The following is a 57,671-nucleotide window of genomic DNA, read 5'->3' on the forward strand; positions in this document are numbered from 1 at the left end:
CGAAATGGCGCGCACTGACCTTGCAGGAAAAAGCTGCCGGTATTCAGGACGTCACTTACCAGACCGATCAACAAACTTTGATCCTCAACACCGCGACCGCTTATTTCAACGTGTTGAATGCCATTGACGTGCTTTCTTATACTCAGGCACAAAAAGAGGCAATCTACCGTCAGTTAGATCAAACCACCCAACGCTTTAACGTGGGCCTGGTGGCGATCACCGACGTGCAGAACGCCCGCGCACAGTACGATACCGTGCTGGCGAACGAAGTGACCGCACGTAACAACCTCGACAACGCCGTTGAGCAGCTGCGTCAGATCACCGGTAACTACTATCCGGAACTGGCGGCGCTGAATGTCGAAAACTTCAAGACCGACAAGCCACAGCCGGTTAACGCGCTGCTGAAAGAAGCCGAAAAACGCAACCTGTCGCTGTTACAGGCACGTTTGAGCCAGGATCTAGCGCGCGAGCAAATTCGCCAGGCGCAGGACGGTCACTTACCGACTCTGGATTTGACGGCCTCTACCGGAATTTCTGACACCTCTTACAGCGGTTCAAAAACCCGTGGTGCGACAGGTACCCAATATGACGACAGCAATATGGGTCAGAACAAAGTGGGCCTAAGCTTCTCGCTGCCGATTTATCAGGGCGGAATGGTTAACTCGCAGGTGAAACAGGCACAGTACAACTTTGTCGGTGCCAGCGAGCAACTGGAAAGCGCCCATCGTAGCGTCGTGCAGACCGTGCGTTCCTCCTTCAACAACATTAATGCATCTATTAGTAGCATTAACGCCTACAAACAAGCCGTGGTTTCCGCCCAAAGCTCTTTAGACGCGATGGAAGCGGGCTACTCGGTCGGTACGCGTACCATTGTTGACGTGTTGGATGCGACCACTACGCTGTACAACGCCAAGCAAGAACTGGCGAATGCGCGTTATAACTACCTGATTAACCAGCTGAATATTAAATCAGCTCTGGGTACGCTGAACGAGCAGGATCTGCTGGCACTGAACAATGCGCTGAGCAAACCGGTTTCCACTAACCCGGAAAACGTCGCGCCGCAAACGCCAGAACAGAATGCTATTGCTGATGGTTATGCACCTGATAGCCCGGCTCCAGCCGTTCAGCAAGCATCCGCACGCACTAACACCAGTAACGGTCATAACCCTTTCCGTAACTGACGACGACGACGGGGCTTCGGCCCCGTCTGAACGTAAGGCAACGTAAAGATACGGGTTATCTGCCGCATTCTTCCCCCTTCTCGCTTCAATTTCGACCAGCCATCCTCTATTCTGATGGGTATTTACCACTGGTCCTGGAAGACAAAAATGAAACGGACAAAATCCATACGCCACGCATCGTTCCGCAAAAACTGGAGCGCACGCCACCTGACACCTGTCGCTCTCGCTGTTGCTACTGTTTTTATGCTGGCAGGCTGTGAAAAGAGTGATGAAACAGTGTCTCTCTATCAAAATGCTGACGACTGTTCAGCTGCAAACCCAGGCAAAAGCGCCGAATGTACCACCGCGTACAACAATGCGCTGAAAGAAGCAGAACGTACTGCGCCGAAATACGCCACTCGTGAAGACTGTATTGCCGAATTTGGTGAAGGTCAGTGCCAGCAGGCACCAGCCCAGGCTGGCATGGCACCTGAAAACCAGGCGCAGGCCCAGCAATCCAGCGGGAGTTTCTGGATGCCGCTGATGGCCGGCTACATGATGGGACGTCTGATGGGCGGCGGCGCGGGATTTGCACAGCAGCCGCTGTTCTCCTCGAAAAACCCAGCCAGCCCGGCTTATGGTAAATATACCGACGCGACGGGTAAAAACTATGGCGCAGCCCAGCCAGGCCGCACCATGACCGTACCGAAGACGGCAATGGCACCAAAACCGGCGACCACCACTACCGTTACCCGTGGCGGTTTTGGTGAATCTGTTGCCAAACAAAGCACTATGCAGCGTAGCGCAACCGGCACCTCTTCTCGTTCAATGGGTGGCTGATACCGATGGAAAGAGTCAGTATTACCGAGCGCCCAGACTGGCGTGAAAAAGCCCACGAATACGGTTTCAATTTTCACACCATGTACGGCGAGCCGTACTGGTGTGAAGATGCTTACTACAAGTTGACCCTCGCCCAGGTTGAAAAGCTGGAAGACGTCACCGCCGAACTGCACCAGATGTGCCTGAAAGTGGTGGAAAAAGTGATCTCCAGCGATGAGCTGATGACCAAATTCCGCATTCCAAAGCACACGTGGAGTTTTGTGCGTCAGTCATGGTTGACGCACCAGCCGTCGCTTTATTCACGCCTTGATCTGGCGTGGGATGGCACTGGCGAACCTAAACTTCTGGAAAATAACGCTGATACGCCCACGTCACTGTATGAAGCAGCATTCTTTCAGTGGATCTGGTTGGAAGATCAGCTTAACGCGGGCAACCTGCCGGAAGGCAGCGACCAGTTTAACAGTCTGCAAGAAAAGCTGATCGATCGCTTTGTCGAGCTGCGTGAACAGTATGGCTTCCAGTTGCTGCATCTCACCTGCTGTCGTGACACGGTGGAAGATCGTGGCACCATCCAGTATTTGCAGGACTGCGCGACGGAAGCTGAAATCGCTACCGAGTTCCTGTACATCGACGATATTGGTTTAGGCGAAAAAGGTCAGTTCACGGATTTGCAGGATCAGGTGATTGCTAACCTGTTCAAGCTTTATCCATGGGAATTTATGCTGCGCGAGATGTTCTCCACCAAGCTGGAAGATGCTGGCGTACGCTGGCTGGAACCGGCGTGGAAGAGCATTATCTCCAACAAAGCACTTCTGCCGCTACTATGGGAGATGTTCCCGAATCATCCGAACCTGTTGCCCGCTTATTTTGCTGAAGATGATTATCCAGAAATGGAAAAATATGTGGTTAAGCCAATCTTCTCGCGTGAAGGCGCAAACGTGTCGATTATCGAGAATGGCAAAACCATTGAAGCAGCAGAAGGTCCGTATGGCGAAGAAGGCATGATTGTTCAGCAATTCCATCCGTTACCAAAATTTGGCGACAGTTATATGCTGATTGGTAGCTGGCTGGTGAACGATCAACCCGCCGGAATTGGCATTCGTGAAGACCGTGCGTTGATCACCCAGGATATGTCTCGGTTTTATCCACATATTTTTGTTGAATAACACTGCTTAATATTGCCCCGATAATCGGGGCAACTTTTCATAATCCATCATTTATAATCTTCATCAATATATAAATCCATACATCTCCAACTTTTATTTAACATTAATAACCAATTTAATGTTAAATCGTCATATGTAAGTGGTATTGCAATTAAAGTAAGTAAATAAATCACCGCACAACACATTGATATATATTAAATATTTTATATTTACCTCTTCATATTTTAATTTAATAATTAAAAAACAATGTCGCAGAGATCACACTACGCAATATTGAACATTGTTATTGATATATCGCCACCCTACTATCCATTAAAAATAAATAGTTGTTTCAACAAATAACAACATATTCAAAAGCAGCAAAACATTCTCATGTTTTATTAGAGTTACATTATTCATTCACAAAACAAATTTATTAGTACCATCTCAACAGTCGATATTCATCATTATTATATATTTGCGTTATATAAGGAGATATATCCATGTTTGATAAATATAGAAAAACACTAGTAGCCGGAACAGTAGCATTAGCCCTGGGGTTGTCTGCAACTAGCGTAATGGCGGCGGGTTTTAAACCTGCACCACCTGCCGGGCAACTCGGTGCAATCATTGTCGATCCCTACGGCAATGCACCACTGACCGCTCTGGTTGACTTAGATAGCCACGTCATTTCTGACGTCAAAGTTACCGTCCACGGGAAGGGCGAAAAAGGCGTTGAAATCAGCTATTCCGTGGGCCAGGAGTCACTAAAAACTTACGATGGAGTACCGATTTTTGGTCTTTATCAGAAATTTGCCAACAAAGTGACCGTTGAGTGGAAAGAAAACGGCAAGGCCATGAAAGATGATTACGTAGTGCAAACTTCAGCCATCGTCAACAATTACATGGATAATCGTTCCATCTCTGATCTACAGCAGACCAAAGTCGTTAAAGTCGCACCTGGTTTTGAAGATCGCCTCTATCTGGTTAATACCCACACCTTTACTGCACAAGGTTCCGATCTCCACTGGCACGGTGAGAAAGATAAAAATGCAGGGATCCTCGATGCAGGTCCGGCCACCGGCGCACTGCCCTTTGATATCGCGCCCTTTACTTTCATTGTCGATACCGAGGGTGAATACCGCTGGTGGCTGGATCAAGACACCTTCTACGATGGCCGTGACCGTAATATCAACAAACGTGGTTATCTGATGGGTATCCGCGAAACACCACGCGGCACCTTTACCGCAGTACAAGGCCAGCACTGGTACGAGTTCGACATGATGGGTCAGGTGCTGGAAGATCATAAACTGCCGCGCGGATTCGCTGACGCCACTCATGAATCCATTGAGACGCCTAATGGTACGGTACTGTTGCGCGTAGGTAAAAGTAACTACCGTCGCGATGACGGCGTACACGTCACCACCATTCGTGACCATATCCTCGAAGTCGATAAATCTGGTCGCGTTGTCGATGTATGGGATCTGACGAAGATCCTCGATCCGAAACGTGATGCTCTGCTCGGTGCACTGGATGCAGGCGCAGTTTGCGTCAACGTTGACCTTGCTCACGCCGGACAGCAGGCAAAACTGGAGCCAGATACACCGTTTGGCGACGCGCTGGGTGTAGGACCAGGTCGTAACTGGGCGCACGTCAACTCCATCGCCTATGACGCGAAAGATGACTCAATTATCCTCTCTTCTCGTCACCAGGGCGTTGTGAAAATTGGTCGTGATAAACAAGTGAAATGGATCCTTGCCCCCTCGAAAGGCTGGGAAAAACCATTGGCCAGCAAATTGCTGAAACCCGTTGATGCTAACGGTAAGCCGATCACCTGTAACGAAAATGGCCTGTGTGAAAACTCAGACTTCGACTTTACCTATACCCAGCATACCGCATGGATCTCCAGCAAAGGTACACTCACTATCTTTGATAACGGCGACGGTCGCCATCTGGAACAACCTGCCTTACCAACCATGAAATATTCCCGTTTTGTGGAATATAAGATTGATGAGAAGAAAGGTACCGTTCAGCAAGTTTGGGAATACGGTAAAGAACGTGGTTACGATTTCTATAGCCCAATCACCTCCATTATCGAATACCAGGCTGACCGTGACACCATGTTCGGCTTCGGCGGCTCCATTCATCTGTTTGACGTCGGTCAGCCGACCGTCGGCAAGTTGAACGAGATCGACTACAAAACCAAAGAAGTGAAAGTGGAAATCGACGTGATGTCTGATAAACCCAACCAGACTCACTACCGTGCGCTGTTAGTCCGTCCAAAACAGATGTTTAAATAATCAAGAAGGGAATAAAAATGTCGAAATTAGGGATCTCATCACTGTTTAAAAGCGTACTGCTTACTGCGGCTCTGGCGGTTTCATTTACTGCTTCTGCATTTACCGAAGGCACGGATTATATGGTACTGGAAAAACCGATTCCGAATGCCGACAAAACGCTGATTAAGGTATTCAGCTACGCCTGCCCGTTCTGTTACAAGTACGACAAAGCGGTTACCGGTCCGGTATCGGAAAAAGTGAAAGATGTCGTTGCTTTCACGCCGTTCCATCTGGAAACCAAAGGCGAATACGGTAAACAGGCGAGCGAAGTCTTTGCTGTCTTGATCAATAAAGATAAAGCAGCAGGTATTTCCTTATTTGATGCTAACTCTCAGTTTAAGAAAGCCAAGTTTGCCTACTACGCGGCTTATCACGACAAAAAAGAACGCTGGTCTGACGGTAAAGATCCCGCTGCCTTTATCAAAACGGGTCTGGATGCTGCTGGTATGAGCCAGGCGGATTTTGAAGCTGCACTGAAAGAGCCAGCGGTACAAGAAACACTGGAAAAATGGAAAGCCTCTTATGAAGTCGCCAAAATCCAGGGGGTTCCGGCTTACGTCGTTAATGGTAAGTACTTGATCTACACCAAGAGCATCAAATCCATCGACGCGATGGCAGACCTTATCCGTGAGTTAGCAAGCAAATAACAGGGAAACAGGCTATGGGTATTAAGGGAATGTGGAAAGACCTTCGCACATCACCAGTCGACACACTGGTCAGATGGCAGGAGCAACGCTTTTTGTGGTTGTTAATGGCCGTTGCGATGGGCGCGTTAATTATCCTGGCGCACTCTTTCTTCCAGATCTATCTCTACATGGCCCCCTGTGAGCAATGTGTATACATTCGCTATGCCATGTTTGTGATGGTTATTGGAGGATTGGTTGCGGCGATCAACCCGAAGAACATCATCCTTAAGCTGATTGGCTGCGTGATGGCATTTTACGGCAGCATCATGGGGCTGAAGTTTTCATTCAAACTGAACGATATCCACCATGCGGTGCATAACCCGGATCCCGATTCACTGTTTGGCGTTCAGGGTTGCTCTACCGATCCAACTTTCCCATTTAACCTGCCGCTGGCACAGTGGGCACCAAACTGGTTCAAACCTACCGGGGATTGCGGCTATGATGCGCCAATCGTTCCCGATGGCGTCACACTGAGCAGTATGCAGCAGTGGTTTGTGGCGATGTATCAGCAATCTGAAGGCTGGTATCTGCTACCACCGTGGCACTTTATGAACATGGCTCAGGCCTGTATGTTGGCTTTTGGTCTTTGCTTATTGCTGCTATTAGTGATGAGCGGCGCATGGGGACTCAAGCTGCTGAGAAAGTAAGGTAATGCAAACCGAAGCCAGAAATTGGCTTCGGTTTTCTTCATCTATTAACCTACCTGCACCGACAACATACTTAAACTGCCCATTTCTATACCATCGACCGGAATGGTAATTGGCTCCTGCCCATCCCATGCACCTAAAACATACAATAGCGGCAGGTAATGCTCCGGTGTTGGATTCGATAACGCGCCACCTTCATGGTCGAGATAATTCACCAGAGGATGCTGCTCCACCGGTCCTTGCCACGTCAGATTCGCTTTCACATACTCATTAAACGACGTCGCCCACGGATAGGGGGAACTATCGCCATGCCATTTCACCGTGCGCAGGTTATGCACCACGTTACCGCTGGCGACCAACATTATTCCTTCATCTCGCAGTGCTGCCAGTTTACGCCCCATCTCAAAGTGCCAGGTGGCGGGTTTGGTACTGTCGATACTCAACTGCACCATCGGGATATCCGCTTGCGGATACATCTTAATTAGTACGCCCCACGAGCCGTGGTCAAAGCCCCAGGCTTCTTTATCCAGTGTGACAGGCACTGGCGCTAACAGCTCAACCAATCGCTTAGCCAAAGCCGGTGAGCCAGGAGCCGGATAATGGGTGTCGTACAGCGCCTGCGGAAAGCCGCCAAAGTCATGAATCGTTGGCGGCGTCTCCATCGCAGTCACTCCTGTACCACGGGTAAACCAGTGAGCCGAAACCACGACAATCGCTTGCGGGCGTGGCAATGTCATCCCCAACTTCTGCCAGCTGCGGGTATACAAATTATCTTCCAGCACGTTCATCGGACTACCGTGACCTAAAAACAATGCTGGCATACGTGTTGAAGACATGATGATATCCTTAACTAAAGGTGTCATTTTGATATCCTCACAATACGCTTGTTCGGCGGAGTAAGAACCCGGATAACGATGATGATGATCATCAGTTATTTTGACGATCTGCCTGAAGGTGAAGATTTATAAGGAGTTGTCGATGTCAGTACCTCTCATTCTGACCATACTGGCGGGGGCAGCCACGTTTATTGGCGCGTTTCTCGGCGTTCTCGGGCAAAAACCCTCGAACCGACTGCTGGCATTTTCGCTAGGGTTTGCGGCGGGGATCATGTTGCTTATCTCATTGATGGAGATGCTCCCTGCCGCATTAGCCGCCGAAGGAATGTCCCCCGTTCTGGGCTACGGGATGTTTATTTTTGGTCTGCTGGGCTATTTTGGTCTGGACCGCATGTTGCCGCATGCGCATCCGCAGGATTTAATGCAAAAATCGGTGCAACCGTTGCCCAAATCGCTCAAGCGCACTGCTATTCTGCTCACTCTTGGAATCAGTCTGCATAACTTCCCGGAAGGGATTGCCACCTTTGTTACGGCAAGCAGTAACCTGGAGCTGGGCTTGGGCATCGCGCTGGCCGTGGCTTTGCACAATATTCCTGAAGGTCTGGCGGTTGCGGGGCCGGTTTACGCGGCAACGGGGTCGAAACGCACCGCAATTCTGTGGGCGGGGATTTCTGGGCTGGCGGAAATTCTCGGCGGTGTTCTGGCGTGGTTAATCCTTGGTAGCATGATTTCCCCGGTGGTCATGGCGGCAATCATGGCGGCGGTCGCAGGAATCATGGTGGCGCTCTCCGTGGACGAATTAATGCCGTTAGCCAAAGAGATTGATCCCAATAATAATCCCAGCTATGGCGTGCTGTGTGGGATGTCAGTAATGGGATTTAGTTTAGTGCTGTTACAAACGGCGGGAATTGGTTGAAAACAACTTCAGATGTTGTCCAGCATGGACAACATCTGCAGGCATCGCAGAAGCACTACTCCAGCTTTTCTGCTGTCTCTTCTCTCGCACTGTTTAAGTATTTGTTTCTCGCTTCAAGCAGTGCGTCTCTGTCCTGGCGAAACGCCCGGCAATAACGTTTCAAATGCAGGAAATACCCCACCACAACCAGCGCAATCAATACAATCCAGTACCAGGAGATAAACATCCTTTTACCCTTAATATTTAACAATACCAAACATTTAGCGCATAAATTTCACATATCCATTTTCGGATATATTTATATGGTCGCATAATATCGGAACATTTATATGATTTTGATCATAATGAAAAAGGTTGTCTGATATTAGTGAAATTTACTCATAGATAAAGCGGTGAAATTTACATTCAGCAGGGTAAGGGCAAAATAAAACCGAAGCCTTCAACAGCTTCGGTTTCTTTGATTATCGCACCAGTTTTAGCAGTTATTTTCAGCTAGCTTTGCGCTCATGCGCCTGACGGTATGCAACCAGATCCTCAATAGTGACCAGCGCCATATTGTGTTTGTTGGCAAACTCGATGCACTCTGGCGCGCGGGCCATGGTGCCATCGTCATTAGTCAGTTCACACAGCACACCTGCAGGTTTAAAGCCTGCCAGCGTCATCAGATCAATAGTCGCTTCGGTATGACCGCCACGAGTCAGTACACCACCCGCCTGTGCGCGCAATGGGAAAACGTGGCCAGGGCGATTCAAGTCTGAAGGTTTAGCACCATCAGCAATCGCAGCGCGAACAGTCGTGATACGGTCAGCGGCAGAAACACCGGTAGTCACACCTTCAGCAGCTTCAATGGTCACGGTAAAACCAGTGCCATAGGCGCTGGTATTATTTTCGACCATCATTGGCAGATCGAGTTGTTTACGGCGTTCTTCGGTTATGCACAAGCAAACAATACCGCTACCGTGGCGAATGGTCAGAGCCATCTGCTCAACGGTCATGGTTTCTGCCGGGAAGATCATATCGCCTTCGTTTTCACGGTCTTCATCATCAAGCACCATCACACCGCGTCCTTCACGCAGCGCAGCCAGTGCATTTTCAACACGTTCGAAAGGCGTACCAAAAGAGGAAAGTAGCGTCTGATTCATGGTAAAAAAACCTCACTAAAATTATGGTTACCAGAATCAGGGCAGTCTTAGGAGTGGCGGCATATAGCCAAAATAACGTGAGCGGGTCCATGCCCGACAGAATCGTTACTCTCTCCCATCCGGACTCTAACCGTCGGCCCCGGAATTACACCGGATCTGCTGTCCTTTGAGTTTGCACCCAAAGCGCTCGCGGGCTTTCAACTGAGTTGATTTACCGCCGGTGGGGAATTTCGCCCCGCCCTGAGAATAAGCGGATTCACTATAACGCTAATGATTAACGGCAGCAACGCATAGGTTCACATAATTCTGGTTTATGACTTACCCTTATCGCACTACAATGGCACCAAACACCTATCAGTACAGGGAAACTACAATGATTGACCCGAAAAAAATTGAGCAAATTGCTCGCCAGGTTCACGAATCAATGCCTAAAGGAATCAGGGAGTTCGGGGAAGATGTGGAGAAAAAAATCCGCCAAACCCTACAAGCACAGCTGACTCGCCTCGATTTGGTAAGCCGCGAAGAATTTGATGTGCAGACGCAGGTCCTGTTACGGACTCGTGAGAAACTGGCGTTACTGGAGCAGCGCATCAGTGAACTGGAAGCTCGTAGTAATCCGGCAGCAGAAGTTCAATCTCCTCCCGCCATCCCGCCAGTTGATAAAGCAGAATAAAGCACCACAAAAACGGGCCTGACGGCCCGTAATCTCAATGTTCTAGTTCCAGTTCTCTTGACTGTGTCATTTGCTGGCAATACCAGGCATAACGAGCGCAAAACCAGGTTCTGTGTTCTTCATCCATATTACCAGTGACGGCCAGAATATCGACCGGTCGACCTTCAGCATTCATTCTGGCAAAACTACGCGCCAGGAAATCGAAATTATTTAAAGAATTAAGACCATGATCCATAAGCACATCCTCCGGTTATCGCATACCTTTTAAGGCCATATGCTTTTTCTGATTTCAGTATTCCTTAATCAGTGTAGTGCCTTTAAACATAACGTGCGTAAATATATTGTTTTGGATCACACTTTTTATTGAAAATAATTACAACGTTAAAAGACTTTCCCTTTTAAAATTTCACTAACGCATGTTATTATTAGCAAAGATAAATGTAAGAAAGGAAATCATACCATAGTAAACAATGCGTCACTGAATGGACGATGGAGTGACTGATGATTTTATTTGCCGACTATAACACACCTTATCTTTTCGCTATTTCCTTTGTACTTTTGATCGGCCTGTTAGAAATTATTGCTATTGTCTGCGGTCACATGCTCTCCGGTGCTCTTGATGCACATCTTGATCATTACGATTCCATAACCACAGGTAATATTAGTCAGGCACTTCATTATCTTAATATTGGAAGGCTACCAGCCCTCGTCATCCTCTGCCTGTTGGCTGGTTTTTTTGGCCTTATCGGCATCGTTCTACAGCATGCCTGCGTGACGGTCTGGAAAGCTCCACTCTCAAACCTGTTGGTGGTTCCTGTTTGTTTACTGCTCACTGTTATTACAGTGCATTATATCGGCAAGGCGATCGCCCCCTGGATTCCTCGCGATCATAGTTCTGCTATTACAGAAGAAGAATATATTGGCTGCATGGCATTAATTACCGGTCATCAGGCAATATCAGGCAGACCCTGTGAAGGAAAACTTACCGATCAATTTGGTCAAATACACTATTTATTACTGGAACCTGAAGAAGGAAAAAACTTCACCAAAGGTGACAAGGTATTGATTATTTGCCGACTTTCTGCAACACGATATTTAGCAGAAAAAAATCCCTGGCCAAATATATTGTAAATATTTAAACAAAAGGAAATTTAATAATGGATGATATTGTTAACTTAGTACCGTCATGGATGTTTATGGCGATTGTTGCCGTATGTGTTCTGTTTATTATCGGTATTATTTTCGCGCGACTTTATCGTCGGGCATCTGCCGAGCAGGCATTTGTTCGTACCGGGTTAGGCGGGCAAAAAGTGGTAATGAGCGGCGGCGCAATCGTAATGCCGATCTTCCACGAAATCATTCCTATCAATATGAATACGCTTAAGCTGGAAGTCAGCCGTTCTACTATTGATAGCCTGATTACGAAAGATCGTATGCGTGTTGATGTTGTAGTGGCTTTCTTTGTACGGGTAAAACCGTCAGTAGAAGGCATCGCCACTGCGGCCCAGACGTTGGGGCAACGCACGCTATCACCAGAAGATTTACGTATGCTGGTCGAGGATAAATTCGTCGATGCCCTACGCGCCACCGCTGCGCAAATGACCATGCATGAGTTACAGGATACCCGCGAGAACTTCGTGCAGGGTGTACAAAATACCGTGGCAGAAGACTTGTCGAAAAACGGACTGGAACTGGAAAGTGTTTCACTCACCAACTTTAATCAGACTTCGAAAGAGCATTTTAACCCGAACAACGCTTTTGACGCCGAAGGTTTGACCAAACTAACCCAGGAGACGGAACACCGTCGTCGCGAGCGTAACGAAGTTGAACAGGATGTAGAAGTTGCGGTGCGTGAGAAAAATCGAGACGCTCTTTCGCGGAAGCTGGAGATTGAACAGCAAGAAGCGTTTATGACGCTTGAGCAGGAGCAGCAGGTTAAAACCCGTACCGCTGAGCAGAATGCGAAAATTGCGGCTTTTGAAGCTGAACGTCGTCGTGAAGCAGAGCAGACGCGAATTCTGGCTGAACGACAGATTCAGGAAACGGAAATCGACCGCGAACAGGCCGTCCGCTCAAGAAAGGTTGAGGCTGAACGTGAAGTTCGCATTAAAGAGATCGAACAGCAGCAGGTTACCGAAATCGCCAACCAGACGAAATCGATCGCTATTGCGGCAAAATCAGAACAACAATCACAGGCAGAAGCGCGTGCCAACCTCGCACTTGCAGAAGCGGTAAGTGCGCAACAAAACGTAGAAACCACTCGCCAGACAGCCGAAGCCGATCGTGCCAAGCAGGTGGCGCTGATTGCCGCAGCGCAAGACGCAGAAACCAAAGCGGTCGAACTGACCGTCCGAGCAAAAGCAGAGAAAGAAGCCGCAGAGATGCAGGCGGCAGCGATCGTTGAGTTAGCCGAAGCTACGCGTAAAAAAGGTCTGGCGGAAGCAGAAGCGCAACGTGCGCTGAACGATGCAATCAACGTGCTTTCTGACGAGCAAACCAGCCTAAAATTCAAACTGGCGCTATTACAGTCGTTACCTGCGGTAATAGAGAAATCCGTTGAACCGATGAAGTCTATCGACGGCATCAAGATTATTCAGGTCGATGGATTGAACCGTGGTGGCGCTGCGGGGGATGCGGCATCAGGCAGCGTTGGTGGCGGAAATCTGGCGGAACAGGCATTGTCTGCCGCCCTTTCTTACCGCACACAGGCACCGCTGATTGACTCCTTGCTCAATGAAATTGGCGTTTCAGGCGGCTCGCTGGCGGCATTGACTTCACCCTTAACCTCAGCAACTCCCGTCGCAGAAAACGTAGAATAAATTTTCATCTATGAACATCCCTGGCCCAAAAAGCCGGGGATTTTTTATACCTGCGTTCCACTAAAAAGTGCAAATGATCAGTTTGTTACAGCGTTTTACGTGACCGCTCGGGGAAGAGAAAACTGTATCAGGGAAAGCGTTGCGCGGGGTCCGGCGCTAATCAACAATCGGGGAGTCAGTAAGGGGCTGAAACGGGAAAGCCCCTCCCGAGGAAGGGGCCTTACAGAAGGAAAGGGTTATGATGAAGCTTGTCATCATACTGATTGTGTTGTTACTCGTAAGTTTCGCAGCTTATTAACAGCCAATCAGAGGGGGGAGAAATCCTCCCTCACCCTTGTTCCTTTACTCTAGGTTGAAAAAACAACAGCGTCAAGAAGGTTTCATTAACACACATCCCTGGCCAAAAAAGCCGGGGATTTTTTATATCTGCATTCCGCTAAAAAGTGCAAATGATCAGGTTGTTACAGCGTTTTGCGAGTCGACTCGGGGAAGAGAAATCTGTATCAGGGAAAGCGTTGCGCGGGGTCAGGCGCTAATCAACAATCGGGGAGTCAGCAAGGGGCTGAAACGGGAAAGCCCCTCCCGAGGAAGGGGCCTTACAGAAGGAAAGGGTTATGATGAAGCTCGTCATCATACTGATTGTGTTGTTACTGATAAGTTTCCACGCTTACTAACAGCCAATCAGAGGGGGGAGAAATCCTCCCTCACCCTTGTTCCTTTACTTTAGGTTGAAAAAAAATCAGCGTCAAGAAGGTTTCATTAACGCATATCCCTGGCCCAAAAAGCCGGGGATTTTTTATATCTGCATTCCGCTAAAAAATGCAAATGTTCAGGCTGTTGCAGCGTTTTGCGAGTCGACTCGGGGAAGAGAAAACTGCATCAGGGAAAGCGTTGCGCGGGGTCAGGCGCTAATCAACAATCGGGAAGTCAGTAAGGGGCTGAAACGGGAAAGCCCCTCCCGAAGAAGGGGCCTTATAGAAGGAAAGGGTTATGATGAAGTTCGTCATCATACTGGTTGTGTTGTTACTGCTAAGCTTCCCAACTTACTAACAACTGATCAGAGGGGGGAGAAATCCTCCCTTACCCTTGTTCCTTTACTTTAGGTTGAAAAAACAACAGCGTCAATAGGTCTACCTGGCACGAAGCGAGATCTGTGAACCGCTTTCCGGTTAACCTTTTTTATCCTGTTGGATCTTCTTGATAATGTTAGTGGTCGAGCAACCGTCTTCAAAGTTGAGCACCAGCACTTCGCCGCCGTTGGCCCAGACTTCTTTACTCCCGGCAATCTCTTCTGGTTTATAGTCGCCTCCTTTTACCAGCAGATCTGGCAGGATCCCGGCGATCAGGCGCTGCGGCGTGTCCTCTTCAAACGACACCACCCAGTCGACCGCTTCCAGTGCGCCCAGCACAATCATACGCTGTTCGAGCGGGTTAACCGGGCGAGAATCCCCTTTCAGGCGTTTGGTGGAGGCATCGCTGTTCACGGCGACAATCAAGCGGTCACCCAGCTTGCGGGCATTTGCCAGATAAGAGACATGCCCGGCGTGGAGAATGTCGAAGACGCCATTGGTCATCACCACTTTTTCACCGCGTTTACGTGCCGCCGCTACGGCCAGCTTCAGTTCCTCTTCGGTCATCACGCCAAAACCAGTGTCTGCACGTCCACGTACTGCGTTTTCCAGCTCGATCGGCGAAACCGTGGATGTCCCCAGTTTGCCGACCACCACACCAGCCGCCGCATTGGCAAAGAAGCAGGCTTCTTCCAGCGAATTACCAGCCGCCAGCGTTGCCGCAAGCACGCCAATCACTGTGTCGCCTGCACCGGTAACGTCATAGACTTCTTGCGCCTGAGTTGGCATATGCAGCGGCTCTTTACCCGGTTGCAGCAACGTCATCCCCTGCTCGGAACGGGTTACCAGCAGCGCAGAGAGTTCGTAGTCGGCAATCAGTTTCATGCCGCGTTCAACAATCTCTTCTTCGGTTTTACATTTACCAACAACAGCTTCAAATTCCGAGAGATTAGGCGTTAAAAGCGTAGCGCCGCGGTAGCGTTCAAAATCGGTGCCTTTTGGATCAATCAACACCGGAACGCCCGCTTTACGCGCCAGTTGGATCATCTGCTGTACGCTTGCCAACGCACCTTTCGCATAATCAGAAAGCACCAGCGCGCCAATCGTACCGAGAGCCTGATTAATCCGCTCATGCAGCGGCTGCGGATCAACACCTTCGAAACCTTCTTCGAAATCCAGGCGGATCAACTGTTGGTTACGAGAAAGCACCCGCAGTTTGGTGATGGTCGGATGCGTCGGCACAGAAACGAAGTCGCATTTTACGTTCACGTCCGCCAGCGATTTACTGAGCGCGCGCGCCGCATCATCAATACCTGTCAGCCCCACCAGGCGTGCGTTTGCACCGAGAGAAGCGATGTTCATCGCCACGTTGGCCGCGCCGCCCGGACGTTCTTCGATGGTATTCACTTTAACCACGGGTACTGGCGCTTCCGGCGAGATACGGCTGGTGGGACCGTACCAGTAACGATCCAGCATTACATCACCAACCACCATCACTCCTGCACGTTCAAACTCTGGCAGCGTTACTTTCATTCCTGTCTCCTGAGAGATTCAAAATTTGCGCGCGATAATACCATAATTCATTCCTCCACCAGCCACTTCTGCCAGCTTGCCCGCACCAGTTCACGCTCTGCGGTGAAGTAATCCTCCGGCACATGGCCCGGCAACTCTTGTAATGCCAGATGATGAAGTTCATCGCGCAGCGTAGTGTAAGCACGGGTCAGGGCCATCGCTTCCTGCTCTTCCATAATGTCGTTTTGCGTCAACAGTTCCAGAATGCGCACGTTGTCTGACCAGCGCGTTAACTTCGGTTTTTCATGGGCGTAGCGCAACACCAGATATTGGGTAATAAATTCGATATCGGTAATTCCGCCTTCATCGGCTTTGATATCAAAGCGATCGCGATGTTTATTGCCGAGATGGGCGCGCATTTTCTCGCGCATTTCCCGCACTTCTGTCTGTAAAGTTTTGCCTTCACGCGGCAGCGTCATAATCTCCCGGCGTACTGCGTCAAATTGAGCGGTCAATTGTGGATCACCATATACCACGCGAGCACGTACCAGCGCCTGATGTTCCCACGTCCAGGCCTCGTTTCTCTGATAATCGGCAAACGCTTCTGCGGAAGTAACCAGCATTCCCGCCGCCCCGGACGGGCGTAGCCGTGCATCCACTTCGTACAAAATACCGGAAGACGTGCGCGTGCTGAACAAGTGCATAATGCGTTGCGCCAGACGCAGGTAAAACTGCCGCCCGTCGATTTCCCGCTCGCCGTCCGTCATTACATCCATCGGGCAATCATGGAGGAAGATCAGGTCAAGATCGGAACTGTAGCCTAACTCCCAACCGCCCAGCTTACCGTATCCAACCACCGCAAAGCCGCGACCTTCACGTTCGTTCAGGTGGGTCGGTTTTCCGTAACGGGCGACCATTTGAACCCACGCCTGCTGAACGACGGCATCTATCATGGCTTCTGCCAACCAGGTTAAGTGATCGCTCACTTTCATTACCGGTAGCGTACCGGCAATATCCGCTGCGGCGATGCGTAACAGCTGCGCCTGTTTGAACTGACGCAGCGCCTCAAGTTGTTGTTCTTCGTCATCTTCTGGCACGCGCAGCAAATACTGGCGCAATTCGTCGCGATAGGCATCCGTCGCTGTCGGCTGGTAGAGGGTGTTCGGATCGAGCAGTTCATCCAGCAATAATGGATAGCGCGCCAGTTGACTGGCAATCATCGGCGATGCGGCACACAGAGAAATCAAATGCTTAAGCGCCGCGGGGAATTCACTGAGCAATTCTAAATAGGTGGTGCGGGTAACAATCCCCACCAGCAAGGCGGTGATGCGCGACAGCGTGACAGCAGCGTCTTCACGCGCACATACGTCACTTAACAAATGCGGCATGAGATGGTCGAGCACCTGACGTCCGCGCGGCCCGATAGTGCGCTTATCCAGCTCTTTGCGGAAATCGGCAATCAGCGTCAGCACCTGTTTGCGATCATCTTCTCTAAGATGCGCCAGCACTGGCGTGGTGTCATCTTCCTGCAATGCATCCTGCCACAGCTCACGCCACTGCTCTGACAGAGTCTCTTCCTGGGTTTCGCTTTCGTCGTCACCAATCAGATCGTTAAATACCCGACGCACATTAGCCATATGTCCGGCCAGCGCTCCGGTCAGTTGCTGCCAGTCAGCGAACTCCATCCCCCACGCCAGCCGCGCACGGTTAAGCTCATCTGCAGGAAGCGTCTGGGTTTGTTCGTCATTAATGCTTTGCAGCAGGTTTTCCAGGCGCCGCAGGAACAGATACGCCACTCGCAATTGTTCGGCATCATTCTCAGAAAGCAGATGCAGCGCGGCAATGGCGCTGAGCGTTGGCAGTAAAGAGCGCGATTGCAGCGACGGTTCGCGCCCGCCGCGAATAAGCTGGAACACCTGGACGATAAATTCAATTTCGCGAATACCGCCCGCGCCCAGTTTAATGTTGTCGGTCAAACCGCGGCGACGCACTTCACGGGCAATCATCCCTTTCATGTTGCGCAGAGACTGAATCACACTGAAATCGATGTAACGACGAAAAACAAACGGACGCAGCATCGAACGCAATTCGTTAGCATAAGCGCCGTCGCTATCGCCCATAATCCGCGCCTTGACCATCGCGTAACGCTCCCAGTCACGCCCCTGCTCCTGGTAATAATCTTCCAGCGCCGCAAAGCTCAGCACCAGCGGGCCACTTTCGCCAAACGGACGCAGCCGCATATCTACGCGATAGACAAAGCCATCTTGCGTTGGTTGATCCAGCACTTTAATCAACCGCTGCCCCATGCGGGTAAAGAACTGAGCGTTGTCCAGTTCCCGGCGTCCGCCCTGCGTACAACCATGTTCAGGCCAGGCAAAAATCAGATCGATATCTGAGGAGAAATTCAGTTCCCCTCCACCCAGCTTACCCATGCCTAAAATCAGCAGCGGTTGCGCTTCGCCCTGCGCATTGCACGGCGTTCCCCACTCGCGGCAGCATGCGTCATACAACCAGTCACGCGCCGCAACAATCAGCGTCTCCGCCAGATGGCTGAGCTGCTGCAATATGCTCTCTTCAGTAACCAGTGCCAGCGTTTGCGCCCAGGCGATACGTACCATAATGCGCCGCCGGAACAGCCGCAGTTCACGCATTAACCCAGCCTCGTCACTCACGTTACTGAGCGCCTCCTGTAACCACTCGCCGTAATACTGCCATTCATCGGCTTGTGGCGGCTCGCTTTCCAGCTCCGTCAGCCACTCTGGATGCGCAATTACGCTATCCTGCACAAAATCACTAAAAGTAAGTACTGACTTCGCCTGTGCGCTAAGTAATTCCTCGGCTAAAGGCGCTGGCAGCCGCTCAACAACGGTCTGCCAGTACTGCTGTAACGGTGAAGAGAGCGGCTTCATAAGCGATTTTATCCTTGCCTGATTAACGTTTTCCGCTATGCAACCAGAACGGTTCCTGATTGTTTGCTTCATTACGGAAATGTTCAATTTCAATGCGTTGCCCGGTCGCAATAGCGTGATGCAGCCCCTGCCAGTTCTCCAACCAGGCTTGCGCGACGACAGGATCGTAGTAACCCGCCAGTAACAGTATTGAGTCAATGTCACGTGTCAGGCGTGGCAACTGGTCACGGTAGCGATCGCCCAACGGCTGGCAAAAAACGCTTTTCAGTTCAGCGGCATGGCGGGAAAGATGGATATCGGCAAAGCGTTTGAAGGAATCGCTGATTTTGCCCTGCGCTTTGGCATCTAAAAACGGCTGCCAGGCTTTGCTTACCAGCCATTCGGTCAACGCCAGTTTCGCCATTGCCGTTTCGGTAGAATAGACCGCCGTCACGGCAGAAACCGCAGAAGCAATGGTCGCCTCGCATTGAGTCAGCAGATCACGTAAGTGAGTGCTCGCTTTACGCGGCACGATACCGCCGAACAGCATCAGAGTATGGCGAACCAGGCCGATTGCTGCCAGAACCTGCTCTTTCGCCGCCTCGTTGCCGCGTATCCACAACTCTTCATGGTACTGCCATTGTGCTAACGCCAGCTCGAGCGCCGCTTCCAGCCCCTGTTCCACATCGGCTTTTGCCGCAACATGCAAAATGGTGGTGGGTTTGATTTCACGCGCGGGATTTCCCTGCGCCAGATGATAGCCACGCGCCGCCTTGCTCAGGCTGCCCTGGCGTAAGCCAGTTTGCGATACCAGTTGGTTTGCCAGTTTCAGCACCGCGCGCGTTTCGCCGCTAAGTAGTTCCAGTTCCAGCTCGCAGATAGGTTCAGCAAATTCTCCGGCTTTCACCTCGCCCTGATCGAGGGCGATTTCAATCTGACTGCCATCGATCTCCACCAGCCATTTTTCGCGATAAAAATCGGTGCTGAACAGCGGTTGTACGCGGGAAGCGAGATCGGCAGGTAACACGCCGTTCGGCCAGACTTCCGTCGGAAACTGCGCCAGGTCGAGCGTCGGTTCGCTCAACGCCACATTATATTCCGGGCGCTGGTGTAAACCGCCAGTCACTCGCCCGGCGACTTTCATCGTCATTTCATAGCGACCATTTTCGCCACGAATACGCAAGCCCATATCGTGCCCACGCAGCCAGTTATCCGACGTTTCGTAGTAAATATTCAGCAACTGCACGGGGTCATGGTGCTCGCCGCCCAGCGTATTGAGATGGTCACGCAACGCCTCAACGGCACTGTGATTAACAATAAACTTTAATTCGATTTCCTGAGCCATGGCCTTTACTTATCCGGTTATGTCACATTAGTGACGATGAACGGCGAACTTAATGCGATCTTTTTTGTCAGTAGATAGTATTTTGCGCCAAATTGCCATGCAACGGGCAATTTGACGGGCGTAAAAGATTGAAGCTGTGGCAAGACCTGACACAGAGGATTCCGATTGATAGCGAATGCTTTGCGTAGCGACACTGATGCCACTACTATCGTTCCACTTTTCCCAGACAATAACGACAGCCTGATGCCAAAATTACGCCTGATCGGATTAACTATACTTGCACTTAGCGCCACTGCCGTCTCGCACGCCGAAGAAAAGCGCTATGTTTCTGACGAACTGAACACTTGGGTCCGCAGTGGTCCGGGGGATAATTATCGCCTCGTGGGCACAGTTAACGCGGGCGAGGAAGTAACCTTATTACAAACTGACGCCAACACCAATTATGCCCAGGTGAAAGACAGCTCCGGCCGTACCGCCTGGATCCCGTTAAAAGAACTTAATACCGAGCCAAGCCTGCGCACTCGTGTACCGGTGCTGGAAAATCAGGTCAAAACGCTGACCGATAAGCTCACCAATATTGATAACACCTGGAATCAGCGCACTGCTGAAATGCAGCAAAAAGTGGCGCAGAGCGACAGCGTGATCAACGGGTTAAAAGAAGAAAATCAGAAGCTGAAAAACGAACTGATTGTCGCTCAGAAAAAGGTCGATGCCGCCAGCGTGCAGTTAGATGACAAACAGCGCACCATCATCATGCAATGGTTTATGTATGGCGGCGGTGTACTGGGTCTTGGCTTGCTGCTCGGACTGGTATTACCGCACCTGATCCCAACGCGCAAACGCAAAGATCGCTGGATGAACTAAATCGCCTTCTTCGTTGCACTGTCTTATTATTAGGAATTGTGTATTTGACGAAGGGAAGATGGCGTGAAGATTTATCTGGTCGGTGGTGCGGTACGGGATGCATTGTTAGGGCTACCGGTCAAAGACAGAGATTGGGTGGTGGTCGGCAGTACGCCACAGGAGATGCTCGACGCGGGCTACCAGCAGGTAGGCCGCGATTTTCCTGTTTTTCTGCATCCGCAGACGCATGAAGAGTATGCGCTGGCACGTACCGAACGGAAATCCGGCTCCGGTTACACCGGTTTTACCTGCTATGCCGCACCGGATGTCACGCTGGAAGATGATCTTAAGCGTCGTGATCTGACCATTAATGCGCTGGCCCAGGACGATAACGGTGAGATTATCGACCCGTACAACGGTCTGGGCGATCTGCAAAATCGTCTGTTACGCCATGTTTCCCCCGCTTTTGGCGAGGATCCGCTACGCGTGCTGCGCGTAGCGCGTTTTGCTGCGCGTTATGCCCACCTTGGTTTTCGTATTGCTGATGAAACCCTGGCGCTGATGCGCGAAATGACCCACGCGGGCGAACTGGAACATCTTACGCCTGAACGGGTGTGGAAAGAGACGGAAAGCGCCCTCACCACCCGCAATCCACAAGTGTTCTTCCAGGTGCTGCGCGATTGCGGCGCACTGCGCGTTTTATTCCCGGAAATTGACGCCCTGTTCGGCGTTCCGGCCCCCGCCAAATGGCATCCGGAAATCGACACCGGGATTCATACCTTAATGACGCTCTCCATGGCGGCGATGCTAAGTCCGCAGGTCGATGTCCGTTTCGCGACGTTATGCCACGATCTCGGTAAAGGGCTGACGCCGCCAGAGCTTTGGCCGCGTCATCACGGTCACGGTCCGGCGGGTGTGAAATTAGTGGAACAACTGTGCCAACGTCTGCGTGTGCCTAATGAAATTCGTGACTTAGCCAAACTGGTGGCTGAGTTTCACGATCTCATTCATACCTTCCCCATGCTGAACCCGAAAACCATCGTCAAATTATTCGATTCCATTGACGCCTGGCGTAAGCCGCAACGTGTAGAGCAACTGGCGCTGACCAGCGAGGCAGACGTGCGCGGCAGAACCGGTTTTGAATCGGCGGACTACCCGCAAGGCCGCTGGTTGCGCGAAGCCTGGGAAGTGGCGCAGTCAGTGCCGACAAAAGCCGTCGTTGAAGCAGGATTTAAAGGTGTAGAGATTCGCGAAGAGCTGACCCGCCGACGAATTGCAGCGGTAGCCAGCTGGAAGGAACAGCGTTGCCCAAAGCCTGAGTGAGTGTTGGGCACTTTGCCGGATGCGACGTGAACGCCTTATCCGGCTACATGCAACGACGGTTGTAGGCCTGATAAGACGCGCAAGCGTCGCATCAGGCGTTGATTGCCGGATGCGATGTAAACGCCTTCTCCGGCTGCATGTCAACGACGGTTGTAGGCCTGATAAGACGCGCAAGCGTCGCATCAGGCGTTGATTGCCGGATGCGGCGTAAACGCCTTATCCGGCCTACGCAATCGTGGACAATTCCAGGCATCCGACACTATTCTTCACATCAAAAGAACACGACGTACACCGCAGCCGCCACAATAAAGCGATAAATGGCGAACGGGATAAACGAAATGCGCTTAATCAATTGCAGGAAGGTTTTAATCGCTATCAGCGCCACTACGAAGGCAGTGATAAACCCAACAGCAAACATCGGGATATCGCCGGTTGTCAGGAAGCCCCAGCTTTTGTAGAGATCAAGCGCCGTTGCGCCCATCATCATCGGCACCGCCAGCAGGAACGAGAACTCAGAAGCCGCGTAACGGCTCACCCCCATCAGCATCCCACCTGAAATGGTCGCCCCGGAGCGAGAGAATCCCGGCCACAGCGCCAGACACTGGAAGCAGCCAATCATAAACGCCTGGCGATAGGTCATATCATCCAGACCCGGCGCACGCGGCTCTTTCGGCTTCAGGCATTCGGCGGCAATCAGCAACAAACCGCCGACAACCAGCGCATACATGACATTTATCGGGTTAAACAATGATTTAATCGTGTCGTGGAACAACAGCCCCAGTACCACCGCCGGAATCATCCCCAGCAAAATGTGGATCAGCGTTAAACGACCTTTGCTTTCTCCTTCGTGCTGCAACGGGCGACCAAAGTGAATGCCAATCAGGCCAAACAGACGCCGCCAGAACATCACTACTACCGCCAGAATTGATCCTAGCTGGATCACGACTTCAAAGGTTTTCGCCGTGTCGCCCTCAAACCCCAACAAGTGACCGACAATAATCATATGGCCCGTGCTGGATACCGGCAGAAATTCTGTCAATCCTTCGACCACACCCAATATTGCCGCTATCAGCAGCGAGTGCATATCGCTCATCAATAAACCCCTAAATTATTAAAATGTACCGCTTGTCCGAACTACTGCAGTATGACCAGGATATAACCGTTTGGTTTAACAGCTGTAAAATTAATTATTTTCTTTCAGATTATTGCCACGCTCAATGATTACGCCAACATTCGCCGCCCGCGCCACTGCGCCTGGCTTGCTAAGTTTGATGCGAACCCATGGCGAATTAAAGCGAGTTAACAGCAGTTCCGCCACTTCTTCCGCCACGCGTTCCACCAGTGCAAAACGCGCCCCCTCGACGTGGCTGACTATCGTTTCTGCAATGTCAGCGTAACTGAGGCAATCCGCCACATCATCACTTTTCGCCGCTTTACGGTTATCCCACGCCATTTCGATATCGAACACCAGCTTCTGTTCGATGGTCTGTTCCCAGTCGTAAACACCAATAGTGGTGATTACCGAAAGTTGCTCTATAAATACAATATCCATCACGTCCTGCCTGCTTTTTGGCTAACCGGATACCACTTCCGGCGAAATGTGCGTATTATCCACAGATTCATCGTTGAACACGAATTTTCAAAACGGAACAGCTTATGAGTGCAATCGCGCCTGGAATGATCCTCATCGCGTACCTCTGCGGCTCCATTTCCAGTGCCATTCTGGTTTGCCGCCTTTGTGGCTTGCCCGACCCGCGAACCAGCGGCTCCGGTAATCCTGGCGCGACCAACGTTTTACGCATGGGTGGCAAAGGAGCAGCCGTAGCAGTGCTGATCTTTGACGTTCTAAAAGGTATGTTGCCTGTCTGGGGAGCATATGAATTAGGCGTCAGCCCATTTTGGCTGGGATTAATTGCGATTGCCGCCTGTCTTGGACACATCTGGCCCGTTTTCTTCGGTTTTAAAGGGGGAAAAGGCGTTGCCACCGCTTTTGGCGCTATTGCTCCGATCGGCTGGGATTTAACGGGCGTGATGGCGGGGACCTGGCTGCTTACCGTGCTATTGAGTGGATATTCGTCGCTGGGTGCGATTGTCAGCGCGCTGATTGCTCCGTTTTATGTCTGGTGGTTCAAGCCACAATTCACCTTCCCGGTTTCGATGCTCTCTTGCCTGATCCTGCTGCGTCATCATGACAACATCCAGCGTCTGTGGCGTCACCAGGAGACAAAAATTTGGACCAAGCTAAAAAGAAAGCGCGAAAAAGATCCTGAATAAAATCTTTCAGCCTGCGCTTATCCTTTTCACAGGCTGATACATTCCTTACGCAGCCGGTAACTCCGCCAGCGGCCAGCGCGGGCGCACGCTAACGCCGAGATCCGCCGTCGCGCCTGCTTTAAACCGCACCATTCCGGCATAGGCGATCATCGCGCCGTTATCAGTACAAAATTCTGGACGCGCGTAGAACACTTCGCCACGGCGTTTTTTCATCATTTCCGCCAGTTTCGCCCGCAGCGTGCGGTTAGCACTCACGCCGCCTGCCATTACCAGTCGCTTAAAGCCCGTCTGATCCAACGCACGCTTACACTTAATCATCAGCGTATCGACCACCGCATCTTCAAAGGCGCGGGCGATATCAGCACGCGTCTGGTCGTCGGTGCCGTTGTCACGAATCGTGTTCGCGGCGAAGGTTTTCAGGCCAGAGAAGCTGAAATCCAGCCCCGGACGGTCGGTCATCGGGCGCGGGAAGACAAAGCGCCCGGCAGTACCCTGAGCCGCCATTTTCGACAGCAGCGGCCCGCCTGGGTAATCCAGCCCCAGCAGCTTTGCGGTTTTGTCAAACGCTTCCCCGGCGGCATCATCGATAGACTCGCCGAGCAGCTCGTACTGACCAATGCCAGTCACGCTGATTAACTGCGTATGACCGCCGGAAACCAACAGCGCGACAAACGGAAATTCTGGCGGGTTATCTTCCAGCATCGGCGCTAACAGATGCCCTTCCATATGGTGTACCGGGATCGCCGGAACGTCCCAGGCAAACGCCAGAGAACGCCCCACGGTCGCGCCAACCAGCAGCGCGCCGACTAATCCAGGACCTGCGGTATAGGCCACAGCGTCAATGTCTTTTGCCGTTAAACCAGACTCCTTCAGCGCTGCCTGGATCAACGGTACGGTTTTACGCACGTGATCGCGGGAAGCCAGTTCAGGCACGACGCCGCCGTAGTCAGCGTGCAATTTCACCTGACTATACAATTGGTTGGCTAACAAACCTTTTTCATCGTCGTAAATGGCGATGCCAGTTTCATCGCAGGAAGTTTCAATACCCAGTACACGCATGACTTGTTTTACCTCGCTTTATTACCGCGCAGTGTAGGACCAATGCGGGTTGATGTAAAACTTTGTTCGCCCCTGGATAAAGCCTCGTGTATACTCCCCACCCTTATAAAAGTCCCTTTCAAAAGAGGCCGCGGTGCTTTACAAAGCAGCAGCAATTGCAGTAAAATTCCGCACCATTTTGAAATAAGCTGGCGTTGATGCCAGCGGCAAACCGAATTAATCAAAGGTGAGAGGCACATGCCGGTAATTAAAGTACGTGAAAACGAGCCGTTCGACGTAGCTCTGCGTCGCTTCAAGCGTTCCTGTGAAAAAGCAGGTGTTCTGGCGGAAGTTCGTCGTCGTGAGTTCTATGAAAAACCGACTACCGAACGTAAGCGCGCTAAAGCTTCTGCAGTGAAACGTCACGCGAAGAAACTGGCTCGCGAAAACGCACGCCGCACTCGTCTGTACTAATTCCTCGAGAGCGTTGCTCTCCGATCAGACCGAGTTGTAGTTGTAAGGCCGTGCTTCCGAAAGGAATGCGCGGCTTATTTTCGTTTATGAATTGCTAAAAATCGGGGCCTATGGCTGGACGAATCCCACGCGTATTCATTAATGATCTGCTGGCACGCACCGACATCGTCGATCTGATCGATGCCCGTGTGAAGCTGAAAAAGCAGGGCAAGAATTTCCACGCGTGTTGTCCATTCCACAACGAGAAAACCCCGTCATTCACCGTTAACGGTGAGAAACAGTTTTACCACTGCTTTGGATGTGGCGCGCACGGCAACGCGATCGACTTCCTGATGAACTACGACAAGCTCGAGTTCGTCGAAACGGTCGAAGAGCTGGCGGCAATGCACAATCTTGAAGTGCCATTTGAAGCAGGCAGCGGCCCCAGCCAGATCGAGCGCCATCAACGGCAAACGCTTTATCAGTTGATGGATGGTCTGAATACGTTTTACCAACAATCTTTACAGCAACCTGTTGCCACGTCTGCGCGCCAGTATCTGGAAAAACGCGGATTAAGCCACGAGGTTATCGCCCGCTTTGCGATTGGTTTTGCGCCCCCCGGCTGGGACAACGTCCTGAAACGGTTTGGTGGCAATCCAGAAAATCGTCAGTCATTGATTGATGCGGGTATGTTGGTCACTAACGATCAGGGTCGCAGTTACGATCGTTTCCGCGAGCGGGTGATGTTCCCTATTCGCGATAAACGCGGTCGGGTGATTGGTTTTGGCGGGCGCGTGCTGGGCAACGATACCCCCAAGTACCTGAACTCGCCGGAAACTGATATTTTCCATAAAGGCCGCCAGCTTTACGGTCTTTATGAAGCGCAGCAGGATAACGCTGAACCCAATCGTCTGCTTGTGGTCGAAGGCTATATGGACGTAGTTGCGCTGGCGCAATACGGCATTAATTACGCCGTTGCGTCGCTGGGTACGTCAACCACTGCCGATCACATACAGCTGTTGTTCCGCGCAACCAACAATGTCATTTGCTGTTATGACGGCGACCGCGCAGGTCGCGATGCCGCCTGGCGAGCGCTGGAAACGGCGCTGCCTTACATGACAGACGGTCGTCAGCTACGTTTTATGTTTTTGCCTGATGGCGAAGACCCTGACACGCTGGTGCGCAAAGAAGGTAAAGAGGCGTTTGAAGCGCGGATGGAGCAGGCGATGCCGCTCTCCGCATTTCTGTTTAACAGCCTGATGCCGCAAGTTGATCTGAGCACCCCAGACGGGCGCGCGCGTTTGAGTACGCTGGCACTGCCATTGATATCGCAGGTGCCGGGCGAAACGCTGCGAATATATCTTCGTCAGGAATTAGGCAATAAGTTAGGCATACTTGATGACAGCCAGCTTGAACGATTAATGCCAAAAGCGGCAGAGAGCGGCGTTTCTCGTCCTGTTCCGCAGCTAAAACGCACGACCATGCGTATACTTATAGGGTTGCTGGTGCAAAATCCAGAATTAGCGACGTTGGTCCCGCCGCTTGAGAATCTGGATGAAAATAAGCTCCCTGGACTTGGCTTATTCAGAGAACTGGTCAACACTTGTCTCTCTCAGCCAGGTCTGACCACCGGGCAACTTTTAGAGCACTATCGTGGTACAAATAATGCTGCCACCCTTGAAAAACTGTCGATGTGGGACGATATAGCAGATAAGAATATTGCTGAGCAAACCTTCACCGACTCACTCAACCATATGTTTGATTCGCTGCTTGAACTGCGTCAAGAAGAGTTAATCGCTCGTGAGCGCACGCATGGTTTAAGCAACGAAGAACGCCTGGAACTCTGGACATTGAACCAGGAATTGGCGAAAAAGTGATTTAACGGCTTAAGTGCCGAATAGCGATCGGGAAGCCCCCGACAGCCGCACTGAGAGGCAGCGGCAAATATATAAGTACGCCCTCGTAATTATCGTTGGCGGTAAACAGCCGTTGGATTTCAGCGTTAACACCTGAAGGACATCGGGTCAATCGCCCAACACCAACCTCATGAAATAAGTGTGGATACCGTCTTATGGAGCAAAACCCGCAGTCACAGCTGAAACTTCTTGTCACCCGTGGTAAGGAGCAAGGCTATCTGACCTATGCCGAGGTCAATGACCATCTGCCGGAAGATATCGTCGATTCAGATCAGATCGAAGACATCATCCAAATGATCAACGACATGGGCATTCAGGTGATGGAAGAAGCACCGGATGCCGATGATCTGATGCTGGCTGAAAACACCGCGGACGAAGATGCTGCCGAAGCCGCCGCGCAGGTGCTTTCCAGCGTGGAATCTGAAATCGGGCGCACGACTGACCCGGTACGCATGTACATGCGTGAAATGGGCACCGTTGAACTGTTGACCCGCGAAGGCGAAATTGACATCGCTAAACGTATTGAAGACGGGATCAACCAGGTTCAATGCTCCGTTGCTGAATACCCGGAAGCGATCACCTATCTGCTGGAACAGTACGATCGTGTGGAAGCAGAAGAAGCGCGTCTGTCCGATCTGATCACCGGCTTTGTTGACCCGAACGCAGAAGAAGATCTGGCACCAACCGCCACTCACGTCGGCTCTGAGCTTTCCCAGGAAGATCTGGACGATGACGAAGATGAAGACGAAGAAGATGGTGACGACGATACCGCCGACGATGACAACAGCATCGACCCGGAACTGGCTCGTGAAAAATTTGCGGAACTGCGCGCTCAGTACGTTGTAACGCGTGACACCATCAAAGCGAAAGGCCGTAGCCATGCAGCCGCTCAGGAAGAGATCCTGAAACTGTCTGAAGTGTTCAAACAGTTCCGCCTGGTGCCGAAGCAGTTTGACTACCTGGTCAACAGCATGCGCGTCATGATGGACCGCGTTCGTACGCAAGAACGTCTGATCATGAAGCTCTGCGTTGAGCAGTGCAAAATGCCGAAGAAAAACTTCATCACCCTGTTTACCGGCAATGAAACCAGCGATACCTGGTTCAATGCGGCAATTGCGATGAACAAGCCGTGGTCGGAAAAACTGCACGATGTCTCTGAAGAAGTACATCGCGCCCTGCAGAAACTGCAACAGATTGAAGAAGAAACCGGCCTGACCATCGAGCAGGTTAAAGATATCAACCGTCGCATGTCCATCGGTGAAGCGAAAGCCCGCCGTGCGAAGAAAGAGATGGTTGAAGCAAACTTACGTCTGGTTATTTCTATCGCCAAGAAATACACCAACCGTGGTTTGCAGTTCCTTGACCTGATTCAGGAAGGTAACATCGGCCTGATGAAAGCGGTTGATAAGTTCGAATACCGCCGTGGTTACAAGTTCTCCACCTACGCAACCTGGTGGATCCGTCAGGCGATCACCCGCTCTATCGCGGATCAGGCGCGCACCATTCGTATTCCGGTGCATATGATTGAGACTATCAACAAGCTCAACCGTATTTCTCGCCAGATGCTGCAAGAGATGGGCCGCGAGCCGACGCCGGAAGAACTGGCTGAACGTATGCTGATGCCGGAAGATAAGATCCGCAAAGTGCTGAAGATCGCCAAAGAGCCAATCTCCATGGAAACGCCGATCGGTGATGATGAAGATTCGCATCTGGGTGATTTCATCGAGGATACTACCCTCGAGCTGCCGCTGGATTCTGCGACCACCGAAAGCCTGCGTGCGGCAACACACGACGTGCTGGCTGGCCTGACCGCGCGTGAAGCGAAAGTTCTGCGTATGCGTTTTGGTATCGACATGAACACCGACCATACGCTGGAAGAAGTGGGTAAACAGTTCGACGTTACCCGCGAACGTATCCGTCAGATCGAAGCGAAGGCGCTGCGTAAACTGCGTCACCCGAGCCGTTCTGAAGTACTGCGTAGCTTCCTGGACGATTAATCGGTAGCCGGATAAGGCGTTTACGCCACATCCGGCACTTGTCCCTTTGCACAAACGCCACCTTTTCGGTGGCGTTTTTTATCGCCCACGCACCACCAGTGCCTGATCCAGTTCCCGATACGCCTCCACCAGTTTTTCCAGAGAAACTCGACTTAAACCGCTGGGATTTGGCAGTACCCAGATCTGCGTCGAACCAATAGTGAGCGTTTGTTTCCCCCACTGTGCGCCGCACTGGCTGAATCCCTGCTCATAGGCCTGTTTGCCCAAAATCGCCAACGCCTGAGGCTGATAATCTTCAATTTTTTCAATCAACTTACGCCCGCCTGCGTGCAGCTCCTGCTTTGAAACTTCATTAGCTTGCACCGTTGGACGGTCAACCAGTTTGGTGACGCCACAACGATAATCCAGCAGATGCTGCGCCTCCTGCGGCTTCAACTGTCTGTCAGTAAACCCAGCCTGATAAATCACCTTCCAGAAACGGTTCGCCGGATGAGCAAAAGGAAAGCCAGTATCCGCAGATGAAAGCCCCGGATTGATGCCGCAAAACACCACGCGCAACCCTGGTGCAATAATATCTTCAACCATATTAACCCCTGAACAACACAATCTGGGGAAAGTATAACGAATTGAAAACACATTGTTTATAAAAACAGCAGGCGCGCGGTAATGGCTGGATTGCGACACGGAGTTACTTTATAATCCGCTACCATGGCCCCTTAGCTCAGTGGTTAGAGCAGGCGACTCATAATCGCTTGGTCGCTGGTTCAAGTCCAGCAGGGGCCACCAAATACAGTAAAGGCTGACGAGAAATCGTCAGCCTTTTTCTTTTCATATATCAGTTACTTCGCGTGCCAGTAAGCCGCTGCGCGTACCCGTTGAGGGTCATACTGTTCCGCTTCAAAGCGACGGCTTAAATTCTTCACTACCTTCCCTTCGCCGGTTATCCAGATGAAGTAATCATCGGCAGGGATTTGCATCTGCGCCAGACGCGCATCTACCGCCTGCTCATCATGTGCCAACCATTCGATATTAAAACCATCAAGGTGCGCGAGATAATCCTGACAGGCGTTATCCCGCACGCTGACCAGCGCGGTAACGTGCGGTTTAGCAGCAAGTTTGCTCAACGTTTCCAGGCGGCGGCGTAGTGCGGGCATCCCGGACTCATCGCAAACATACAGCTGATACGCGTAATCTTCCGGCACCACCAGCGAACCGCGCGGTCCTGCCACCGTGAGTTTATCACCCGGTTGCGCCTGCATCGCCCAGCCGCTGGCGACCCCACCGTCGTGAATAAAGAAATCGATCGCCAGTTCATGGCGTTGTTCGTCATACAGCGGCGTATAGTCACGCGACGGTGCGCGTGGTCCTTCCGGCCAGATGATCCCCTCTTCCGTTACTGTTGGCGGCACAAAGTGAGCGTCAGATTGAGGAAAGAAGAGTTTGCTGTGATCGTCAAAGCCGCGCGACGTAAAGCCGTCCAGCGCCTCGCCGCCGAGGACAATGCGCTGAAAACCGGCGCTGATGCGCTCAACGCGTAACACAGTCAGTTCACGGAAGCGCAGATCATTGCGAACGCGCTGCGGGTAGCGGGGGGAGTTATTCATTGTTATCGCCTTCGTGATGGTAATCAGATATATCTAAATAAATTTCGCAAATGATAATGATTGTTAATCATGATAAATGCAAGCGATTTGTAGAACTGATATATCTGAAGTATGTGAAGGCATTCAGCGCCATAGCAAGGCTGCCGGATGCGGCGTGAACGCCTTATCCGGCCTGGATGTTGAGTACATCTGCGTTTAAAAATCATTTTTACACTTGCAAGAACTCTCACATCAGATATAAATTAGATATATCTAATTAAGCAAAAGGAGGCTGATATGAGCCATCATCACGAAGGGTGTTGTAAACATGAAGGCCAGCCACGCCATGAAGGCTGCTGCAAAGGTGAGAAGTCAGAACACGAGCACTGCGGACACGGTCACCAGCATGAACACGGTCAATGCTGCGGGGGGCGCCACAGTCGCGGCGGCGGTCGTCGGCAACGTTTCTTTGGTCACGGTGAATTGCGTCTGGTGATTCTGGATATTCTCTCGCGCGATGACAGCCACGGTTACGAGTTGATTAAAGCGATTGAGAATCTGACCCAGGGGAATTACACCCCAAGCCCAGGCGTCATCTACCCGACGCTGGATTTTCTGCAGGAGCAGTCACTGATTACCATCCGCGAAGAGGAAGGTGGTAAGAAGCAGATTGCGCTGACCGAACAGGGCGCACAGTGGCTGGAAGAAAACCGCGAACAGGTGGAGATGATTGAAGAACGCATCAAAGCGCGTTGCGTTGGCGCTGCGCTGCGCCAGAACCCGCAAATGAAGCGGGCGCTGGATAATTTTAAAGCGGTGCTGGATTTACGCGTCAATCAGAGCGACATCAGCGACGCGCAGATAAAAAAGATCATTGCGGTGATCGACCGCGCCGCTTTTGATATTACGCAACTGGATTAATCGCCAACCGCCGGATGCGGCATACCGATTAATGCAGCACCGTCACCGCGTCTTCCAGTCGGCTGGCGCGGTGTTTCACCATCGCCGACACCTGCGCACTCTCTTCCACCAACTCGGCGTTTTTCTGCGTGATCAGGTTAAGTTCATCCACCGCACGGGTCAGGCTGGAAAGCCCATCGGCCTGTTCCAGCGTTGAATGGCTAATCTGGGCGATCAACTGCGTGACGTTTTTTACCTGCGCCACAATATCATCCATCGTCCGTCCGGCGGCGTGTACCTGCTGCGAACCGGATTGCACCTTATCAGCACTGGCATCAATCAGCTTGCGGATATCGTTGGCAGCATTGGCGCTGCGGCTGGCTAAATGACGCACTTCCCCTGCCACCACTGCAAAACCTTTGCCCTGTTCTCCGGCACGCGCCGCTTCCACCGCCGCATTCAGGGCGAGAATATTGGTCTGAAACGCAATATCGTTAATCAGCGAAGTAATGGTGCCAATGCGCTGGGTACTGTCGGCGATATCGTCCATCGTCTTGATCACCGTGGTCATCGCCTCCCCGCCCTGCACAGCCGCATTACTGGCGGTGATAGAAAGTTTATCGGCAGCCGATGCTGTGGCTGAGTTCTGTTTCACCGACGCCGCCATCTGGTTCATGGTCGCTACAGTTTGCTGGACATTATCTACCGTCTGCTGAGTATGCTCGTTCAGTTCATCAGTGCCTTTTGCCAGCGCCTCACTACCGTTTCTGACGCTGGAAACCTGGCTTGAGACATCATTAATCAACCAGCGACACATCAGGCCAAGTTGCCCTACCGCGCGTAATGTCAGCCCCAGCTCATCGCTGCGATTCAAATGCTCAACACTATTACGTTCTCCGGTAGCCACCTTCAGTGCCTGGCTGGCGACATTTTCTATCGGGCGTACAATTTGCCATTCAAAACAGGCATTTCCCAACAACATCACTAACGCACAGAGGAAATACGTCACCACCGGGGCAGCGGCAAACCAGAGCATGGCCGCCAGCACGATAAACATCAGTGTCATCACCCCACGCACTCGCCAGCGAAGCGGTAATGACGGCAGTTTTCCCAACCAACCGTTACGTACCACCAGCCCTTTATGCATACGTTTATTGGTACGTCCAGCGTTCAGCGCCTTATACAGCGGCTCTACCGCCGCGATCTCTTCATCCGTCGCCCGGGAGCGAATCGACATATAGCCACTAATTTTGCCCTCGCGCACCATCGGCACCGCATTCGCACGTACCCAATAATGGTCGCCATTTTTGCGGCGATTTTTCACGATACCGCTCCAGGGTTCCCCTTTTTTCAGGGTGTACCACATATCAGCAAACGCCGCTTTTGGCATATCCGGGTGACGCACCATCTTGTGCGGCTGGCCCTGTAACTCCTGCAAGGTATAGCCGCTTACTTGTACAAAAGAATCATTGGCGTGGGTGATATAGCTTTGCAGATCGGTAGTGGACATCAGGGTAGTATCGTCAGCCAGCGGGGTATTTTGCTGGGTGACATACGGATGAGAAGACATAATCGCGTCCTGTGCAGGTTATATGGTTGTTAACTTCTTGTCGGAGGTTATGTCGGCCCCGGCGCGGTTATCTTTAGCACTTTAATTTGATTTAGATCGCAATTTGCGATCTAAGCACAAGCTCTAATCCATTGATTTAAAATACTTTCACTCTGTTATTATCCGAAGCCGTTAATTATCTTGCCCAAAAATCAGGCATTTATTGCCCTGAAAGAGTGCATTTGCGCAGCGATAGCAAAATTCACCCCCGATAAAATCGTGCAAAATAACGACAACAGTTAACATTTAGCATTAAATGTTACACAAATGATAGTGCGATTTGTGTTTATCCCGATTTTCGCGATCGCAGCCGGAGTGGCGCAATCCCTGCAATACTTAAATCGGTATCATGTGATACGCGAGCCTCCGGAGCATATTTTGAACAGGTTACCTTCGAGCGCATCGGCTTTAGCGTGCAGCGCCCACGCCCTGAATCTCATTGAGAAGCGAACGCTGGATCATGAGGAGATGAAAGCACTTAACCGAGAAGTGATTGAATACTTCAAAGAGCATGTCAATCCGGGGTTTTTAGAGTATCGCAAATCTGTTACCGCCGGCGGGGATTACGGAGCCGTAGAGTGGCAAGCGGGAGGTTTAAATACGCTTGTCGACACCCAGGGACAGGAGTTTATCGACTGCCTGGGAGGTTTTGGAATTTTCAACGTGGGGCACCGTAATCCAGTTGTGGTTTCCGCCGTACAGAATCAACTTGCGAAACAACCGCTGCACAGCCAGGAGCTGCTCGATCCGTTACGGGCGATGCTGGCGAAAACTCTTGCTGCGCTAACGCCCGGTAAACTGAAATACAGCTTCTTCTGTAATAGCGGCACCGAGTCCGTGGAAGCGGCGCTGAAACTGGCGAAGGCTTATCAGTCGCCGCGCGGCAAATTTACTTTTATTGCCACCAGCGGCGCGTTCCACGGTAAATCACTTGGCGCGCTGTCGGCCACGGCGAAATCGACCTTCCGCAAACCGTTTATGCCACTGCTGCCGGGCTTCCGTCATGTACCGTTTGGCAATATCGAAGCCATGCGTACGGCTCTTAACGAGTGCAAAAAAACCGGTGATGATGTGGCTGCGGTGATCCTCGAACCGATTCAGGGCGAAGGTGGCGTAATTCTGCCGCCGCCGGGCTATCTCACCGCCGTGCGTAAGCTGTGCGATGAGTTCGGCGCACTGATGATCCTCGATGAAGTACAAACGGGCATGGGGCGCACGGGCAAGATGTTTGCCTGCGAACATGAGAACGTACAGCCGGACATCCTGTGTCTGGCAAAAGCCCTCGGCGGCGGCGTGATGCCGATTGGCGCAACCATCGCCACTGAAGAGGTGTTCTCTGTCCTGTTCGACAACCCGTTCCTGCATACCACCACCTTTGGCGGCAACCCGCTGGCCTGTGCGGCGGCGCTGGCGACCATCAATGTGTTGCTGGAGCAGAATTTACCGGCTCAGGCAGAACAAAAAGGCGATATGTTGCTGGACGGTTTCCGTCAACTGGCGCGGGAATATCCCGATCTGGTACAGGAAGCGCGTGGTAAAGGGATGTTGATGGCGATTGAGTTTGTTGATAACGAAATCGGCTATAACTTTGCCAGCGAGATGTTCCGCCAGCGCGTACTGGTGGCCGGAACGCTCAATAACGCCAAAACGATCCGCATTGAACCGCCACTGACACTGACCATTGAACAGTGTGAACTGGTGATCAAAGCGGCGCGTAAGGCGCTGGCGGCCATGCGAGTAAGTGTCGAAGAAGTGTAATATCAAATCGGATGGCGATACGACGTCGCCATCCGATCTTTTTATACGATGCGTACGCCCGCAGGCATCATCCGCTCCGGCGTTAACAGCACGCTTTCACTGCCGTCATCGGTTTCCGCACACAACAGCATGCATTCCGACGTTTCACCGCGCATTTTCGCTTTTTGCAGATTGCATAAGACCACCACCGTTTTCCCCATCAGCTCTTCTTCGCTGTAGTACGGCACCAGGCTGGTCACGGTTTGCAGCGTTTTTTCACCCACATCAACCTGTACGATGTACAGCTTGTCGGCGTTTTCATGGCGTTTCACTTCCACAATCTTTCCGACGCGCATTTCCAGACGTGCAAAATCAGCGTAAGCCACGGTTTCCATTGCTTCCTCCCTTCGAGTAAAATTTTACTAAACTATAGCAAAAGTTTTTCTCAATCCTGTAGGCTAAAAATGGAGAATGCAGGCGTGATCACATTCGTAAGCCGCTGTGTTACCGTTACAGCGTCAAAGAAACGCGCTTTATTTACTGAAAACAGGTGACCCGATAAGCACTTCCTCTACAATGGGGGCGCACATCAGGGAAAGTAAAAAAGGTAAACATGGCAACACTAAAAGACATCGCAATCGAAGCTGGCGTATCCCTGGCGACAGTATCCAGGGTCTTAAATGACGATCCGACATTGAATGTGAAAGAAGAGACGAAACATCGCATTCTCGAGATCGCCGAAAAGCTGGAGTACAAGACCAGTAGTGCCCGTAAACTCCAGACAGGTGCAGTCAACCAACACCATATTCTGGCTATCTACAGCTACCAGCAGGAGCTGGAGATCAACGATCCTTACTATCTGGCGATCCGCCACGGCATTGAAACCCAGTGCGAAAAGCTGGCGATCGAACTGACCAATTGTTATGAACACAGCGGCTTACCAGACATTAAAAACGTCACCGGTATTTTAATTGTCGGCAAACCCACGCCCGCCCTGCGCGCCGCTGCCAGCGCGTTGACCGACAATATCTGTTTTATCGACTTTCACGAACCCGGCAGTAATTACGATGCAGTAGATATCGATCTGGCACGCATCAGTAAAGAAATCATCGACTTCTATATCGATCAGGGCGTTAATCGCATTGGTTTTATTGGCGGCGAGGACTTGCCTGGCAAGGCGGATATTCGTGAGGTCGCCTTTGCGGAATATGGCCGACTGAAACAAGTGGTACGCGAAGAGGATATCTGGCGCGGCGGTTTTTCCAGTTCGTCGGGCTATGAACTGGCAAAACAGATGCTGGCGCGGGAAGACTATCCGAAGGCACTGTTTGTTGCTTCCGATTCCATTGCTATCGGCGTACTGCGGGCAATTCATGAACGTGGTCTGAACATCCCACAAGATATTTCTCTTATCAGCGTGAACGACATCCCCACCGCGCGATTTACCTTTCCACCGCTCTCCACCGTGCGCATCCATTCCGAAATGATGGGAAGCCAGGGCGTTAACCTGGTGTATGAAAAAGCCCGCGATGGTCGCGCGCTGCCGCTGTTAGTCTTCGTTCCCAGCAAATTAAAACTTCGCGGCACGACCCGTTAAATCCCCTTACACACTGTCCGGCAATCGTTTTTGCCGGACAGTGCTGCCGTTTATTTTCGTGATCCAGTTAAAGTAAATGCATTTACTTGCTACATTTTAGTAAAAATTTTACTAAACTCCCCAGCAATTACACAAACTACCATCACCATGAATGGTTCCGATTTCTCTCTACCGGGAGGCCCTATGAATCGCTGGGAAAACATTCAGCTCACCCACGAAAACCGACTTGCTCCGCGTGCGTACTTTTTTTCATATGACTCTGTTGCGCAGGCGCGTACTTTTGCCCGTGAAACCAGCAGCCTGTTTCTGCCCTTAAGCGGTCAGTGGAATTTCCACTTTTTTGACCATCCGCTGCAAGTGCCAGAAGCCTTCACCTCTGAGTTAATGGCTGACTGGGGGCATATTACCGTCCCCGCCATGTGGCAAATGGAAGGTCACGGCAAACTGCAATATACCGACGAAGGTTTTCCGTTCCCCATCGATGTGCCGTTTGTCCCCAGCGATAACCCAACCGGTGCCTATCAACGTATTTTCACCCTCAGCGACGGCTGGCAGGGTAAACAGACCCTGATTAAATTTGACGGCGTCGAAACCTATTTTGAAGTCTACGTTAACGGTCAGTATGTGGGGTTCAGCAAGGGCAGTCGCCTGACCGCAGAGTTTGACATCAGCGCGATGGTTAAAACCGGCGACAACCTGTTGTGTGTACGCGTGATGCAGTGGGCGGACTCTACCTACGTGGAAGACCAGGATATGTGGTGGTCAGCGGGGATCTTCCGCGATGTTTATCTGATCGGAAAACAACTCACGCATATTAACGATTTCACCGTGCGCACCGACTTTGACGAAGCCTATTGCGATGCCACGCTGTCCTGCGAAGTGGTACTGGAAAATCTCGCCGCCGCCCCTGTCGTCACGACGCTGGAATATACCCTGTTCGACGGCGAGCGTGTGGTGCACAGCAGCGCCATTGATCATTTGGCAATTGAAAAACTGACCAGCGCCCGCTTTGCCTTTACCGTCGAACAGCCGCAGCAATGGTCAGCAGAATCCCCTTATCTTTACCATCTGGTCATGACGCTGAAAGACGCCGACAGCAACGTTCTGGAAGTGGTGCCACAACGCGTTGGCTTCCGTGATATCAAAGTGCGCGACGGTCTGTTCTGGATCAATAACCGTTATGTGATGCTGCACGGCGTCAACCGCCACGACAACGATCATCGCAAAGGCCGCGCCGTTGGAATGGATCGCGTAGAAAAAGATCTCCAGTTGATGAAGCAGCACAACATCAACTCCGTGCGTACCGCTCACTACCCCAACGATCCGCGTTTTTACGAACTGTGTGATATCTACGGCCTGTTTGTGATGGCGGAAACCGATGTCGAATCGCACGGCTTTGCTAATGTCGGCGATATCAGCCGTATTACCGACGATCCACAGTGGGAAAAAGTCTACGTCGAGCGCATTGTTCGCCATATTCACGCGCAGAAAAACCATCCGTCGATCATCATCTGGTCGCTGGGCAATGAATCCGGCTACGGCTGTAACATCCGCGCGATGTACCACGCAGCGAAGGCGCTGGATGACACGCGACTGGTGCACTACGAAGAAGATCGCGATGCTGAAGTGGTCGATATTATTTCCACCATGTACACCCGCGTGCCGCTGATGAATGAGTTTGGTGAATACCCGCATCCGAAGCCGCGCATCATCTGTGAATATGCTCATGCAATGGGGAACGGACCTGGTGGGCTGACGGAATACCAGAACGTCTTCTATAAGCACGATTGCATTCAGGGACATTATGTCTGGGAGTGGTGCGACCACGGGATCCAGGCGCAGGATGACAACGGCAACGTCTGGTATAAATTCGGCGGCGATTACGGCGACTATCCCAACAACTATAACTTCTGTCTTGATGGTTTGATCTATTCCGATCAGACGCCGGGACCAGGCCTGAAAGAGTACAAACAGGTTATTGCGCCGGTAAAAATCCACGCGCTGGATCTGACTCGCGGCGAGCTGAAAGTCGAAAATAAACTGTGGTTTACCACGCTTGATGACTACACCCTGCACGTAGAAGTGCGCGCCGAAGGTGAAACGCTCGCGACGCAGCAGATTAAATTGCGCGACGTTGCACCGAACAGCGAAGCCCCCTTGCAGATCACGCTGCCGCAGCTGGACGCCCGCGAAGCGTTTCTCAACATTACGGTGACCAAAGATTCCCGCACCCGCTACAGCGAAGCCGGACACCCTATCGCCACGTATCAGTTCCCGCTGAAGGAAAACACCGCGCAGCCAGTGCCTTTCGCGCCGAATAATGCGCGTCCGCTGACACTGGAAGACGATCGTTTGAGCTGTACTGTTCGCGGCTACAACTTTGCGATCACCTTCTCAAAAACGAGTGGTAAACCGACATCCTGGAAAGTGAATGGCGAGTCGCTGCTGACCCGCGAGCCAAAGATCAATTTCTTCAAACCAATGATCGACAACCACAAGCAGGAGTACGAAGGACTGTGGCAACCGAATCATTTGCAGATCATGCAGGAACATCTGCGCGACTTTGTCATTGAGCAAAGTGATGATGAAGTGTTGATCATCAGCCGCACGGTTATTGCCCCGCCGGTGTTTGACTTCGGGATGCGCTGCACCTACATCTGGCGCATCGCTGCCGATGGCCAGGTTAACGTGGCGCTTTCCGGCGAGCGTTACGGCGACTATCCGCACATCATTCCGTGCATCGGTTTCACCATGGGGATTAACGGCGAATACGACCAGGTGACGTATTACGGTCGTGGACCGGGCGAAAACTACGCCGACAGCCAGCAGGCTAACATCATCGATATCTGGCGCAGCACCGTCGATGCCATGTTCGAGAACTATCCCTTCCCGCAGAACAACGGCAACCGTCAGCATGTCCGCTGGACAGCACTGACTAACCGCCACGGCAACGGTCTGCTGGTGGTTCCGCAGCGCCCAATTAACTTCAGCGCCTGGCACTATACCCAGGAAAACATCCACGCGGCCCAGCACTGTAATGAGCTGCAGCGCAGTGATGACATCACCCTGAATCTTGACCACCAGTTGCTTGGCCTCGGCTCCAACTCCTGGGGCAGCGAGGTGCTGGACTCCTGGCGCGTCTGGTTCCGTGACTTCAGCTACGGCTTTACGTTGCTGCCGGTTTCTGGCGGAGAAGCTACCGCGCAAAGCCTGGCGTCGTATGAGTTCGGCGCAGGGTTCTTTTCCACGAATTTGCACAGCGAGAATAAGCAATGAGGATCATCGATAACTTAGAACAGTTCCGCCAGATTTACGCCTCTGGCAAGAAGTGGCAACGCTGCGTTGAAGCGATTGAAAATATCGACAACATTCAGCCTGGCGTCGCCCACTCCATCGGTGACTCATTGACTTACCGCGTGGAGACAGACTCCGCGACCGATGCGCTATTTACCGGGCATCGTCGCTATTTTGAAGTGCATTACTACCTGCAAGGGCAGCAAAAAATTGAATATGCGCCGAAAGAGACGTTACAGGTAGTGGAATATTATCGTGATGAAACTGACCGTGAATATTTAAAAGGCTGCGGAGAAGCCGTTGAGGTCCATGAAGGGCAAATCGTTATTTGCGATATCCATGAAGCATATCGGTTTATCTGCAATAACGCGGTCAAAAAAGTGGTTCTCAAAGTCACCATCGAAGATGGTTATTTCCATAACAAATAACAACTACGGCGGCAAAAGGAGTTTGCCACCACCTCTACCCTACTCATTTTCGGAGATGTGTTATGTCTGATACCAAACGTAATACAATCGGCAAATTCGGCTTGCTCTCGCTGACTTTTGCCGCCGTTTACAGCTTTAACAACGTTATCAATAATAATATTGAGCTTGGACTGGCCTCGGCACCGATGTTTTTCCTTGCGACGATTTTTTATTTTATTCCCTTCTGCTTGATCATCGCAGAATTTGTTTCGTTAAATAAAAACTCAGAAGCTGGTGTCTACGCATGGGTAAAAAGTTCGCTGGGCGGACGTTGGGCATTTATTACTGCCTATACCTACTGGTTCGTAAATCTGTTCTTTTTCACCTCGCTGTTGCCGCGCGTTATTGCTTATGCTTCGTATGCCTTCCTCGGCTACGAATATATTATGACGCCGATTGCCACCACTATTATTAGTATGGTGCTGTTCGCCTTCTCCACCTGGGTTTCTACCAACGGGGCGAAAATGCTGGGGCCAATTACTTCCGTCACTTCAACGCTGATGCTGCTGTTAACGCTCTCCTACATTTTACTGGCAGGTACGGCACTGGTTGGCGGCGTACAGCCTGCCGATCCGATCACCGTTGACGCGATGATCCCGAACTTCAACTGGGCGTTCCTCGGCGTTACCACCTGGATCTTTATGGCCGCAGGTGGCGCGGAGTCCGTCGCGGTGTACGTTAACGACGTCAAAGGCGGTTCGAAATCGTTCGTTAAAGTGATCATCCTCGCCGGGATTTTTATCGGCGTACTGTATTCCGTCTCCTCAGTGCTGATTAACGTCTTCGTCAGCAGCAAAGAGTTGAAATTTACCGGTGGATCGGTGCAGGTATTCCACGGCATGGCGGCGTATTTTGGTCTGCCGGAAGCGCTGATGAATCGCTTTGTCGGTCTGGTGTCCTTTACCGCGATGTTCGGCTCCCTGCTAATGTGGACCGCAACACCGGTGAAAATTTTCTTCTCCGAAATCCCGGAAGGCATCTTTGGTAAGAAAACCGTCGAACTTAACGAAAACGGCGTTCCGGCGCGCGCGGCGTGGATCCAGTTCCTGATCGTCATCCCGCTGATGATTATCCCGATGCTCGGTTCCAATACCGTGCAGGATCTGATGAATACCATTATTAATATGACTGCCGCAGCGTCCATGCTTCCGCCGTTATTCATCATGCTGGCTTACCTGAATTTACGCGCCAAATTAGATCACCTGCCACGCGATTTCCGTATGGGCTCCCGCCGCACCGGTATTATCATTGTTTCAATGCTGATTGCGATATTTACCGTAGGGTTTGTCGCTTCGACATTCCCGACTGGCGCGAATATTCTGACCATCATTTTTTATAACGTCGGCGGTATTGTTATCTTCCTCGGATTTGCGTGGTGGAAATACAGTAAATATATAAAGGGATTAACGGCTGAAGAGCGCCATATTGAAGCGACGCCAGCCAGCAATGTTGATTAAGCAGACTAATAAAAAATGAGCAGGCATTTTCCCTCTTCCTGGATGGGGAGAGGGAAAATAGTTTCTGCCTTTCTATTTTTATAATTACAACGATAAAAGGCTGTACTTTTTCTTTAGCTCATGGATTAACACAATGAAATTAATCACTGCACCATGCAGAGCATTACTTGCTCTGCCGTTTTGCTATGCCTTTTCTGCGATGGGCGAAGAAGTACGTCCGGCAGAACATGACGACACAAAAACACCCGCAATTACCTCAACATCTTCTCCTTCATTTCGTTTTTACGGCGAATTAGGGGTTGGTGGATATATGGATTTAGAGGGTGAGAATAAACATAAATACAGCGACGGCACCTATATTGAAGGAGGCCTGGAGATGAAGTACGGCTCCTGGTTCGGCCTGATTTACGGCGAAGGCTGGACCGTGCAGGCCGACCACGACGGTAATGCCTGGGTGCCTGACCATAGCTGGGGCGGTTTCGAAGGTGGGATTAACCGTTTTTATGGCGGTTATCGTACCAACGATGGCACCGAAATCATGCTCAGTCTGCGTCAGGATTCCTCGCTGGATGACCTGCAATGGTGGGGCGATTTCACGCCCGATCTGGGCTACGTCATTCCCAATACCCGCGACATTATGACCGCGCTGAAGGTGCAGAATTTAACCGGCAACTTTCGTTATAGCGTCACCGCCACACCTGCCGGACATCATGACGAAAGCAAAGCCTGGCTACATTTTGGCAAATACGATCGCTACGACGACAAATACACCTATCCGGCAATGATGAACGGTTACATCCAGTATGACCTTGCCGAAGGCATCACCTGGATGAACGGTCTGGAAATCACCGACGGCACAGGGCAACTCTATCTGACGGGACTGCTTACCCCTAACTTTGCCGCTCGCGCCTGGCACCATACCGGACGCGCCGACGGGCTGGACGTACCGGGAAGTGAAAGCGGGATGATGGTGAGCGCCATGTATGAAGCGTTAAAGGGCGTTTATCTCTCCACCGCTTACACCTACGCCAAACATCGCCCTGACCACGCTGATGATGAAACCACCTCTTTCATGCAGTTTGGTATCTGGTACGAATACGGCGGCGGACGTTTCGCAACGGCTTTTGATAGCCGCTTCTACATGAAAAATGCCTCTCACGATCCCAGCGACCAAATCTTCCTGATGCAATATTTCTACTGGTAATAAGGACAGTAATCTCATGAAAATCAAAACTATTTTAACACCAGTAGCCTGTGCCCTGCTGATGAGTTTTTCCGCCCATGCCGCCAACGCCGACAATTATAAAAACGTGATTAACCGTACCGGCGCGCCGCAGTACATGAAGGATTACGATTACGACGACCACCAGCGTTTTAATCCGTTTTTCGATCTCGGAGCCTGGCATGGTCACTTGTTGCCAGACGGCCCGAACACCATGGGCGGTTTTCCGGGCGTAGCGCTGCTGACGGAAGAATACATCAACTTTATGGCCAGCAATTTCGACCGCCTGACCGTCTGGCAGGACGGCAAGAAAGTCGACTTCACGCTGGAGGCATACAGTATTCCCGGCGCGCTGGTGCAAAAACTGACAGCAAAAGATGTGCAGGTCGAAATGACTCTGCGCTTCGCCACGCCGCGCACGTCACTACTGGAAACTAAAATCATCAGCAATAAACCGCTGGATCTGGTGTGGGACGGCGAACTGCTGGAAAAACTGGAAGCGAAAGAAGGGAAACCGCTTTCCGATAAAACCATTGCTGGCGAGTACCCTGACTATCAGCGCAAAATCAGCGCCACCCGTGATGGCCTGAAAGTCACCTTTGGCAAAGTGCGCGCCACCTGGGATCTGCTGACCTCCGGCGAATCGGAATATCAGGTGCATAAATCCCTGCCGGTGCAGACTGAAATCAACGGTAATCGCTTTACCAGTAAGGCGCATATCAACGGTTCAACGACGCTCTATACCACCTATTCCCATCTGCTGACCGCCCAGGAAGTTAGCAAAGAGCAAATGCAGATCCGCGATATTCTGGCGCGTCCGGCGTTTTATCTCACCGCCTCGCAGCAACGCTGGGAAGAGTACCTGAAGAAAGGGTTAACCAATCCGGATGCGACGCCGGAACAGACGCGCGTCGCGGTAAAAGCAATCGAAACGCTCAACGGTAACTGGCGCTCACCGGGCGGCGCGGTGAAATATAACACCGTCACGCCGTCGGTGACCGGACGCTGGTTCTCCGGCAATCAGACCTGGCCGTGGGATACCTGGAAGCAGGCGTTTGCGATGGCGCATTTCAATCCGGACATCGCCAAAGAGAATATCCGCGCGGTCTTCTCCTGGCAGATCCAGCCCGGCGACACCGTGCGTCCACAGGATGTGGGCTTTGTCCCCGACCTGATAGCGTGGAACCTTAGCCCCGAGCGTGGCGGCGATGGTGGCAACTGGAACGAACGCAATACCAAGCCCAGCCTTGCCGCCTGGTCGGTGATGGAAGTGTATAACGTCACCCAGGATAAAACCTGGCTGGCAGAGATGTACCCGAAACTGGTGGCCTATCACGACTGGTGGTTACGTAACCGCGATCATAACGGCAACGGCGTGCCGGAATATGGTGCGACCCGCGACAAAGCCCACAACACTGAGAATGGCGAGATGCTGTTTACGGTGAAAAAAGGTGACAAAGAAGAGACGCAGTCTGGGCTGAACAACTACGCCCACGTGGTGGAGAAAGGCCAGTACGACAGTCTGGAAATTCCGGCACAGGTCGCTGCGTCGTGGGAATCGGGCCGTGATGATGCCGCCGTCTTTGGTTTTATCGACAAAGAACAGCTGGATAAATATGTCGCTAATGGCGGCAAACGTAGCGACTGGACGGTGAAATTCGCCGAAAACCGCAGTCAGGACGGAACGTTGCTGGGCTACTCGCTATTGCAGGAGTCGGTGGATCAGGCCAGCTATATGTACAGCGATAATCATTATCTGGCGGAGATGGCAACCATCCTCGGTAAGTCGGAAGAGGCTAAGCACTATCGCCAGTTGGCACAGCAGCTCGCGGACTACATCAACACCTGTATGTTCGACCCGACTACACAGTTCTACTATGACGTGCGCATTGAAGATAAACCGCTGGCTAACGGCTGCGCGGGCAAACCGATTGTCGAGCGCGGTAAAGGGCCGGAAGGCTGGTCGCCGCTGTTTAACGGTGCGGCAACGCAGGCCAACGCCGACGCGGTGGTGAAGGTGATGCTCGATCCTAAAGAGTTCAACACCTTTGTCCCGCTGGGAACGGCGGCGTTAACCAACCCGGCCTTTGGCGCGGATATCTACTGGCGCGGGCGCGTATGGGTGGATCAGTTCTGGTTTGGTCTGAAAGGGATGGAGCGTTACGGTTATCGCGATGATGCCCTGAAGCTGGCGGATACGTTCTTCCAGCACGCCAAAGGATTAACCGCCGATGGCCCAATTCAGGAGAATTACAATCCGCTGACCGGCGCACAGCAAGGCGCACCAAATTTCTCCTGGAGTGCCGCGCATTTGTATATGTTGTATAACGATTTTTTCCGTAAGCAGTAATTTGCAACGGCTGGCGGATGCGGCGTAAACGCCTTATCCGCCCTACATGTGCAATCCCCCAGGCCGGATAAGACGCGGCAAGCGTCGCATCCGGCGTTACCACCGGGCGTATTCTTTTTGAATCCCATCACAAACCCCGCACTCCCCTTTTCCCTTTTCTCCGGCGACGGCTAAATTAGAACTCATCCGACCACATAACAATTATTTTACATACTGGACAATTTTATGAGCTACCCGTCGCTGTTCGCCCCGCTTGATTTAGGTTTTACCACGTTAAAAAACCGCGTGCTGATGGGCTCAATGCACACCGGGCTGGAGGAATACCCGGACGGTGCCGAGCGGCTGGCGGCGTTTTATGCCGAACGCGCCCGTCACGGCGTGGCGCTGATCGTCAGCGGCGGCATTGCACCAGATTTAACAGGCGTTGGCATGGAAGGCGGCGCAATGCTCAACGACGCCAGCCAGATCCCACACCATCGCACCATTACCGAAGCGGTACATCAGGAAGGTGGCAAAATCGCCCTGCAAATTTTGCATACCGGGCGCTACAGCTACCAACCGCATCTGGTCGCTCCCTCCGCATTGCAGGCCCCCATCAACCGTTTCGTTCCTCACGAACTCACCCATGAAGAGATCCTGCAACTGATCGACGATTTCGCCAGCTGCGCACAACTGGCGCGGGAGGCCGGATACGACGGTGTAGAGGTAATGGGTTCCGAAGGGTATTTGATCAACGAATTTCTGACGCTGCGCACCAATCAGCGTAGTGACCAGTGGGGCGGCGATTACCGCAATCGGATGCGATTTGCCGTAGAAGTAGTGCGTGCGGTGCGCGAACTTGTTGGCAACGACTTCATTATTATCTACCGACTGTCGATGCTCGACCTGGTCGAAGGCGGCGGTACTTTTGCCGAAACGGTAGAGCTGGCGCAAGCCATTGAAGCGGCGGGCGCGACCATTATCAACACCGGCATTGGCTGGCATGAAGCGCGTATTCCGACCATCGCCACGCCCGTGCCGCGCGGTGCCTTTAGCTGGGTCACGCGCAAACTGAAAGGCCACGTCTCGCTGCCGCTGGTCACCACCAACCGGATTAACGATCCGCAGGTTGCCGACGACATTCTCTCGCGCGGTGATGCGGATATGGTGTCGATGGCGCGACCGTTTCTCGCTGATGCGGAGCTGCTATCAAAAGCGCAATCGGGACGAGCCGATGAGATCAACACCTGTATTGGCTGCAATCAGGCCTGTCTCGATCAGATCTTCGTTGGCAAAGTCACCTCGTGCCTGGTGAATCCTCGCGCCTGCCACGAAACCAAAATGCCAATCCTTCCCGCCATGCAGAAAAAAAATCTGGCGGTAGTCGGTGCAGGTCCGGCAGGGCTGGCGTTTGCCATTAACGCGGCGGCGCGTGGTCATCAGGTAACGTTGTTTGACGCTCACAGCGAGATCGGCGGGCAATTTAATATCGCCAAACAGATCCCCGGCAAAGAGGAGTTTTACGAAACGCTGCGCTATTACCGCCGCATGATCGAAGTGACGGGCGTGACGCTAAAACTCAATCACACCGTGACGGCGGATCAGTTACAGCCGTTCGATGAAACGATCCTCGCTAGCGGGATCGTACCGCGAATTCCGCCCATTGACGGGATCAATCACCCGAAGGTGTTGAGTTATCTCGATGTACTGCGCGACAAAGCGCCGGTGGGCAACAAAGTTGCCATCATCGGTTGTGGTGGGATTGGTTTTGATACGGCGATGTATTTAAGTCAGCCGGGCGAATCCACCAGCCAGAATATCGCCGAGTTCTGTAATGAGTGGGGGATCGACAGTAGCCTGCAACAGGCCGGAGGTTTGAGTCCGCAAGGCATGCAGATCCCTCGTAGCCCACGGCAAATTGTGATGCTCCAGCGCAAAGCCAGCAAACCAGGACAAGGGTTGGGCAAAACTACGGGCTGGATCCATCGCACCACCCTGCTCTCGCGCGGCGTGAAGATGATCCCTGGCGTAAGTTACCAGAAGATCGACGATGAAGGGCTGCATGTAGTGATCAACGGCGAAACGCAGGTGTTAGCAGTGGATCATGTGGTGATCTGCGCAGGGCAAGAGCCAAACCGCGCGCTGGCGCAACCGCTGATTGATAGCGGGAAAACTGTGCATTTAATCGGCGGCTGCGATGTGGCTATGGAGCTGGACGCGCGACGGGCGATCACGCAGGGGACACGGCTGGCGCTGGAGATTTAAATCGTGCATTGAAGTGCCGGATGCGACGCTTGCCGCGTCTTATCCGGCCTCGGGGTAACGTGCTGAACGTAGGCCGGATAAGGCGTTTACGCCGCATCCGGCAGGCCGCGTTAATCAATAAACAATGCAGGGGAAATGCCGAATCGCGTTGCCAGTTTTTTAGCGTGTTCCAGCGTTAATTTTCTCTTTCCGTTCAAAACGCGTGACACCATCGATTTACTGCCAATTTCCGGCAGATCAGAAAGGGTTAAACCGTATTGATCCATCAGTGTACGAATCACAGCAACACCGCCAGGCATGGCTTGAGCCATGGCATTAAATTCAGCAAATTCAGGCGCTGATTCTTCCCACGCGGTTATTTTGGCACACACCAGAGCCAGCAAGGGGTTTTCAGGATCGTTGAGCAGCAGATGATCGACCAGTTCCAGCGCCTGGGCGTATTGTTCTTCGTTCTGGATACCCGCCAGAAAAGGTGCCACAGCGGTTAGCTTTTCTCCTGCTTGCAAGATGTCGGCAATCGCAATCATTTTTTCCCCTTAGTACGATGAACGGCGGTAAAGAAATCGTATTCTTTGTGCGTCATAACTTCACGTATGTAGCACTTTTGCGATTCAAAAAAGACCATTGCTACAACACGTAATTCATTGCCCCCAACATTGAAAACATAATGCTTATCCAGATATTTAAAGTTATCCAGAGATGGGAATACTGCTTTTAATGACTCAGGTTTTTTGAAATATCCCTTAGCAATCGTGTTCCCCAGAGCCACCAACTCCGTTTTATGTTGCGGGTATTTTTCCGCAGCATCTTTCAATGCTTTTTGAGTTATCAGGTGCATTCTTCATCACATCCGTTGACAAATTGGCAATATGATAACACCCGTTGACAGATTGGCAACGGATGATTTTATCTGCGTGACGGAAGAATAAACGTTGAACAACGCTAAACAAGAGAATGCAGAGGATGTGACTGGGATTTTTTGTTTTATGGAAGCGCGATTCCAGAACTGGGCAGACATTGCCGGATGCGACGCTTGCCGCGTCTTATCCGGCCTACGGGTAATGTGCTGAACGTAGGCCGGATAAGGCGTTTACGCCGCATCCGGCAGGTAACTCCCAATCTTATCGACGACGCCCCAGCTTCACCGCTTTCAGCACCACAAATTTATTATTCGTCGCAATAGTGGTGCAGTTGCCGAAAATTTTCTTCAGTTTGTGGAAGTAATCCAGGTGACGGTTGGCAACGATATACAGCTCGCCGTTGATTTTCAGGCAGCGGCGGGCGTGGTGGAACATCTCCCAGGCGACGTTATCGGTCAGCGCATGTTGCTGATGAAACGGCGGGTTGCAGAGCACAGCATTAAAGCGGAAAGGCTCCACGCCGGAGAGCGCGTTGTTGATCATAAATTCGCAGCGATCCAACGCCTCTGGCATGTTGGTTTCAACGTTCAAACGGCTGGAAGCAACCGCCATCGGTGATTCATCGACAAACACCACTTTCGCCTGCGGGTTTTTATCGAGCAATGTCAGGCCAATGACGCCATTACCACAGCCGAGATCGACAATCTCACCTTCGAGATTTTCCGGCAGATGTTGCATAAAGAAGCGCGCGCCGATATCAAGCCCGGTGCGGGAGAAGACATTCGCATGGTTGTGGATAGTCCAGTCAGTACCTTCCAGCTTCCAGCTAACGGTCTCCGGCGCATCGGCCAGCGTCGGCTCGTTGAAAGTGCAATTAATCAGGCGCGCTTTTTTCCATGCCAGCGTGGTGGTGGTCGGGCCGAGCACTTTTTCGAACAGTTCCAGCGTGGAAGTGTGAATGTCACGGGCTTTGGCACCGGCAATAATGCGTGTTTCCGGCGTGACCACTTTGCGCAGCGCACGCAGTTGCTGTTCCAGCAATGCCAGTGTTTTCGGTACTTTGATCAGCACTACGCCCGGCTGTTGCGGATAGTCGGCGGTGCTGTCGAGAAACTTCACGCTCGACTCATCAATCCCGTTGAGGCGTAAATTCTCGCGCGTCGCCAGCTCGCTGATGTATGAGTCGCCAATGCTGTACGGCTTATATTCCGCCAGCGCACAGCTTAACGCGCCAAAAGCATCATTCAGGATTAACACCGGGCCGCGGATTTCTGTATCGTCCAACTGTTGCAGCAAATATTCATCCGCCGCTTCCCACGCCTGTAGCGGGTTAACGTCATCCGTCGCCGGAAAACGTTGTAGTGTCAGTGAACGGAAACCGTTGTCTAAGTGGCTCATCGGCCCTCCTGAATGATAAAATTTCGACGTTGCCCCTGAAAAGGGTGCGTGAGTATACCCTTTTTCTCTTTTTCGTGGGCGGTTATGAGCAATCTTACTTATCTTCAGGGTTATCCCGAGCAGCTACTTTCCCAGGTGCGAACGCTGATTAACGAACAGCGTCTGGGCGATGTGCTGGCAAAACGCTATCCGGGAACACACGACTACGCCACCGATAAGGCGCTGTGGCAATATACTCAGGATCTGAAAAATCAGTTTCTGCGCAATGCCCCGCCGATCAATAAAGTGATGTATGACAATAAGATCCATGTGCTGAAAAATGCGCTCGGGTTACATACCGCTATTTCGCGTGTGCAGGGCGGCAAGCTGAAAGCAAAGGCGGAGATCCGCGTCGCTACCGTGTTTCGCAACGCGCCGGAACCGTTTTTGCGCATGATCGTGGTGCACGAGCTGGCGCACCTGAAGGAGAAAGAGCATAACAAAGCGTTTTACCAGTTGTGCTGTCATATGGAACCCCAGTACCACCAGCTTGAGTTCGACACCCGACTGTGGCTAACCCAGTTGTCGCTTGGGCAGGACAAAATCTGAAAATGATGTCAGGCGTTACCTTTTCTTTCTTTAGCGCCTAAAATCGACCTCCCCCCTTTCGTTAAGGATAACGACCATGCTGCGCGCATTTGCCCGCCTTCTTCTCCGTATTTGTTTTTCTCGCCGGACTCTAAAGATTGCCTGCTTACTGTTACTTGTGGCAGGAGCGACCATTTTTATCGCCGATCGCGTAATGGTCAACGCCAGCAAACAGCTTACCTGGAGCGACGTCAACGTCGTTCCGGCGCGTAACGTGGGCTTATTGCTGGGGGCCAGGCCGGGTAATCGCTACTTTACCCGACGTATTGATACCGCAGCAGAGTTGTACCACGCCGGAAAAGTGAAATGGCTGTTAGTCAGTGGCGATAACGGACGTAAAAATTACGATGAAGCATCAGGTATGCAGCAGGCTTTGATCGCTAAAGGCGTACCGGCGAAAGTGATCTTCTGCGACTATGCCGGATTCTCAACGCTGGATTCGGTAGTGCGTGCCAAAAAGGTGTTTGGGGAAAACCATATCACCATTATTTCGCAAGAATTTCATAACCAACGCGCCATCTGGCTGGCAAAGCAATACGGCATCGATGCCATCGGGTTTAACGCGCCAGATCTGAATATGAAGCACGGTTTATATACTCAACTGCGGGAGAAACTCGCTCGTGTCAGCGCGGTGATTGACGCGAAAATCCTCCATCGCCAGCCGAAATATCTCGGGCCGTCGATCATGATTGGGCCGTTTAGTGAGCATGGCTGTCCGGCGAAAGAATAATGCGTATCTGCGCACGTCGAAGATGAAAAAGGCGTGCTACATTGACGGCAGAATCCCTTTATGGAGTATCCACGCGTTATGATACGTTTCGCTGTGATTGGCACGAACTGGATCACCCGCCAGTTCGTCGAGGCCGCCCATGAGAGCGGTAAATACAAGTTAACCGCCGTTTATTCCCGCAGCCTTGAACAGGCCCAGCACTTCGCCAATGATTTTTCTGTCGAGCATCTGTTTACGTCGCTGGAAGCGATGGCGGAAAGCGATGCCATTGACGCGGTGTATATTGCCAGCCCGAATTCCCTGCACTTTTCCCAGACACAACTTTTCCTTAGCCACAAAATTCATGTGATTTGCGAGAAACCGCTGGCGTCGAATCTGGCGGAAGTGGATGCCGCCATTGCCTGTGCGCGGGAAAATCAGGTGGTGCTGTTTGAGGCATTTAAAACCGCCAGCCTACCGAACTTTCATTTGTTGCGCCAGGCGCTGCCGAAAGTCGGCAAATTGCGTAAAGTCTTTTTCAACTATTGCCAGTATTCCTCGCGGTATCAACGTTACCTGGATGGTGAGAATCCCAACACCTTTAATCCGGCATTCTCTAACGGTTCAATTATGGATATCGGCTTTTACTGCCTGGCGTCGGCGGTGGCGTTATTTGGTGAGCCGAAAAGCGTGCAGGCAACCGCCAGTTTGCTGGCAAGCGGCGTAGATGCCCACGGCGTGGTGGTGATGGATTACGGTGATTTCAGCGTCACCTTGCAGCACTCAAAAGTGAGTGATTCTGTCCTGGCAAGCGAGATTCAGGGCGAAGCGGGATCACTGGTGATTGAAAAACTTTCTGAATGCCAGAAAGTTTGCTTTGTTCCGCGTGGCAGCCAGATACAGGATCTCACCCAGCCGCAGCATATTAATACCATGCTCTACGAAGCAGAGCTGTTCGCTACCCTGGTGGATGAGCATCTGGTGGATCATCCAGGGCTGGCGGTCAGTCGCATCACCGCCAAACTGCTGACAGAGATCCGCCGCCAGACCGGGGTGATTTTTCCGGCAGATAGCGTAAAACAATAATTGTTACCGTAAAGCAGTGTAAAAGGCATGTAACAGACCATTGACTGGGTGAATGGTCTGTCATACTTTGTTACCTGCAAAGGGGAGTAACTTCATTGCCGGTCGATCGTCATTACGATGTGTGAAAAATCGCATCCGGTCACCGGGCAACCCGAAAGGAATACGCAGACGTATTCCTTTTTTGTTGTAAGTGAGACCTTGCCGGAAGGCGAGGTCTATGCATAAAAAGCAGCGGCTGACGTCTTCCGACGTTGGCCGTTTTTTTATGTGTAAGGAACTTCTATGAATACTGTCGGCACGCCGTTGCTATGGGGCGGATTCGCTGTTGTTGTCGCCATTATGCTGGCTATCGACCTGTTGTTGCAGGGGCGTCGTGGGGCACATGCCATGACCATGAAACAGGCTGCGGCCTGGTCGCTGGTCTGGGTGACGCTGTCGTTACTGTTTAACGCTGCTTTCTGGTGGTATCTGGTACAAACCGAAGGTCGCGCCGTTGCCGATCCACAGGCGCTGGCCTTCCTCACGGGTTATCTGATTGAGAAGTCACTGGCGGTCGATAACGTCTTTGTCTGGCTGATGTTGTTCAGCTATTTCTCTGTTCCGGCGGCATTACAACGCCGCGTGCTGGTGTATGGTGTGCTCGGGGCGATTGTTCTGCGTACCATCATGATCTTCACTGGCAGTTGGCTGATTTCGCAGTTCGACTGGATCCTGTATATCTTCGGTGCCTTCCTGCTGTTTACCGGCGTGAAGATGGCGCTCGCCCATGAAGATGAATCAGGCATTGGCGACAAGCCGCTGGTGCGCTGGCTGCGCGGTCATTTGCGTATGACCGACACCATCGACAACGAGCATTTCTTTGTGCGTAAGAATGGCTTGTTGTATGCCACGCCGCTGATGCTGGTGCTGATTCTGGTGGAGTTGAGCGACGTGATTTTCGCCGTGGATAGCATTCCGGCTATCTTCGCCGTGACTACCGACCCGTTTATTGTGCTGACCTCAAACTTGTTTGCGATCCTCGGCCTGCGTGCGATGTATTTCCTGCTGGCGGGCGTAGCAGAGCGTTTCTCGATGCTCAAATATGGTCTGGCAGTGATTCTGGTGTTTATCGGTATCAAGATGCTGATTGTCGACTTCTACCATATTCCGATCGCCGTTTCGCTGGGCGTGGTGTTTGGCATTCTGGTGATGACGTTTATTATCAACGCGTGGGTGAATTATCGGCATGATAAGCAGCGGGGAGAATGATTCGCTGTATATTAAGCCATTACTGGAGATAACTCATTCCAGACAAAGATGAGCTACTAATTATGTAATCGGCTTATAGCTCTTTACAAAAAGACCGCACGGGTGCAGGGGGCGGTAGCGATTGGCCGCCCCCTGCGCGCTCCCCGCGCCAGTGACTTTATATGGCATTGCACATTAAAGGAGCGCAACCGTTCTCATATTCCAAATTGTTTTGCCCATATGTCATCTAATTAGCCTTAGTAGCCAGTCCTTCCCTCTGCTTATGTCAAATAAATGTAACCATTAAGTTGCAAAACATGACCTCTCTTTAAAATCCAGCATTTTTCGCTTCCCGAAGCTGTAACTTTCCTTATACTCGACTTGGCAAACACTTTGTTACATCCTGAAAGATGCGTCGACAGAACGCACCAGGGATGTGCGACAACACAACGAAAGGATCGAAAAATGACTACGCAACGTTCACCGGGGCTATTCCGGCGTCTGGCTCAGGGCAGCCTGGTAAAACAAATCCTGGTCGGCCTTGTTCTGGGGATTCTCCTGGCATGGATCTCAAAACCGGCCGCTGAAGCTGTCGGTCTGTTAGGCACTTTGTTCGTCGGTGCATTGAAAGCTGTAGCGCCAATTCTGGTGCTGATGCTGGTAATGGCTTCCATCGCTAACCACCAGCACGGGCAGAAAACCAATATCCGCCCTATTCTGTTCCTCTATCTGCTGGGTACTTTCTCTGCCGCGCTGGCTGCAGTTGTCTTCAGCTTCGCCTTCCCTTCGACCCTGCATTTGTCCAGTAGCGCGAGCGATATTTCCCCGCCGTCAGGCATTGTGGAAGTGATGCGAGGGCTGGTGTTGAGCATGGTTTCCAACCCCATCGACGCCCTGCTGAAAGGTAACTACATCGGGATTCTGGTGTGGGCCATTGGCCTTGGTTTCGCTCTGCGTCACGGTAACGAAACCACCAAAAACCTGGTCAACGATATGTCGAATGCCGTTACCTTTATGGTGAAACTGGTGATTCGTTTCGCACCAATCGGTATTTTTGGTCTGGTAGCTTCAACGCTGGCAACCACCGGTTTCTCCACCCTGTGGGGCTATGCGCAACTGCTGGTGGTGCTGGTTGGCTGTATGTTGCTGGTGGCGCTGGTGGTTAACCCGCTGCTGGTATGGTGGAAAATTCGTCGTAACCCATTCCCGCTGGTGCTGCTGTGCCTGCGCGAAAGCGGTGTATACGCCTTCTTCACCCGTAGCTCGGCGGCGAATATTCCGGTAAACATGGCGTTGTGTGAAAAGCTAAATCTGGACCGCGATACCTATTCCGTTTCTATTCCGCTAGGGGCGACGATCAATATGGCAGGTGCAGCCATTACCATTACCGTGTTGACGCTGGCTGCGGTCCATACGCTGGGTATTCCGGTGGATCTGCCCACGGCGCTGCTGTTGAGCGTAGTTGCATCACTTTGTGCCTGTGGTGCATCAGGCGTGGCAGGTGGTTCTCTGCTGCTGATCCCGCTGGCCTGTAATATGTTCGGTATTCCGAACGATATCGCCATGCAGGTGGTTGCCGTCGGCTTTATCATCGGCGTGTTGCAGGACTCCTGCGAAACCGCACTGAACTCTTCAACTGACGTGCTGTTCACCGCAGCGGCTTGCCAGGCGGAAGATGCACGTCTGGCAAATAGCGCCCTGCGAAACTAATGCTTAGCCCCTTTCGTCTACGGCGGAAGGGGTTTTCTCCACTTTAAACGGATCAATTCCCCTTCTCTGCATACGCCAGAAACGAATGATGTTCAGGCCATTCATTAGCAGAAAACTACCCTCAATCATCGTGCCACCAATCGACCCGGCCCAAATGTTGTGAGTTAACCAGCAACAAGTAGAAAACCACATCACGCAGCGCATGGTCAGTCCTTTAAAGCGAAATAGCGCCCAGGTACTGACAATCGTGCCAATGACTGGCAGCAGCTCCATCGGATGATGGAACTTCGCCAGACCAACTCCTCCCGTCAGCACGATGAAGATCGCCATTATCCATAAACTACGGGTACGCAGAGTAATTAACGTACGGATAGCATTGAGGATTGAGCTGGCCCCCGCCGGGAAGACACCCATCAGGAAAAAATGTATGCCAATAAATACGCTATAGATGGAAAGCTGAATTTTGAAGCGACGTTCATCGCGGTTGAAGAATGTTGTAATACCAATCAGAAAGGCGATGACACCCACGCCCTGGGCCAGCCAATACGCGGTCATGATAAATCCTTAGCAGGTATGGAAAAGCAAACGGCGCTTCGAGTTAGAAACGCCGCTTCAGATTGCTGACAAAGTGCATCTCATTTCTTGCCGGATGCGGCGTAAACGCCTTATCCGGCCTACAAGATCGTGCAACTTTACTATATTGCGAAGCGCATCAGGCAATTATGCGTTTATCAACAATCTTAAACGACGCTTCATATTATGAAACGCCGTTTTTTATTCACAACTTATTTCGACTTTACAGCGTTACGCCGCTTTTAAAGATCGCCAGTTCGCGGAAGTCGTTACGCTCGTTGCAGGTTTGCTTACCGTTGGCAAACTCAACGATGGTATCGATAAATTCTTCCAGCAACTGCGGCATCGCTTTACCGTGGATCAGCTGACCCGCGTCAAAGTCGATCCAGTGTTTTTTCTTCGCTGCCAGTTCGCTGTTGGTAGCGATTTTCACCGTCGGTACAAATCCGCCGTACGGCGTGCCGCGACCGGTACTAAACAGCACCATGTGGCAGCCCGCACCCGCCAGGGCGCTGGTCGCTACGGCATCGTTACCCGGTGCACTTAACAGGTTCAGCCCTGGTGTTTTCAAACGTTCGCCGTAGCGCAGCACGTCTACCACCTGGCTGGAGCCCGCTTTCTGCGTACAGCCGAGTGATTTATCTTCCAGCGTGGTGATACCACCCGCTTTGTTCCCCGGCGATGGGTTTTCGTAGATCGGCTGGTCATGGGCAATAAAGTACTGTTTGAAGTCGTTGACCATAGTGACCAGTTTTTCAAACGTCGCTTCATCGCGACAATGGTCCATCAGTAACTGCTCTGCACCGAACATCTCCGGTACTTCGGTCAGCACGGTAGTGCCGCCGTTAGCGATGACGTAATCAGAGAAACGCCCCAGCATTGGGTTAGCAGTAATACCGGAAAGGCCGTCAGAACCGCCGCACTCCAGACCAAACTTCAGTTCGCTGAGTTTACCCGGCTCGCGCTTGTCATTGCGCATGACGTTATACAGCTGATGCAAATGCTCGATCCCGGCTTCAATCTCATCATCCTGCTGTTGGCAGATCATGAAATGCACGCGTTCAGGATCGATATCGCCCAGCGTTTCACGGAAAGCATCAACCTGGTTGTTTTCACAGCCCAGACCAATGACCAACACTGCGCCTGCGTTCGGATGACG

At 51.7% G+C, this 57,671-nt stretch carries 52 protein-coding genes, 1 tRNA gene and 1 riboswitch (2 of these 54 only partly in view); of the genes, 34 read left to right on the forward strand and 19 right to left on the reverse strand.

Going from position 1 to position 57,671, the window contains the following annotated elements:
• The 6 genes from tolC to dsbI form a co-directional block, all read left to right on the forward strand.
• Positions 1 to 1,181: the 3' portion of an outer membrane channel protein TolC gene (gene tolC / locus FEK43_RS01315; RefSeq protein ID WP_130210361.1), read on the forward strand. 301 nt of this gene lie to the left of the window's left edge; only the last 1,181 of its 1,482 coding nucleotides appear in the window; its start codon lies beyond the left edge, outside the window; it ends in the stop codon at positions 1,179 to 1,181.
• A gap of 147 nt (positions 1,182 to 1,328) precedes the next feature.
• Positions 1,329 to 2,000 (forward strand): DUF1190 family protein, encoded by a 672-nt coding sequence (locus FEK43_RS01320; protein WP_000831534.1) that lies wholly within the window; start codon positions 1,329 to 1,331, stop codon positions 1,998 to 2,000.
• A gap of 5 nt (positions 2,001 to 2,005) precedes the next feature.
• A complete protein-coding gene (locus tag FEK43_RS01325) occupies positions 2,006 to 3,166 on the forward strand; it encodes a glutathionylspermidine synthase family protein (RefSeq protein WP_130210363.1) in 1,161 nt (386 codons plus the stop codon).
• A gap of 482 nt (positions 3,167 to 3,648) precedes the next feature.
• Positions 3,649 to 5,445 carry an aryl-sulfate sulfotransferase gene (locus FEK43_RS01330; protein ID WP_135407891.1) on the forward strand — a complete coding sequence of 599 codons (1,797 nt, stop codon included), beginning with the start codon at positions 3,649 to 3,651 and terminating at the stop codon, positions 5,443 to 5,445.
• Positions 5,446 to 5,462: 17 nt separating this feature from the next.
• The gene (locus tag FEK43_RS01335; RefSeq protein WP_000040018.1) at positions 5,463 to 6,131 is read left to right on the forward strand and encodes a thiol:disulfide interchange protein DsbA/DsbL; all 669 of its coding nucleotides are present in this window, start codon (positions 5,463 to 5,465) and stop codon (positions 6,129 to 6,131) included.
• A 14-nt stretch (positions 6,132 to 6,145) separates the two neighbouring features.
• A complete protein-coding gene (gene dsbI / locus FEK43_RS01340) occupies positions 6,146 to 6,817 on the forward strand; it encodes a protein-disulfide oxidoreductase DsbI (RefSeq protein ID WP_130218214.1) in 672 nt (223 codons plus the stop codon).
• A 47-nt stretch (positions 6,818 to 6,864) separates the two neighbouring features.
• On the opposite strand, the gene ygiD is transcribed toward dsbI, so the two are convergent.
• Positions 6,865 to 7,653, reverse strand: coding sequence for a 4,5-DOPA dioxygenase extradiol (gene ygiD, locus FEK43_RS01345; RefSeq protein WP_167850490.1), 789 nt, complete (start codon positions 7,651 to 7,653; stop codon positions 6,865 to 6,867).
• A 142-nt stretch (positions 7,654 to 7,795) separates the two neighbouring features.
• Between ygiD and zupT the strand changes: the two genes are divergently transcribed.
• Entirely contained in the window at positions 7,796 to 8,569 is a 774-nt protein-coding gene (gene zupT, locus FEK43_RS01350; protein ID WP_130260130.1) for a zinc transporter ZupT, read from the forward strand.
• Between the two features lie 55 nt (positions 8,570 to 8,624).
• Here zupT and yqiD read toward each other — a convergent pair whose 3' ends face one another.
• Together yqiD and ribB are read right to left on the reverse strand one after the other, a co-directional pair.
• The gene (yqiD, locus tag FEK43_RS22800; protein WP_165382779.1) at positions 8,625 to 8,795 is read right to left on the reverse strand and encodes a protein YqiD; all 171 of its coding nucleotides are present in this window, start codon (positions 8,793 to 8,795) and stop codon (positions 8,625 to 8,627) included.
• A gap of 262 nt (positions 8,796 to 9,057) precedes the next feature.
• Positions 9,058 to 9,711, reverse strand: a complete 654-nt coding sequence (ribB, locus tag FEK43_RS01355; RefSeq protein ID WP_113305203.1) for a 3,4-dihydroxy-2-butanone-4-phosphate synthase — start codon at positions 9,709 to 9,711, stop codon at positions 9,058 to 9,060.
• A 103-nt stretch (positions 9,712 to 9,814) separates the two neighbouring features.
• Positions 9,815 to 9,963, reverse strand: a riboswitch (FMN riboswitch).
• 121 nt (positions 9,964 to 10,084) lie between these two features.
• Here ribB and ubiK point away from each other — a divergent pair.
• Positions 10,085 to 10,384, forward strand: a complete 300-nt coding sequence (ubiK, locus tag FEK43_RS01360; RefSeq protein ID WP_064529620.1) for a ubiquinone biosynthesis accessory factor UbiK — start codon at positions 10,085 to 10,087, stop codon at positions 10,382 to 10,384.
• 34 nt (positions 10,385 to 10,418) lie between these two features.
• Here the strand turns inward: ubiK and glgS are convergent, their stop codons facing one another.
• Positions 10,419 to 10,619: a cell surface composition regulator GlgS gene (gene glgS, locus FEK43_RS01365; protein ID WP_130210460.1), complete on the reverse strand. Its 201-nt coding sequence runs from the start codon at positions 10,617 to 10,619 to the stop codon at positions 10,419 to 10,421.
• 266 nt (positions 10,620 to 10,885) lie between these two features.
• On the opposite strand from glgS, the gene FEK43_RS01370 reads away from it, so the two are divergent.
• The 5 genes from FEK43_RS01370 to ibsE all read left to right on the forward strand — a co-directional run bounded on the left by FEK43_RS01370 (position 10,886) and on the right by ibsE (position 14,253).
• On the forward strand, positions 10,886 to 11,515 hold the full coding sequence (locus FEK43_RS01370) for an OB-fold-containig protein (RefSeq protein WP_130210458.1): 630 nt from the start codon (positions 10,886 to 10,888) through the stop codon (positions 11,513 to 11,515).
• A gap of 26 nt (positions 11,516 to 11,541) precedes the next feature.
• On the forward strand, positions 11,542 to 13,203 hold the full coding sequence (locus tag FEK43_RS01375) for a flotillin family protein (RefSeq protein ID WP_135407893.1): 1,662 nt from the start codon (positions 11,542 to 11,544) through the stop codon (positions 13,201 to 13,203).
• Positions 13,204 to 13,441: 238 nt separating this feature from the next.
• A complete protein-coding gene (locus FEK43_RS01380; protein ID WP_001387081.1) occupies positions 13,442 to 13,501 on the forward strand; it encodes a type I toxin-antitoxin system Ibs family toxin in 60 nt (19 codons plus the stop codon).
• A 316-nt stretch (positions 13,502 to 13,817) separates the two neighbouring features.
• The gene (locus tag FEK43_RS01385) at positions 13,818 to 13,877 is read left to right on the forward strand and encodes a type I toxin-antitoxin system Ibs family toxin (protein ID WP_104917541.1); all 60 of its coding nucleotides are present in this window, start codon (positions 13,818 to 13,820) and stop codon (positions 13,875 to 13,877) included.
• 316 nt (positions 13,878 to 14,193) lie between these two features.
• Complete coding sequence (gene ibsE / locus FEK43_RS01390) at positions 14,194 to 14,253, forward strand: type I toxin-antitoxin system Ibs family toxin (RefSeq protein WP_001387082.1); 60 nt, start codon at positions 14,194 to 14,196, stop codon at positions 14,251 to 14,253.
• 119 nt (positions 14,254 to 14,372) lie between these two features.
• Here ibsE and hldE read toward each other — a convergent pair whose 3' ends face one another.
• From hldE to ygiF, 3 genes are read right to left on the reverse strand one after another with little or no spacing between them, the layout of a single operon-like run.
• Positions 14,373 to 15,806, reverse strand: coding sequence for a bifunctional D-glycero-beta-D-manno-heptose-7-phosphate kinase/D-glycero-beta-D-manno-heptose 1-phosphate adenylyltransferase HldE (gene hldE, locus FEK43_RS01395; RefSeq protein ID WP_130210454.1), 1,434 nt, complete (start codon positions 15,804 to 15,806; stop codon positions 14,373 to 14,375).
• A gap of 47 nt (positions 15,807 to 15,853) precedes the next feature.
• Positions 15,854 to 18,694, reverse strand: a complete 2,841-nt coding sequence (glnE, locus tag FEK43_RS01400) for a bifunctional [glutamate--ammonia ligase]-adenylyl-L-tyrosine phosphorylase/[glutamate--ammonia-ligase] adenylyltransferase (RefSeq protein WP_135407895.1) — start codon at positions 18,692 to 18,694, stop codon at positions 15,854 to 15,856.
• 22 nt (positions 18,695 to 18,716) lie between these two features.
• Positions 18,717 to 20,018: an inorganic triphosphatase gene (gene ygiF, locus FEK43_RS01405; protein ID WP_135407898.1), complete on the reverse strand. Its 1,302-nt coding sequence runs from the start codon at positions 20,016 to 20,018 to the stop codon at positions 18,717 to 18,719.
• Between the two features lie 243 nt (positions 20,019 to 20,261).
• Here ygiF and FEK43_RS01410 point away from each other — a divergent pair, with 243 nt between their 5' ends.
• Positions 20,262 to 20,882, forward strand: coding sequence for a TIGR04211 family SH3 domain-containing protein (locus tag FEK43_RS01410; RefSeq protein WP_130210468.1), 621 nt, complete (start codon positions 20,262 to 20,264; stop codon positions 20,880 to 20,882).
• A gap of 63 nt (positions 20,883 to 20,945) precedes the next feature.
• On the forward strand, positions 20,946 to 22,184 hold the full coding sequence (gene cca, locus FEK43_RS01415) for a fused tRNA nucleotidyltransferase/2',3'-cyclic phosphodiesterase/2' nucleotidase/phosphatase Cca (RefSeq protein ID WP_105281388.1): 1,239 nt from the start codon (positions 20,946 to 20,948) through the stop codon (positions 22,182 to 22,184).
• A gap of 271 nt (positions 22,185 to 22,455) precedes the next feature.
• On the opposite strand, the gene bacA is transcribed toward cca, so the two are convergent.
• Positions 22,456 to 23,277 carry an undecaprenyl-diphosphate phosphatase gene (bacA, locus tag FEK43_RS01420; RefSeq protein WP_001305111.1) on the reverse strand — a complete coding sequence of 274 codons (822 nt, stop codon included), beginning with the start codon at positions 23,275 to 23,277 and terminating at the stop codon, positions 22,456 to 22,458.
• Between the two features lie 90 nt (positions 23,278 to 23,367).
• The gene (folB, locus tag FEK43_RS01425) at positions 23,368 to 23,736 is read right to left on the reverse strand and encodes a bifunctional dihydroneopterin aldolase/7,8-dihydroneopterin epimerase (protein WP_130260136.1); all 369 of its coding nucleotides are present in this window, start codon (positions 23,734 to 23,736) and stop codon (positions 23,368 to 23,370) included.
• 104 nt (positions 23,737 to 23,840) lie between these two features.
• Between folB and plsY the strand changes: the two genes are divergently transcribed.
• A complete protein-coding gene (gene plsY / locus FEK43_RS01430) occupies positions 23,841 to 24,458 on the forward strand; it encodes a glycerol-3-phosphate 1-O-acyltransferase PlsY (protein ID WP_135407900.1) in 618 nt (205 codons plus the stop codon).
• A gap of 45 nt (positions 24,459 to 24,503) precedes the next feature.
• Here the strand turns inward: plsY and tsaD are convergent, their stop codons facing one another.
• The gene (gene tsaD, locus FEK43_RS01435; protein ID WP_001264352.1) at positions 24,504 to 25,517 is read right to left on the reverse strand and encodes a tRNA (adenosine(37)-N6)-threonylcarbamoyltransferase complex transferase subunit TsaD; all 1,014 of its coding nucleotides are present in this window, start codon (positions 25,515 to 25,517) and stop codon (positions 24,504 to 24,506) included.
• Positions 25,518 to 25,754: 237 nt separating this feature from the next.
• On the opposite strand from tsaD, the gene rpsU reads away from it, so the two are divergent.
• From rpsU to rpoD, 3 genes are all read left to right on the forward strand, one after another.
• On the forward strand, positions 25,755 to 25,970 hold the full coding sequence (gene rpsU / locus FEK43_RS01440; protein ID WP_001144069.1) for a 30S ribosomal protein S21: 216 nt from the start codon (positions 25,755 to 25,757) through the stop codon (positions 25,968 to 25,970).
• A 110-nt stretch (positions 25,971 to 26,080) separates the two neighbouring features.
• Positions 26,081 to 27,826 (forward strand): DNA primase, encoded by a 1,746-nt coding sequence (gene dnaG / locus FEK43_RS01445; protein ID WP_000918827.1) that lies wholly within the window; start codon positions 26,081 to 26,083, stop codon positions 27,824 to 27,826.
• A gap of 194 nt (positions 27,827 to 28,020) precedes the next feature.
• Entirely contained in the window at positions 28,021 to 29,862 is a 1,842-nt protein-coding gene (rpoD, locus tag FEK43_RS01450) for an RNA polymerase sigma factor RpoD (protein ID WP_064529606.1), read from the forward strand.
• Between the two features lie 78 nt (positions 29,863 to 29,940).
• Here rpoD and mug read toward each other — a convergent pair whose 3' ends face one another.
• Positions 29,941 to 30,447 (reverse strand): G/U mismatch-specific DNA glycosylase, encoded by a 507-nt coding sequence (gene mug, locus FEK43_RS01455; protein WP_135407902.1) that lies wholly within the window; start codon positions 30,445 to 30,447, stop codon positions 29,941 to 29,943.
• A gap of 125 nt (positions 30,448 to 30,572) precedes the next feature.
• On the opposite strand from mug, the gene FEK43_RS01460 reads away from it, so the two are divergent.
• Positions 30,573 to 30,648: transfer RNA gene (locus tag FEK43_RS01460), tRNA-Ile, on the forward strand.
• A 53-nt stretch (positions 30,649 to 30,701) separates the two neighbouring features.
• Here FEK43_RS01460 and nfeF read toward each other — a convergent pair.
• Positions 30,702 to 31,466, reverse strand: coding sequence for an NADPH-dependent ferric chelate reductase NfeF (nfeF, locus tag FEK43_RS01465; protein WP_135407905.1), 765 nt, complete (start codon positions 31,464 to 31,466; stop codon positions 30,702 to 30,704).
• A 276-nt stretch (positions 31,467 to 31,742) separates the two neighbouring features.
• Here nfeF and nfeR point away from each other — a divergent pair, with 276 nt between their 5' ends.
• A complete protein-coding gene (nfeR, locus tag FEK43_RS01475) occupies positions 31,743 to 32,366 on the forward strand; it encodes a DNA-binding transcriptional regulator NfeR (protein ID WP_085451965.1) in 624 nt (207 codons plus the stop codon).
• A 28-nt stretch (positions 32,367 to 32,394) separates the two neighbouring features.
• On the opposite strand, the gene aer is transcribed toward nfeR, so the two are convergent.
• Positions 32,395 to 33,915, reverse strand: a complete 1,521-nt coding sequence (gene aer, locus FEK43_RS01480; RefSeq protein ID WP_130210424.1) for an aerotaxis sensor receptor Aer — start codon at positions 33,913 to 33,915, stop codon at positions 32,395 to 32,397.
• A 417-nt stretch (positions 33,916 to 34,332) separates the two neighbouring features.
• On the opposite strand from aer, the gene ygjG reads away from it, so the two are divergent.
• A complete protein-coding gene (gene ygjG / locus FEK43_RS01485) occupies positions 34,333 to 35,712 on the forward strand; it encodes a putrescine aminotransferase (protein WP_130210422.1) in 1,380 nt (459 codons plus the stop codon).
• A 41-nt stretch (positions 35,713 to 35,753) separates the two neighbouring features.
• Here ygjG and FEK43_RS01490 read toward each other — a convergent pair whose 3' ends face one another.
• Positions 35,754 to 36,086 (reverse strand): tRNA-binding protein, encoded by a 333-nt coding sequence (locus FEK43_RS01490; protein ID WP_000450588.1) that lies wholly within the window; start codon positions 36,084 to 36,086, stop codon positions 35,754 to 35,756.
• Between the two features lie 218 nt (positions 36,087 to 36,304).
• Here FEK43_RS01490 and ebgR point away from each other — a divergent pair, with 218 nt between their 5' ends.
• The 7 genes from ebgR (at position 36,305) to fadH (ending at position 48,322) form a co-directional block, all read left to right on the forward strand.
• Complete coding sequence (gene ebgR, locus FEK43_RS01495) at positions 36,305 to 37,288, forward strand: transcriptional regulator EbgR (RefSeq protein ID WP_130210420.1); 984 nt, start codon at positions 36,305 to 36,307, stop codon at positions 37,286 to 37,288.
• A gap of 183 nt (positions 37,289 to 37,471) precedes the next feature.
• Entirely contained in the window at positions 37,472 to 40,564 is a 3,093-nt protein-coding gene (gene ebgA / locus FEK43_RS01500) for a beta-galactosidase subunit alpha (RefSeq protein ID WP_135407909.1), read from the forward strand.
• Positions 40,561 to 41,010, forward strand: a complete 450-nt coding sequence (locus FEK43_RS01505) for a beta-galactosidase subunit beta (RefSeq protein ID WP_001219950.1) — start codon at positions 40,561 to 40,563, stop codon at positions 41,008 to 41,010. Before ebgA ends, FEK43_RS01505 begins: the two co-directional genes overlap by 4 nt.
• A 62-nt stretch (positions 41,011 to 41,072) precedes the next feature.
• A complete protein-coding gene (locus FEK43_RS01510; protein ID WP_130260144.1) occupies positions 41,073 to 42,506 on the forward strand; it encodes an amino acid permease in 1,434 nt (477 codons plus the stop codon).
• A gap of 133 nt (positions 42,507 to 42,639) precedes the next feature.
• Complete coding sequence (gene ygjJ / locus FEK43_RS01515; protein ID WP_135407911.1) at positions 42,640 to 43,710, forward strand: protein YgjJ; 1,071 nt, start codon at positions 42,640 to 42,642, stop codon at positions 43,708 to 43,710.
• Between the two features lie 16 nt (positions 43,711 to 43,726).
• Positions 43,727 to 46,078 (forward strand): alpha-glucosidase, encoded by a 2,352-nt coding sequence (gene ygjK / locus FEK43_RS01520; RefSeq protein WP_131160930.1) that lies wholly within the window; start codon positions 43,727 to 43,729, stop codon positions 46,076 to 46,078.
• Positions 46,079 to 46,303: 225 nt separating this feature from the next.
• The gene (gene fadH / locus FEK43_RS01525) at positions 46,304 to 48,322 is read left to right on the forward strand and encodes an NADPH-dependent 2,4-dienoyl-CoA reductase (protein WP_138158410.1); all 2,019 of its coding nucleotides are present in this window, start codon (positions 46,304 to 46,306) and stop codon (positions 48,320 to 48,322) included.
• A gap of 110 nt (positions 48,323 to 48,432) precedes the next feature.
• Here the strand turns inward: fadH and higA are convergent, their stop codons facing one another.
• From higA to rlmG, 3 genes are all read right to left on the reverse strand, one after another.
• On the reverse strand, positions 48,433 to 48,849 hold the full coding sequence (higA, locus tag FEK43_RS01530; protein ID WP_130210410.1) for a type II toxin-antitoxin system antitoxin HigA: 417 nt from the start codon (positions 48,847 to 48,849) through the stop codon (positions 48,433 to 48,435).
• Positions 48,846 to 49,160: a type II toxin-antitoxin system toxin HigB gene (gene higB, locus FEK43_RS01535; protein WP_000550189.1), complete on the reverse strand. Its 315-nt coding sequence runs from the start codon at positions 49,158 to 49,160 to the stop codon at positions 48,846 to 48,848. Before higB ends, higA begins: the two co-directional genes overlap by 4 nt.
• Before the next feature lie 283 nt (positions 49,161 to 49,443).
• Positions 49,444 to 50,580 carry a 23S rRNA (guanine(1835)-N(2))-methyltransferase RlmG gene (gene rlmG / locus FEK43_RS01540; RefSeq protein WP_135407913.1) on the reverse strand — a complete coding sequence of 379 codons (1,137 nt, stop codon included), beginning with the start codon at positions 50,578 to 50,580 and terminating at the stop codon, positions 49,444 to 49,446.
• An 84-nt stretch (positions 50,581 to 50,664) separates the two neighbouring features.
• Here rlmG and FEK43_RS01545 point away from each other — a divergent pair, with 84 nt between their 5' ends.
• From FEK43_RS01545 to sstT, 5 genes are all read left to right on the forward strand, one after another.
• Positions 50,665 to 51,168 carry a M48 family metallopeptidase gene (locus FEK43_RS01545; RefSeq protein WP_135407915.1) on the forward strand — a complete coding sequence of 168 codons (504 nt, stop codon included), beginning with the start codon at positions 50,665 to 50,667 and terminating at the stop codon, positions 51,166 to 51,168.
• A 76-nt stretch (positions 51,169 to 51,244) separates the two neighbouring features.
• Positions 51,245 to 51,937, forward strand: coding sequence for a vancomycin high temperature exclusion protein (locus tag FEK43_RS01550; protein ID WP_135407917.1), 693 nt, complete (start codon positions 51,245 to 51,247; stop codon positions 51,935 to 51,937).
• Positions 51,938 to 52,015: 78 nt separating this feature from the next.
• Positions 52,016 to 53,002 (forward strand): Gfo/Idh/MocA family oxidoreductase, encoded by a 987-nt coding sequence (locus tag FEK43_RS01555; protein WP_135407919.1) that lies wholly within the window; start codon positions 52,016 to 52,018, stop codon positions 53,000 to 53,002.
• Positions 53,003 to 53,284: 282 nt separating this feature from the next.
• Positions 53,285 to 54,250, forward strand: coding sequence for a TerC family membrane protein Alx (gene alx, locus FEK43_RS01560; RefSeq protein WP_001098805.1), 966 nt, complete (start codon positions 53,285 to 53,287; stop codon positions 54,248 to 54,250).
• A 444-nt stretch (positions 54,251 to 54,694) separates the two neighbouring features.
• Positions 54,695 to 55,939 carry a serine/threonine transporter SstT gene (gene sstT, locus FEK43_RS01565; RefSeq protein ID WP_130210400.1) on the forward strand — a complete coding sequence of 415 codons (1,245 nt, stop codon included), beginning with the start codon at positions 54,695 to 54,697 and terminating at the stop codon, positions 55,937 to 55,939.
• A 3-nt stretch (positions 55,940 to 55,942) separates the two neighbouring features.
• Here sstT and FEK43_RS01570 read toward each other — a convergent pair whose 3' ends face one another.
• Positions 55,943 to 56,494, reverse strand: a complete 552-nt coding sequence (locus FEK43_RS01570) for a YgjV family protein (RefSeq protein ID WP_130210398.1) — start codon at positions 56,492 to 56,494, stop codon at positions 55,943 to 55,945.
• Positions 56,495 to 56,735: 241 nt separating this feature from the next.
• Positions 56,736 to 57,671, reverse strand: the 3' portion of a protein-coding gene (gene uxaA, locus FEK43_RS01575) for an altronate dehydratase (protein ID WP_130210396.1). 552 nt of this gene lie beyond the right edge of the window; the window shows 936 of its 1,488 coding nt (coding positions 553-1,488); its start codon lies beyond the right edge, outside the window; the stop codon is at positions 56,736 to 56,738.

This window comes from Escherichia sp. E2562 (genome assembly GCF_005781075.1).
In the GTDB taxonomy this organism is placed as follows: domain Bacteria; phylum Pseudomonadota; class Gammaproteobacteria; order Enterobacterales; family Enterobacteriaceae; genus Escherichia.

What these genes read in the sequence shown, in the direction of transcription:
- FEK43_RS01510 (WP_130260144.1), top strand. Translation starts at nt 41,073, where the DNA reads ATGTCTGATACCAAACGTAATACAATCGGCAAATTCGGCTTGCTCTCG.
- rpoD (WP_064529606.1), top strand. Translation starts at nt 28,021, where the DNA reads ATGGAGCAAAACCCGCAGTCACAGCTGAAACTTCTTGTCACCCGTGGT.
- nfeR (WP_085451965.1), top strand. Translation starts at nt 31,743, where the DNA reads ATGAGCCATCATCACGAAGGGTGTTGTAAACATGAAGGCCAGCCACGC.
- FEK43_RS01555 (WP_135407919.1), top strand. Translation starts at nt 52,016, where the DNA reads ATGATACGTTTCGCTGTGATTGGCACGAACTGGATCACCCGCCAGTTC.
- ebgA (WP_135407909.1), top strand. Translation starts at nt 37,472, where the DNA reads ATGAATCGCTGGGAAAACATTCAGCTCACCCACGAAAACCGACTTGCT.
- ygiD (WP_167850490.1), bottom strand. Translation starts at nt 7,653, where the DNA reads ATGTCTTCAACACGTATGCCAGCATTGTTTTTAGGTCACGGTAGTCCG.
- rpsU (WP_001144069.1), top strand. Translation starts at nt 25,755, where the DNA reads ATGCCGGTAATTAAAGTACGTGAAAACGAGCCGTTCGACGTAGCTCTG.
- FEK43_RS01570 (WP_130210398.1), bottom strand. Translation starts at nt 56,494, where the DNA reads ATGACCGCGTATTGGCTGGCCCAGGGCGTGGGTGTCATCGCCTTTCTG.
- sstT (WP_130210400.1), top strand. Translation starts at nt 54,695, where the DNA reads ATGACTACGCAACGTTCACCGGGGCTATTCCGGCGTCTGGCTCAGGGC.
- FEK43_RS01375 (WP_135407893.1), top strand. Translation starts at nt 11,542, where the DNA reads ATGGATGATATTGTTAACTTAGTACCGTCATGGATGTTTATGGCGATT.
- plsY (WP_135407900.1), top strand. Translation starts at nt 23,841, where the DNA reads ATGAGTGCAATCGCGCCTGGAATGATCCTCATCGCGTACCTCTGCGGC.
- hldE (WP_130210454.1), bottom strand. Translation starts at nt 15,806, where the DNA reads ATGAAAGTAACGCTGCCAGAGTTTGAACGTGCAGGAGTGATGGTGGTT.
- alx (WP_001098805.1), top strand. Translation starts at nt 53,285, where the DNA reads ATGAATACTGTCGGCACGCCGTTGCTATGGGGCGGATTCGCTGTTGTT.
- ygjK (WP_131160930.1), top strand. Translation starts at nt 43,727, where the DNA reads ATGAAAATCAAAACTATTTTAACACCAGTAGCCTGTGCCCTGCTGATG.
- ygiF (WP_135407898.1), bottom strand. Translation starts at nt 20,018, where the DNA reads ATGGCTCAGGAAATCGAATTAAAGTTTATTGTTAATCACAGTGCCGTT.
- folB (WP_130260136.1), bottom strand. Translation starts at nt 23,736, where the DNA reads ATGGATATTGTATTTATAGAGCAACTTTCGGTAATCACCACTATTGGT.
- FEK43_RS01330 (WP_135407891.1), top strand. Translation starts at nt 3,649, where the DNA reads ATGTTTGATAAATATAGAAAAACACTAGTAGCCGGAACAGTAGCATTA.
- ebgR (WP_130210420.1), top strand. Translation starts at nt 36,305, where the DNA reads ATGGCAACACTAAAAGACATCGCAATCGAAGCTGGCGTATCCCTGGCG.
- zupT (WP_130260130.1), top strand. Translation starts at nt 7,796, where the DNA reads ATGTCAGTACCTCTCATTCTGACCATACTGGCGGGGGCAGCCACGTTT.
- rlmG (WP_135407913.1), bottom strand. Translation starts at nt 50,580, where the DNA reads ATGAGCCACTTAGACAACGGTTTCCGTTCACTGACACTACAACGTTTT.
- fadH (WP_138158410.1), top strand. Translation starts at nt 46,304, where the DNA reads ATGAGCTACCCGTCGCTGTTCGCCCCGCTTGATTTAGGTTTTACCACG.
- FEK43_RS01490 (WP_000450588.1), bottom strand. Translation starts at nt 36,086, where the DNA reads ATGGAAACCGTGGCTTACGCTGATTTTGCACGTCTGGAAATGCGCGTC.
- FEK43_RS01370 (WP_130210458.1), top strand. Translation starts at nt 10,886, where the DNA reads ATGATTTTATTTGCCGACTATAACACACCTTATCTTTTCGCTATTTCC.
- ygjJ (WP_135407911.1), top strand. Translation starts at nt 42,640, where the DNA reads ATGAAATTAATCACTGCACCATGCAGAGCATTACTTGCTCTGCCGTTT.
- FEK43_RS01545 (WP_135407915.1), top strand. Translation starts at nt 50,665, where the DNA reads ATGAGCAATCTTACTTATCTTCAGGGTTATCCCGAGCAGCTACTTTCC.
- aer (WP_130210424.1), bottom strand. Translation starts at nt 33,915, where the DNA reads ATGTCTTCTCATCCGTATGTCACCCAGCAAAATACCCCGCTGGCTGAC.
- higB (WP_000550189.1), bottom strand. Translation starts at nt 49,160, where the DNA reads ATGCACCTGATAACTCAAAAAGCATTGAAAGATGCTGCGGAAAAATAC.
- ubiK (WP_064529620.1), top strand. Translation starts at nt 10,085, where the DNA reads ATGATTGACCCGAAAAAAATTGAGCAAATTGCTCGCCAGGTTCACGAA.
- FEK43_RS01335 (WP_000040018.1), top strand. Translation starts at nt 5,463, where the DNA reads ATGTCGAAATTAGGGATCTCATCACTGTTTAAAAGCGTACTGCTTACT.
- ribB (WP_113305203.1), bottom strand. Translation starts at nt 9,711, where the DNA reads ATGAATCAGACGCTACTTTCCTCTTTTGGTACGCCTTTCGAACGTGTT.
- higA (WP_130210410.1), bottom strand. Translation starts at nt 48,849, where the DNA reads ATGATTGCGATTGCCGACATCTTGCAAGCAGGAGAAAAGCTAACCGCT.
- nfeF (WP_135407905.1), bottom strand. Translation starts at nt 31,466, where the DNA reads ATGAATAACTCCCCCCGCTACCCGCAGCGCGTTCGCAATGATCTGCGC.
- glgS (WP_130210460.1), bottom strand. Translation starts at nt 10,619, where the DNA reads ATGGATCATGGTCTTAATTCTTTAAATAATTTCGATTTCCTGGCGCGT.
- FEK43_RS01505 (WP_001219950.1), top strand. Translation starts at nt 40,561, where the DNA reads ATGAGGATCATCGATAACTTAGAACAGTTCCGCCAGATTTACGCCTCT.
- FEK43_RS01410 (WP_130210468.1), top strand. Translation starts at nt 20,262, where the DNA reads ATGCCAAAATTACGCCTGATCGGATTAACTATACTTGCACTTAGCGCC.
- FEK43_RS01325 (WP_130210363.1), top strand. Translation starts at nt 2,006, where the DNA reads ATGGAAAGAGTCAGTATTACCGAGCGCCCAGACTGGCGTGAAAAAGCC.
- tsaD (WP_001264352.1), bottom strand. Translation starts at nt 25,517, where the DNA reads ATGCGTGTACTGGGTATTGAAACTTCCTGCGATGAAACTGGCATCGCC.
- dnaG (WP_000918827.1), top strand. Translation starts at nt 26,081, where the DNA reads ATGGCTGGACGAATCCCACGCGTATTCATTAATGATCTGCTGGCACGC.
- mug (WP_135407902.1), bottom strand. Translation starts at nt 30,447, where the DNA reads ATGGTTGAAGATATTATTGCACCAGGGTTGCGCGTGGTGTTTTGCGGC.
- yqiD (WP_165382779.1), bottom strand. Translation starts at nt 8,795, where the DNA reads ATGTTTATCTCCTGGTACTGGATTGTATTGATTGCGCTGGTTGTGGTG.
- dsbI (WP_130218214.1), top strand. Translation starts at nt 6,146, where the DNA reads ATGGGTATTAAGGGAATGTGGAAAGACCTTCGCACATCACCAGTCGAC.
- glnE (WP_135407895.1), bottom strand. Translation starts at nt 18,694, where the DNA reads ATGAAGCCGCTCTCTTCACCGTTACAGCAGTACTGGCAGACCGTTGTT.
- FEK43_RS01550 (WP_135407917.1), top strand. Translation starts at nt 51,245, where the DNA reads ATGCTGCGCGCATTTGCCCGCCTTCTTCTCCGTATTTGTTTTTCTCGC.
- bacA (WP_001305111.1), bottom strand. Translation starts at nt 23,277, where the DNA reads ATGAGCGATATGCACTCGCTGCTGATAGCGGCAATATTGGGTGTGGTC.
- FEK43_RS01320 (WP_000831534.1), top strand. Translation starts at nt 1,329, where the DNA reads ATGAAACGGACAAAATCCATACGCCACGCATCGTTCCGCAAAAACTGG.